Origin of the sequence: Collinsella sp. OM06-18AC (assembly GCF_003438785.1) — a bacterium.
Classification (GTDB): Bacteria; Actinomycetota; Coriobacteriia; order Coriobacteriales; family Coriobacteriaceae; genus Collinsella.
The window spans coordinates 1-54074 of the sequence record NZ_QSTX01000014.1; the positions used below are offsets into that span (position 1 = coordinate 1).

The 54074-nt window shown below is 60.7% G+C and carries 54 protein-coding genes, 1 tRNA gene and 1 pseudogene; 31 read left to right on the plus strand and 25 right to left on the minus strand.

Annotated features, from left to right (window positions below; genetic code table 11):
* Positions 1-120 precede the first annotated feature (120 nt).
* From DXB86_RS08460 to DXB86_RS08550, 19 genes are all read left to right on the plus strand, one after another.
* The gene (locus DXB86_RS08460) at positions 121-2154 is read left to right on the plus strand and encodes an ABC-F family ATP-binding cassette domain-containing protein (RefSeq protein WP_117736818.1); all 2034 of its coding nucleotides are present in this window, start codon (positions 121-123) and stop codon (positions 2152-2154) included.
* Complete coding sequence (locus DXB86_RS08465; RefSeq protein ID WP_117736819.1) at positions 2141-2437, plus strand: hypothetical protein; 297 nt, start codon at positions 2141-2143, stop codon at positions 2435-2437. Before DXB86_RS08460 ends, DXB86_RS08465 begins: the two co-directional genes overlap by 14 nt.
* Before the next feature lie 9 nt (positions 2438-2446).
* Positions 2447-3130: a site-2 protease family protein gene (locus DXB86_RS08470; RefSeq protein WP_117736820.1), complete on the plus strand. Its 684-nt coding sequence runs from the start codon at positions 2447-2449 to the stop codon at positions 3128-3130.
* An 84-nt stretch (positions 3131-3214) separates the two neighbouring features.
* Positions 3215-4027 (plus strand): ScpA family protein, encoded by an 813-nt coding sequence (locus tag DXB86_RS08475; RefSeq protein ID WP_117736821.1) that lies wholly within the window; start codon positions 3215-3217, stop codon positions 4025-4027.
* A gap of 11 nt (positions 4028-4038) precedes the next feature.
* On the plus strand, positions 4039-4767 hold the full coding sequence (gene scpB, locus DXB86_RS08480; protein WP_117736822.1) for an SMC-Scp complex subunit ScpB: 729 nt from the start codon (positions 4039-4041) through the stop codon (positions 4765-4767).
* Positions 4754-5731 carry a pseudouridine synthase gene (locus DXB86_RS08485; protein ID WP_117736823.1) on the plus strand — a complete coding sequence of 326 codons (978 nt, stop codon included), beginning with the start codon at positions 4754-4756 and terminating at the stop codon, positions 5729-5731. Before scpB ends, DXB86_RS08485 begins: the two co-directional genes overlap by 14 nt.
* A gap of 66 nt (positions 5732-5797) precedes the next feature.
* Entirely contained in the window at positions 5798-6484 is a 687-nt protein-coding gene (gene cmk, locus DXB86_RS08490) for a (d)CMP kinase (protein ID WP_006236034.1), read from the plus strand.
* 3 nt (positions 6485-6487) lie between these two features.
* Positions 6488-7216 carry a lysophospholipid acyltransferase family protein gene (locus tag DXB86_RS08495; protein ID WP_117736824.1) on the plus strand — a complete coding sequence of 243 codons (729 nt, stop codon included), beginning with the start codon at positions 6488-6490 and terminating at the stop codon, positions 7214-7216.
* A gap of 2 nt (positions 7217-7218) precedes the next feature.
* On the plus strand, positions 7219-8118 hold the full coding sequence (locus DXB86_RS08500; protein ID WP_199411028.1) for a 4-hydroxy-3-methylbut-2-enyl diphosphate reductase: 900 nt from the start codon (positions 7219-7221) through the stop codon (positions 8116-8118).
* A 2-nt stretch (positions 8119-8120) separates the two neighbouring features.
* Entirely contained in the window at positions 8121-9563 is a 1443-nt protein-coding gene (locus tag DXB86_RS08505) for a DUF512 domain-containing protein (protein ID WP_117736825.1), read from the plus strand.
* 10 nt (positions 9564-9573) lie between these two features.
* Positions 9574-10908 (plus strand): ribosome biogenesis GTPase Der, encoded by a 1335-nt coding sequence (gene der, locus DXB86_RS08510; protein ID WP_117736826.1) that lies wholly within the window; start codon positions 9574-9576, stop codon positions 10906-10908.
* Positions 10901-11584, plus strand: a complete 684-nt coding sequence (gene plsY / locus DXB86_RS08515; protein WP_117736827.1) for a glycerol-3-phosphate 1-O-acyltransferase PlsY — start codon at positions 10901-10903, stop codon at positions 11582-11584. Before der ends, plsY begins: the two co-directional genes overlap by 8 nt.
* A gap of 9 nt (positions 11585-11593) precedes the next feature.
* Positions 11594-12601, plus strand: a complete 1008-nt coding sequence (locus DXB86_RS08520; protein WP_117736828.1) for an NAD(P)H-dependent glycerol-3-phosphate dehydrogenase — start codon at positions 11594-11596, stop codon at positions 12599-12601.
* Between the two features lie 18 nt (positions 12602-12619).
* On the plus strand, positions 12620-13291 hold the full coding sequence (rpe, locus tag DXB86_RS08525; RefSeq protein ID WP_117736829.1) for a ribulose-phosphate 3-epimerase: 672 nt from the start codon (positions 12620-12622) through the stop codon (positions 13289-13291).
* A gap of 6 nt (positions 13292-13297) precedes the next feature.
* Positions 13298-14476: a cysteine desulfurase family protein gene (locus DXB86_RS08530; RefSeq protein WP_117736830.1), complete on the plus strand. Its 1179-nt coding sequence runs from the start codon at positions 13298-13300 to the stop codon at positions 14474-14476.
* Complete coding sequence (locus DXB86_RS08535) at positions 14473-15282, plus strand: Nif3-like dinuclear metal center hexameric protein (protein WP_117736831.1); 810 nt, start codon at positions 14473-14475, stop codon at positions 15280-15282. The genes DXB86_RS08530 and DXB86_RS08535 overlap by 4 nt, the downstream gene beginning before the upstream one ends.
* Positions 15279-15998 carry a zinc ribbon domain-containing protein gene (locus tag DXB86_RS08540; protein WP_117736832.1) on the plus strand — a complete coding sequence of 240 codons (720 nt, stop codon included), beginning with the start codon at positions 15279-15281 and terminating at the stop codon, positions 15996-15998. The genes DXB86_RS08535 and DXB86_RS08540 overlap by 4 nt, the downstream gene beginning before the upstream one ends.
* 2 nt (positions 15999-16000) lie before the next feature.
* Complete coding sequence (gene coaBC, locus DXB86_RS08545) at positions 16001-17215, plus strand: bifunctional phosphopantothenoylcysteine decarboxylase/phosphopantothenate--cysteine ligase CoaBC (RefSeq protein WP_233504185.1); 1215 nt, start codon at positions 16001-16003, stop codon at positions 17213-17215.
* Between the two features lie 80 nt (positions 17216-17295).
* Positions 17296-17372: transfer RNA gene (locus DXB86_RS08550), tRNA-Pro, on the plus strand.
* A gap of 607 nt (positions 17373-17979) precedes the next feature.
* On the opposite strand, the gene DXB86_RS08555 is transcribed toward DXB86_RS08550, so the two are convergent.
* Genes DXB86_RS08555 through DXB86_RS08580 form a run of 6 tightly spaced genes read right to left on the minus strand, consistent with a single transcriptional unit; the run spans position 17980 to position 22597 of the window.
* Positions 17980-19377, minus strand: a complete 1398-nt coding sequence (locus DXB86_RS08555) for a sensor histidine kinase KdpD (protein ID WP_117736833.1) — start codon at positions 19375-19377, stop codon at positions 17980-17982.
* A gap of 26 nt (positions 19378-19403) precedes the next feature.
* On the minus strand, positions 19404-20066 hold the full coding sequence (locus tag DXB86_RS08560) for a response regulator transcription factor (protein ID WP_117736834.1): 663 nt from the start codon (positions 20064-20066) through the stop codon (positions 19404-19406).
* 45 nt (positions 20067-20111) lie between these two features.
* Positions 20112-20294 carry a hypothetical protein gene (locus DXB86_RS08565; protein WP_117736835.1) on the minus strand — a complete coding sequence of 61 codons (183 nt, stop codon included), beginning with the start codon at positions 20292-20294 and terminating at the stop codon, positions 20112-20114.
* Positions 20287-21102, minus strand: a complete 816-nt coding sequence (locus DXB86_RS08570) for a lantibiotic ABC transporter permease (protein WP_117736836.1) — start codon at positions 21100-21102, stop codon at positions 20287-20289. The genes DXB86_RS08565 and DXB86_RS08570 overlap by 8 nt, the downstream gene beginning before the upstream one ends.
* Positions 21102-21872, minus strand: coding sequence for a hypothetical protein (locus DXB86_RS08575; RefSeq protein WP_117736837.1), 771 nt, complete (start codon positions 21870-21872; stop codon positions 21102-21104). Before DXB86_RS08575 ends, DXB86_RS08570 begins: the two co-directional genes overlap by 1 nt.
* The gene (locus tag DXB86_RS08580) at positions 21869-22597 is read right to left on the minus strand and encodes a lantibiotic protection ABC transporter ATP-binding protein (protein ID WP_055250122.1); all 729 of its coding nucleotides are present in this window, start codon (positions 22595-22597) and stop codon (positions 21869-21871) included. The genes DXB86_RS08575 and DXB86_RS08580 overlap by 4 nt, the downstream gene beginning before the upstream one ends.
* Before the next feature lie 396 nt (positions 22598-22993).
* Here DXB86_RS08580 and DXB86_RS08585 point away from each other — a divergent pair, with 396 nt between their 5' ends.
* The 9 genes and pseudogenes from DXB86_RS08585 (at position 22994) to mobQ (ending at position 29888) form a co-directional block, all read left to right on the plus strand.
* The gene (locus DXB86_RS08585) at positions 22994-23698 is read left to right on the plus strand and encodes a CDP-alcohol phosphatidyltransferase family protein (RefSeq protein WP_089573364.1); all 705 of its coding nucleotides are present in this window, start codon (positions 22994-22996) and stop codon (positions 23696-23698) included.
* A 66-nt stretch (positions 23699-23764) separates the two neighbouring features.
* A complete protein-coding gene (locus DXB86_RS08590) occupies positions 23765-24199 on the plus strand; it encodes an FHA domain-containing protein (protein WP_006236002.1) in 435 nt (144 codons plus the stop codon).
* A gap of 3 nt (positions 24200-24202) precedes the next feature.
* Positions 24203-25081 carry a MerR family transcriptional regulator gene (locus DXB86_RS08595; RefSeq protein ID WP_117736838.1) on the plus strand — a complete coding sequence of 293 codons (879 nt, stop codon included), beginning with the start codon at positions 24203-24205 and terminating at the stop codon, positions 25079-25081.
* Between the two features lie 40 nt (positions 25082-25121).
* The gene (locus tag DXB86_RS08600; protein WP_117654782.1) at positions 25122-25652 is read left to right on the plus strand and encodes an adenine phosphoribosyltransferase; all 531 of its coding nucleotides are present in this window, start codon (positions 25122-25124) and stop codon (positions 25650-25652) included.
* 32 nt (positions 25653-25684) lie between these two features.
* Entirely contained in the window at positions 25685-26791 is a 1107-nt protein-coding gene (locus DXB86_RS08605; RefSeq protein ID WP_117736839.1) for an NlpC/P60 family protein, read from the plus strand.
* 164 nt (positions 26792-26955) lie between these two features.
* On the plus strand, positions 26956-27822 hold the full coding sequence (locus DXB86_RS08610; RefSeq protein ID WP_117736840.1) for a DegV family protein: 867 nt from the start codon (positions 26956-26958) through the stop codon (positions 27820-27822).
* Positions 27823-27959: 137 nt separating this feature from the next.
* Positions 27960-28322: pseudogene (locus DXB86_RS08615) on the plus strand (tetracycline resistance ribosomal protection protein); the annotation flags it as partial.
* Between the two features lie 300 nt (positions 28323-28622).
* Positions 28623-28916 carry a DUF3847 domain-containing protein gene (locus tag DXB86_RS10005; RefSeq protein ID WP_021631985.1) on the plus strand — a complete coding sequence of 98 codons (294 nt, stop codon included), beginning with the start codon at positions 28623-28625 and terminating at the stop codon, positions 28914-28916.
* Positions 28917-29888 carry a MobQ family relaxase gene (mobQ, locus tag DXB86_RS08625; RefSeq protein ID WP_117736842.1) on the plus strand — a complete coding sequence of 324 codons (972 nt, stop codon included), beginning with the start codon at positions 28917-28919 and terminating at the stop codon, positions 29886-29888.
* Between the two features lie 158 nt (positions 29889-30046).
* On the opposite strand, the gene DXB86_RS08630 is transcribed toward mobQ, so the two are convergent.
* Positions 30047-30985 (minus strand): NAD(P)/FAD-dependent oxidoreductase, encoded by a 939-nt coding sequence (locus DXB86_RS08630; RefSeq protein ID WP_117736843.1) that lies wholly within the window; start codon positions 30983-30985, stop codon positions 30047-30049.
* Between the two features lie 118 nt (positions 30986-31103).
* Here DXB86_RS08630 and DXB86_RS08635 point away from each other — a divergent pair, with 118 nt between their 5' ends.
* On the plus strand, positions 31104-32405 hold the full coding sequence (locus DXB86_RS08635) for a glycosyltransferase (RefSeq protein WP_117736844.1): 1302 nt from the start codon (positions 31104-31106) through the stop codon (positions 32403-32405).
* A gap of 393 nt (positions 32406-32798) precedes the next feature.
* On the opposite strand, the gene dut is transcribed toward DXB86_RS08635, so the two are convergent.
* From dut to DXB86_RS08650, 3 genes are read right to left on the minus strand one after another with little or no spacing between them, the layout of a single operon-like run.
* Positions 32799-33242, minus strand: a complete 444-nt coding sequence (dut, locus tag DXB86_RS08640) for a dUTP diphosphatase (protein ID WP_117736845.1) — start codon at positions 33240-33242, stop codon at positions 32799-32801.
* A 4-nt stretch (positions 33243-33246) separates the two neighbouring features.
* Positions 33247-33690, minus strand: a complete 444-nt coding sequence (gene nrdR, locus DXB86_RS08645; protein ID WP_022093781.1) for a transcriptional regulator NrdR — start codon at positions 33688-33690, stop codon at positions 33247-33249.
* A gap of 51 nt (positions 33691-33741) precedes the next feature.
* Positions 33742-34191 carry a LysM peptidoglycan-binding domain-containing protein gene (locus tag DXB86_RS08650; RefSeq protein WP_158551612.1) on the minus strand — a complete coding sequence of 150 codons (450 nt, stop codon included), beginning with the start codon at positions 34189-34191 and terminating at the stop codon, positions 33742-33744.
* A 163-nt stretch (positions 34192-34354) separates the two neighbouring features.
* On the opposite strand from DXB86_RS08650, the gene lexA reads away from it, so the two are divergent.
* The gene (gene lexA, locus DXB86_RS08655) at positions 34355-34999 is read left to right on the plus strand and encodes a transcriptional repressor LexA (RefSeq protein WP_147330835.1); all 645 of its coding nucleotides are present in this window, start codon (positions 34355-34357) and stop codon (positions 34997-34999) included.
* Positions 34999-35703 carry a heparan-alpha-glucosaminide N-acetyltransferase gene (locus DXB86_RS08660; RefSeq protein WP_117736846.1) on the plus strand — a complete coding sequence of 235 codons (705 nt, stop codon included), beginning with the start codon at positions 34999-35001 and terminating at the stop codon, positions 35701-35703. The genes lexA and DXB86_RS08660 overlap by 1 nt, the downstream gene beginning before the upstream one ends.
* Here DXB86_RS08660 and hflX read toward each other — a convergent pair.
* The 15 genes from hflX to DXB86_RS08735 form a co-directional block, all read right to left on the minus strand.
* The gene (gene hflX / locus DXB86_RS08665; RefSeq protein ID WP_117736847.1) at positions 35688-36977 is read right to left on the minus strand and encodes a GTPase HflX; all 1290 of its coding nucleotides are present in this window, start codon (positions 36975-36977) and stop codon (positions 35688-35690) included. The genes DXB86_RS08660 and hflX overlap by 16 nt on opposite strands.
* Positions 36977-37915: a tRNA (adenosine(37)-N6)-dimethylallyltransferase MiaA gene (gene miaA / locus DXB86_RS08670; RefSeq protein ID WP_117736848.1), complete on the minus strand. Its 939-nt coding sequence runs from the start codon at positions 37913-37915 to the stop codon at positions 36977-36979. The genes hflX and miaA overlap by 1 nt, the downstream gene beginning before the upstream one ends.
* Complete coding sequence (miaB, locus tag DXB86_RS08675; RefSeq protein WP_117736849.1) at positions 37915-39285, minus strand: tRNA (N6-isopentenyl adenosine(37)-C2)-methylthiotransferase MiaB; 1371 nt, start codon at positions 39283-39285, stop codon at positions 37915-37917. The genes miaA and miaB overlap by 1 nt, the downstream gene beginning before the upstream one ends.
* A 45-nt stretch (positions 39286-39330) precedes the next feature.
* Positions 39331-39648 (minus strand): stage V sporulation protein S, encoded by a 318-nt coding sequence (locus tag DXB86_RS08680; RefSeq protein WP_006235982.1) that lies wholly within the window; start codon positions 39646-39648, stop codon positions 39331-39333.
* A 74-nt stretch (positions 39649-39722) separates the two neighbouring features.
* Complete coding sequence (locus tag DXB86_RS08685) at positions 39723-40808, minus strand: ATP-binding protein (protein ID WP_117583191.1); 1086 nt, start codon at positions 40806-40808, stop codon at positions 39723-39725.
* A gap of 1 nt (position 40809) precedes the next feature.
* Complete coding sequence (rny, locus tag DXB86_RS08690; RefSeq protein WP_089573375.1) at positions 40810-42360, minus strand: ribonuclease Y; 1551 nt, start codon at positions 42358-42360, stop codon at positions 40810-40812.
* 257 nt (positions 42361-42617) lie between these two features.
* Positions 42618-43310: a regulatory protein RecX gene (locus tag DXB86_RS08695; RefSeq protein WP_089573376.1), complete on the minus strand. Its 693-nt coding sequence runs from the start codon at positions 43308-43310 to the stop codon at positions 42618-42620.
* A gap of 11 nt (positions 43311-43321) precedes the next feature.
* Positions 43322-44470 (minus strand): recombinase RecA, encoded by a 1149-nt coding sequence (gene recA / locus DXB86_RS08700; protein WP_022094695.1) that lies wholly within the window; start codon positions 44468-44470, stop codon positions 43322-43324.
* Positions 44471-44727: 257 nt separating this feature from the next.
* Positions 44728-45258, minus strand: coding sequence for a CinA family protein (locus DXB86_RS08705; protein ID WP_117736850.1), 531 nt, complete (start codon positions 45256-45258; stop codon positions 44728-44730).
* A gap of 12 nt (positions 45259-45270) precedes the next feature.
* Positions 45271-45819: a CDP-diacylglycerol--glycerol-3-phosphate 3-phosphatidyltransferase gene (pgsA, locus tag DXB86_RS08710; RefSeq protein ID WP_229071689.1), complete on the minus strand. Its 549-nt coding sequence runs from the start codon at positions 45817-45819 to the stop codon at positions 45271-45273.
* A 99-nt stretch (positions 45820-45918) separates the two neighbouring features.
* Positions 45919-47268 (minus strand): 30S ribosomal protein S12 methylthiotransferase RimO, encoded by a 1350-nt coding sequence (gene rimO, locus DXB86_RS08715; RefSeq protein WP_117736851.1) that lies wholly within the window; start codon positions 47266-47268, stop codon positions 45919-45921.
* 27 nt (positions 47269-47295) lie between these two features.
* On the minus strand, positions 47296-47793 hold the full coding sequence (locus tag DXB86_RS08720; RefSeq protein ID WP_117736852.1) for a YajQ family cyclic di-GMP-binding protein: 498 nt from the start codon (positions 47791-47793) through the stop codon (positions 47296-47298).
* A 26-nt stretch (positions 47794-47819) separates the two neighbouring features.
* On the minus strand, positions 47820-49331 hold the full coding sequence (locus DXB86_RS08725; protein WP_117736853.1) for a RodZ family helix-turn-helix domain-containing protein: 1512 nt from the start codon (positions 49329-49331) through the stop codon (positions 47820-47822).
* Entirely contained in the window at positions 49331-52108 is a 2778-nt protein-coding gene (locus DXB86_RS08730; protein ID WP_233504187.1) for a DNA translocase FtsK, read from the minus strand. The genes DXB86_RS08725 and DXB86_RS08730 overlap by 1 nt, the downstream gene beginning before the upstream one ends.
* 1 nt (position 52109) lies before the next feature.
* Positions 52110-53780 carry a ribonuclease J gene (locus DXB86_RS08735; protein ID WP_006235967.1) on the minus strand — a complete coding sequence of 557 codons (1671 nt, stop codon included), beginning with the start codon at positions 53778-53780 and terminating at the stop codon, positions 52110-52112.
* Positions 53781-54074: the final 294 nt, after the last annotated feature.

Genomic DNA, 54074 nt, shown 5'->3' on the forward strand with positions numbered 1-54074 from the left:
TGACTGGCAGTCAAGAGGTCAGGGGTTCGATCCCCCTCGTCTCCACCCGAGCATTGAATGAGGCTCCAACGCAAGTTGGGGCCTTTTTTCATATAGGCACACAAGGTCAAAGGCGGCACCATGATCCTCCAGGTCGACAAGATCGAAAAAAGCTTCGGCGCACGCGTCCTCTTTAGCGGCGCGTCCTTCCAGATCAACCCCGGCGAGCGCTTCGCGCTCGTGGGCCCCAACGGCGCCGGCAAAACCACCATGCTTAAGATCATCATGGGCATCGACAGCCCCGACGCCGGCCAGGTCCAGTACGCCAAGGACTGCCAGGTGGGCTACCTAGAGCAGGAAACTAATCTGGAGCACAAGGACACCACCATCCTTGCCGAGGTCATGGCCGCCGCCAAGGAAATCCGCCGCATGGGCGAGCGCGCTAACGAGCTGCAGGCCCAGATCACCGAGCTCTCCGAGCAGGGCAAGGACGTCGACGCACTCCTTAACGAGTACGGCCAGGTCCAGGACCGCTTTGAGCATCTGGGCGGTTACGAGCTCGAGAGCAACGCCCGCAAGATCCTGTCCGGCCTGGGCTTTAAGGTCACTGACTTTGAGCGCCCATGCTCCGAGTTCTCGGGCGGCTGGCAGATGCGCATCGCGCTCGCCAAGCTCTTCCTGCGCCATCCCGACCTGCTGCTTCTGGACGAGCCCACTAACCACCTGGACCTCGAAAGCGTCCAGTGGCTGCGCAGCTTTATCGCCAACTACGACGGCGCCGTCCTCATCGTCAGCCACGACCGCGCCTTTATGGACGCCTGCGTCGACCACGTCGCCGCGCTCGAAAACCGTCGCGTGACCACTTACACCGGCAACTACAGCAGCTACCTCAAGCAGCGCGAGGACAACCTGGAGCAGATGCGCGCCAAGCGCGCCGCCCAGGAGCGCGACATCGCCCATATGCAGGTCTTCGTTGACAAGTTCCGCTACAAGCCCACCAAGGCTGCCCAGGCTCAGGAGCGCATCCGCAAGATCGAGCAGATCAAAAAGGAGCTCGTCATCCTGCCCGAGGGCCACAAGCACATCGACTTTAAGTTCCCTGACCCACCGCGCTCCGGCGATATGGTCGTGGGCCTGGAGGGCGTCTCCAAGTCCTACGGCAACAAACACATCTACAGCGATATCGACCTCAAGCTCTACCGCGGCGAGCACGTGGCGCTCGTCGGCCCCAACGGGGCCGGCAAGTCCACGCTCATGAAGATCATCGCCGGACTGGAGCCGCCCACCACCGGCACCCGCGACCTGGGCACCAACGTGGGCGTGGCCTATTACGCCCAGCACGCGCTCGAGGGCATGACCGAGTCCAACACCGTCCTGCAAGAGATCGACACCGTCACGCCCAAGTGGACCGTGCCACAGCAGCGCAGCCTACTGGGCGCCTTCCTGTTTAGCGACAACGATTCCATCGAGAAGCAGGTTCGCGTCCTCTCCGGCGGCGAAAAAGCGCGTCTGGCCCTGGCCAAGATGCTCGTGGCCCCCGAGGCGCTCCTGTGCCTGGACGAGCCCACCAACCACCTAGACATCGACTCGGTGGACATGCTCGAGAACGCCCTGCAAAACTTCCCCGGCACCATCGTGCTGATCAGCCACGACGAACACCTGGTGCGCGCCGTGGCCAACCGCGTGATCGACATCCGCGATGGCAAGGTCACGGTCTATGACGGCGACTACGACTACTACCTCTACAAGCGCGAGGACCTCGCAGCCCGTGCCGCCGCCGAGACGGCAGGGGAGAGTGCGCCGGCCACGGCCAAGTCCACCAAAGCCAGCGCCGCCCAGGCCGACACCCCCGCAGCTGCCCCCAAACCCGCCGAGGGCAAAAAGACCAAGGAGCAAAAGCGCGCCGAGGCCCAAGCCCGCGCAGCGCTCAATAAAAAGCTCAAGGGCGTGCGCAACCAGCTCAAGAAGATCGAGACGGAGCTCGACAAAAAGCGTGCCCGCTATGACGAGCTTATGGAATTGATGGCAAGCGAAGAGCTTTATGCCGATCAAGACAAGTTCAACGCCGCGCTGGGGGAATATAACGGCCTTAAGCAAGAGCTGCCCAAGCTCGAGGACGAATGGCTCGAGCTTTCCACCCAGATCGAAGAGGAGACCGCGCGTGAACTCTCGTAAGGCCGCTGCCGTGGCGATGAGCATCATCGCCATCGCCTGTCGCATCTGCGGCATCTTTATGAGCGTGATGACCGTGCTGCTGTGCTTTAGCGGCCTCACCGCCAAGCTGCAGATCGTGGGCTTTGTCGTTGAGCTTTCGCGCGCGCTGCCGAGCGCCATCGCCGGCTACGGCGTCATCACATCGCCCTTTGGCGGCGTGTTCCGCCTGGATTACGCCATCGTGGCCGTCATCCTGTTTGTGATCGACTACCTGCTCACGCGCGCCTCGCGCCGCGTTCGCTAGGGGAGCGCCATGTCCAGCAGCTACATCATGAACCTGCTCGCCAGCGCCGTCGCCGTCATCGTGGGAATCGTGATCCACGAGAGCGCGCACGCCGCCGCGGCCTGGGCACTCGGCGATAAGACGGCCCGTTCGCGCGGCCGCGTGTCGCTCAACCCGCTTAACCATATCGACCCGTTTGGCACCATCATCCTGCCGCTGCTCATGCTTGCCGCCGGCGGCCCGGTGTTCGCCTTCGCCAAACCCGTGCCCGTGTACCTCAACAACCTCAAGCACCCCAAGCGTGACGAGGTCCTGGTGAGCGCAGCCGGCCCCGCGTCGAACATCGCCCTCGCGTGCCTCGCGGCCGCCCTCATGCACGCAACGTACGGCAACCTCTACACCAGCATGTCCTTTGCCCTGGCGTCACAGATCATGAACTTCGGCGCCACGTTTATCGTGGTCAACCTGTCACTCGCGTTCTTCAACCTCATCCCGATCCCGCCGCTCGATGGCTCGTCGATCATCGTGCCATTCCTCAAAGGCAAGGCGCTCAACAACTACTATCACCTGCAGCAATACGCCATGCCCATCCTCATCATTGTGCTGTACCTGCTGCCTATGTGGACCGGCATCGACGTGATCGGCCGCTATTTCGACGTTACCGTGTATCCGCTTGCTGAGCAGCTGCTCAACTTCGCAATCGCCGGCATCTAAGGTAAACTTACAGGTCGACCGTGCAAAACGGTCGTAATATGCACCCAAACCGCGCCGCGAAGGCGCCGTCAAAGGAGGTCGAAGATGTCGTATCGCGTGTCGACGCAGGTCTACAGCGGACCGTTCGACCTGCTGCTGCAGCTGGTAACCCGCCAAAAAGTAGATATCGGCGCCATCTCCATCAGCGAGGTGGCCGAGCAGTACCTTGCCGAGGCCGAGCGCATCGAAGCGCTGGACCTGGACGTGGCGAGCGATTTTTTGCTGGTCGCAGCAACCCTTTTGGACATCAAGGCCGCCTCTCTGGTGCCGCAGGAGGCCCCGCGCAAAGTCGATGACGACGATGGCGAGTTCGACGAAGACCTCGAGGAGCTCAGTACGCTCGACGGCGACGCCCTTCGCGAGGTCCTGATCCAGCGCCTGATTGCCTACAAGCAGTTTAAGGGCGCAGCAGCGGCTCTCGGTGCCCGCATGCAGGCCGAGAGCCGCATGCATCCGCGCGTGGCCGGCCCCGACCCCGAGTTCTTGGGCCTTATGCCCGACTACCTGGCCGGCATTACTCTGCGCGGCCTGGCCGTCATTTGCGCCGACCTGGACGGCAAGCGCCAGACCTTCCTGTTGGAGGCCGAACACGTGGCGCCGCATCGCATTCCGCTCGACCTGACTGTGGCCTCGGTCGACCGCTTTACCATGGCGCACCAAACCTGCACCTTCCGCGAGCTGCTGGATGGCAACGCCACCACCGAGCAGCTCGTCGTCACCTTCCTGGCCATGCTCGAGCTCGCCAAGCGAGGCTCGCTCACGCTGAGCCAGGACGAGATCTTTGGAACCATCCGCATCAACCGCGTCGAGGGCGCCGAGGCCTACGTACCCGGCGAGGGCCCCGAGCTCACCGAATAGGAGCGGCAACCATGTCAACCCTTTCCACGCTGGAGACAAACAGTCTCAAAGGCGCCTTGGAGGCGCTCCTGCTGGTGTCGAGCGATCCCGTAAGCGCACCCGCGCTGGCAGGTGCGCTGGATATCGCCCCCGGCGAGTGCGCATCGCTGCTCGCCGAGCTCAAAGTTGAGTACGAGGAGGCCAACCGCGGCTTTCAGCTGCGCGAGGTCGCCGGCGGTTGGCGCCTGTTTACGCATCCCGCCTATCACGACGTGGTCGAGGCCTACGTGCTGAGCTGGGACACGCAAAAACTGTCGCAGGCGGCACTCGAGACCTTGGCCGTCATCGCATACCACCAGCCCGTGACGCGCGAGGTGGTCAAGGGCATCCGCGGCGTCAACTCCGACGGCGTCATCGCATCGCTTGTGGACAAGGGCCTGGTGCGCGAGCTCGGTCGCGACCCCGAGCGCGGACAAGCCATTATCTACGGCACGACAAATGCCTTCTTGGAAAAGTTCGGTCTGCGCTCCACCCGCGACCTGCCCGATCTGGAGCAGTTTGCCCCCGACGAGCAGTCGCGTCAATTTATCCGTGAGCGCCTGAGCGGCCGCAGCATTCAGTCCACGCTCGAGGAACAGGCCGAGGATCTGGACGAAGAGCGCGAGCTGATCGATATCGATGTTGAAGATATTGAGGCAGTCGAGGACTCGGAGACCCTGGTCGTCGACGAGACCTCGGAGGATTTACATGACGAGGACTAACGAAGTAGGGGAGACGCGCGTCGGCGCTGCGGTGCCCAACGCGGATACGCACGAGTCCGACGCCCAGCCCGTCTACCCGCACACCATGCGCCTGCAGCGCTTTTTGGCGCGCGCGGGCGTGGCGAGCCGCCGCGGTTCGGAGGACCTGATGACCGCCGGCCGTGTGACCGTCAACGGCCAGGTCGCGACCGAGCTGGGCACCAAGGTCGATGTCGACCGCGACCATATCGAGGTCGACGGCATGCCCATCAAGCTCAACCAGGGCGCCGTGTACTTGATGCTCTACAAGCCGACCGGCTACCTCACCACCATGAGCGACCCGCAGAAGCGTGCTTGCGTGGCCGACCTGGTCCCCCGCGACCGCTTTCCGGGGCTCTTCCCGGTGGGCCGCCTGGACCGCGACACCACGGGCCTTTTGCTCTTTACTACCGACGGCGACCTGTCGCAGGATCTGCTGCACCCCAGCAAGCACGTCTACAAGACCTACCAGGCACTCGTGGACGGGCAGCTGACCGACCGCGATCTAGACCCGCTCCGCCGTGGCATCGAGCTCGACGACGGCCTGTGCCAGCCGGCAATCTGCCGCGTCATCACCGCACGCGAGGCCGAGGCCGTAGCTCCCCAAGGCATCAAGCCCGGCACCACCGCCGTGGAGGTCATTATCCGCGAGGGCCGCAAAAATCAGGTCAAGCGCATGCTAAGCAAGATCCACCACCCGGTGATTCGTCTGCACCGCTGCAACTTTGCCGGCCTGGAGCTCAAGGACGTGGCCAAGGGCTCGTGGCGCGAGCTCACCGACCGCGAGGTGCAGATCCTCAAGGCCGGCGGCATCCCGCCCAAGCAGGCGAGCGCCAAACGCAACGGCGACAAGCCCCAAGATACGCCCGCCAGCCGCACGCGTCACCACGGCAGCCACGGCTCCGCACCCAAGCGCAACACCTACCGCGAGCGCTACACGGGCTAGGCAACCCGCCGTGCCCCAGCGCCCACGAACCATACCAGCACGTCAACCATCGAAAGGAAGCATTGCATGATCGTCGCCATCGACGGCCCCGCCGGTTCCGGCAAGTCCACCATCGCCAAGGAGATCGCCCGCCAGCTGGGCTTTAACAAGCTCGACACGGGCGCCATGTATCGCGCCGTCACCTTCGCCGCGCTCGACCGCGGCATCGATCTGGACGACGAGGCCGCCATCGATGCCCTCGCCGAGCAGATCGAAATCCGCTTTACCAACGGCACTGGCGAAGACACACGCCTGACCATTGATGGCCAGGATGCCTCGGCTGCCATTCGCACCCCGCAGGTCGACGCCAACGTGTCCAAGGTCTCGGCCTACCCGGGCGTGCGCGCCGCCATGCTCATCCATCAGCGCCGCGCCGCCGAGGATCGCGATATCGTGGCCGAGGGTCGCGACATCGGCACCGTCGTGTTCCCCAACGCACAGGTCAAGGTCTTTCTGACCGCCGACCCGCGCGAGCGTGCCCGCCGCCGCGTGCTGCAGCGTCACCAAAATGATGCCCAGCCGCTCACCTCCGAGCAACTCGAGGCCGAGGTCGACGAGACTCTCGACGCCCTCAAGCAGCGCGATAAGCTCGACAGCAGCCGCGAGGTCGCACCACTCGTTCCCGCCGAGGACGCCGTGCACGTCGACTCCACCGCCCACACCATCGATGAGGTCGTCCGCATTATCGAAGACCTCATCAACCAAAGGAGGTAGCCCATGCGCCTGTTTAAGCAGACGCCCGAGGATTACTACAACGCCCCCTATGTCGAGTTCCCGGCGCTCATCCGCGGCATCGTCGCCGTGGTCATGGGCATCCTGTGGGCCTTCTCCAAGCTCATGTGGCGTTGGAAGGTCGAGGACGCTGACCTGCTGTTTGCGCGCCAGGAAGGCCGCGGCAGCGTGGTCATCTGCAACCACACCTCGATGGCCGAGGTGCTGGCCGTGGAGACGGCGCTGTACTTTGGCGGCCGCCGCGTGCGTCCCATCTTTAAATCCGAATTCGCCAAGAGCAAGATCGTACGCTGGGCCTTTAGCCGCGTGGGCGGCATTCCTGTCGAGCGTGGCACCGCCGACATGAAGTGCCTGCGCGCCGCCCAGCATGCGCTGCAGCGCGGCGAGGACGTCCTGATCTTCCCCGAGGGCACGCGCATCCGCTCGCGCGAGATCAAGCCCGAGGTCCACGGCGGTTTTGCGCTCATCGCTCAGATGGGCAAGGCGCCCGTCAACCCGCTCGCCATCTGCGGCTGGTCTGATATCACGCCCGCGGGCAAAAAGCTCATGCGTCCCAAGAAGTGCTGGATTCGTGCCGGCAAAGCCGTCTCGCTTTCCGATGCACCGGCCGGGCTTAAGCGTACGGAGCGCCTGGCCTGGTTTGAGTCCGAGGCCATGAACCGCGTCTACGCCATGCGCGACGAGCTGTGCGCCGAGCATCCGGGCAGGTTCTAGCCATGAGCGAGAACGTGACAAACACCGCCGCGACTGCGTCCGACCAAGCCATCGCGCCTACCATCGAGATCGCCGCCCACGCCGGCACCTGCTACGGCGTGCAGCGCGCGCTCGACATGGCGCTTGCCGCCGCGCCCCAGGCAGGGGAGAGCACTCAGGTCCACACTCTGGGTCCGCTCATCCATAACCCCATCGTGGTACGCGAGCTCACCGAGGCGGGCGTCGGTCTGGCCGACACCTTGGACGACGCCGCAACCGGCACCGTGATCATCCGCGCCCACGGCGTGGTACCGCAGGTCATCGATGCTGCCCGCAAGCGCGGCCTCAACGTGGTCGATGCCACCTGCCCCTACGTGAAGAAGGTCCATGTGGCCGCCGAGCGCCTGGTACGCGAGGGCTACCGCGTGGTAGTCGTAGGCGAGCCGGGCCATCCCGAGGTTGAGGGCATCTTGGGCCACGCCGGCAATGATGCACAGGTCGTGAGCTGTGCCGCCGACGCCACCGCCTTGTCGCTCAAGGGCAAGGTAGGCCTCGTCGTGCAAACCACCCAGACTGCGCAGAACCTCGCCGAGGTCGTGGCTGCTATCACCCCGCGCGTGCAGGAGCTGCGCGTGATCAACACCATCTGCGCCGCCACGAGTGAGCGTCAACAGGCAGCAGCCACACTTGCCAACCGCTGCGACTGCATGGTCATCGTGGGCGGCAAGAACTCGGGCAACACCCGCCGCCTGGCGCAGATTTGCGCAGACGCCTGCGAGCGCACGCATCACATCGAGGAAGCTTCCGAGCTCCAGGCCGCGTGGTTTGCCGACGCTCACCACATCGGCATCACCGCCGGAGCCTCCACCCCGCAAGAACACATCGAACGCGCCGTCACGCGCATCAAGGAGCTTTGCCGCTAACCATGGACCAGACCGTACCCGCATACGCCGCCGAGGTGGCCGATTACGGGCGCAGCCGCGACCCCGAGCCGGGTGAGGGCGCGCTCGTCAAGAACGTGCGTCCCGAATCGCCCGCGTGGGATGTGGGTATCGAGCCGGGCATGCGCGTGCTCACGGTCAACGGTGAGCAGCTTACCGACATGATTGTGTGGCTCTGGGAGGCCGACGATGATACCGTCGAGCTCGAGGTTTTCGACCCGCGCGACGGCACCGTCACCCCCGTCGAGCTCGACCGCTTTCCCGGCGAGGATTGGGGTTTGGAGTTCGATGGCCCCATCTTCGACGGCATGCGTACCTGCGTCAACGCCTGCGTGTTCTGCTTTATGACCATGCTCCCCAAGGGCGGCCGCTCCACGCTCTATATTCGCGACGACGACTATCGCCTAAGCTTTTTGCAAGGCAACTTTGTCACGCTTACGAACCTCACCGACGAGGACGTGCAAAACGTCATCCAGCGCAACATGAGTCCCATGAACGTGTCGGTCCACGCTGTGAGCCCCGACGTCCGCCGTCGTATGATGGGCCGTAACGCTCAGCGAGGCATGGACGTACTCGAGACCATCATGGCCGCCGGCATCGAGATTCACGCGCAGATTGTGCTGTGCCCCGGCATGAACGACGGCGAGGAGCTGGAAAAGACCCTGCGCTTTTGCGAGGAGCACGAGCAAATCACAAGCCTGGGCATCGTGCCGCTCGGCTTTACCAAGCATCAGAACCGTTTTAGCTGGTCCTACAGCGACAAGCCCGAGCTGGCGCGCGAGACCATTGCCATGATCCGTCCCTACCAGGACCGTGCCTTCGAGCGCTTTGGCCGCCACACCTTCCAGATGAGCGACGAGTTCTATCTGGACGCCGGCATCGATCCTCCCGAGGCGGACTTTTACGACGGTTACCCGCAGTACTACGACGGCATCGGCATGATCCGCTCGTATCTAGACGAGACCGACGACGTGCTTGCCGCCGATACCGAGCGTCTGGCCCGCGTCCGCGAGGCCATCGCCGCCCGCAGCCAGCACCTGCTGTGCCTCTCGGGCGCCAGCGCACGCGACACGGTGGCCCGCTTTGTGGAGTCGTCCCAGGGACTCGCCGGCACTGTCACGGCCATCAAGAACCGCTACTTTGGCGGCAACGTGGACGTGACCGGCCTCATCGTCGCGTGTGACATCTTGGAGCAGCTGCCCCAAGATCTGTCGGGGGTTATGCTCTTTGTGCCTAAGCTCATGTTCAACGCTGACGGCATGACGCTTGACGAGTATCATCGTGACGATTTACTCGCAAGCCTTACCAGTCGCGGCGCCGAGGTTCATGTGGTGTCGACCATGCCGCATGAGCTACTCGATACCCTGGAGCACATCCTTGGCATTGTGCCTGCCGACTCTACTAATTCCGCTGACCCTACCCATTAAAGGAGAGCAGATGAAACCTATCGTCGCCGTCGTCGGACGCCCCAACGTGGGCAAGTCCACGCTCGTTAACCGCCTGGCCCAGACCTCGGACGCCATCGTCCACGAGTCTCGCGGCGTCACGCGCGATCGCTCATATCACACGGCCGATTGGAACGGCCGCGAGTTCACCATCGTCGACACGGGCGGTATCGAGCCGCTCAAGAGCGACGACGTCTTTGCCACGTCCATCCGCGACCAGGCGCTCGCCGCCGCCGAGGAAGCCGCCGTCATCCTGTTTGTGGTCGATGGCCGCACCGGCGTCACCGAGGAGGACGAGTCGGTCGCTCGCATGCTCAAGCGCTGCGACAAGCCGGTCTTTCTGCTGGTGAACAAGCTCGACAACCCCGATCGCGAAAACGACAGCATCTGGGAGTTCTATTCGCTCGGCGTCGGTGAGCCCACGCCCCTCTCGGCCCTGCATGGCCACGGCACGGGCGACCTGCTCGACGATATCGTGGCCCTGCTTCCGGAGGAAGAGGACGAGGTCGCCGATGAGTTCCCCGACGCCCTGAACGTCGCCATCATCGGCCGCCCCAATGCCGGCAAGTCGTCGCTGTTCAACCGCATCCTGGGCGCCGATCGCTCTATCGTGTCCAACATTGCCGGCACCACGCGCGACGCCATCGACACCGTCGTGGAGCGCAACGGCAAGCACTACCGCATGGTTGACACCGCGGGCATCCGCAAGAAGAGCACCGTGTACGAGAATATCGAGTACTACTCGATGGTCCGCGGCCTGCGCGCCATCGACCGCGCCGACGTGGCGCTGCTCGTCGTCGACGCCTCCGTGGGCGTTACCGAACAGGACCAGAAGGTCATGGGTCTTGCCATCGAGCGCGGCTGTGCCATCGTTGTGCTGCTCAACAAGTGGGACCTGCTCGACGACGACCGCAAGCGCGAGGCCTGCATGGAGACCATCGACCGCCGTCTGGGCGTCATGGCTCCCTGGGCCCAGTACCTGCGCATCTCTGCCCTCACTGGCCGCAGCGTCGAGAAGATCTGGGCGATGGTCGACGCAGCCGAGAAGACGCGTTCGCAAAAGATCAGCACCTCGCGCCTCAACACGTTCCTCACCGACCTACGTGAGTTCGGCCACACCGTGGTGGACGGCAAGCGCCGCCTGCGCATGCACTACGTGACTCAGACGGGCGTCAATCCGCCGACGTTCACGTTCTTCGTCAACCACAGCGATCTGGTCAACGACACCTACCAGCGCTACGTGGAGAACCGCATGCGCTCGACCTTCGATTTTGCCGGCACGCCCATTCGACTCTTCTTTAGGAAGAAGGAACAAAAGGATGCATAATCCGATTCTGCTGACCGCCATCTGCGCCGTGGTCTCGTTCTTTATCGGAGCGATTCCGTTTGGCCTGATCCTGGGCCGCGTGTTCAACCACACCGACATTCGCAAGGCGGGTTCCGGCAACATCGGCACAACCAATGCGCTGCGCGTGGCCGGCCCTAAGGTGGCCGCGCTCACGTTGTTGCTCGACTGCCTTAAGGGCGCCATCTGCGTCCTTATCGCGCGTCCGCTCATTGCCGACTTGGGCTATGGCTTCCCCGTAAGCATCATGGCGCCTGGAGCCCCCGGCGACTGGATGCTCGGCGTCATCTGCCTGGCAGCTGTATGGGGCCATATCTTCTCGCCCTACCTCAACTTCCATGGCGGCAAGGGTATCGCCGTTGGTCTGGGCGTGATCCTTGCCTGGTACTGGCCCATTGGCCTGTCGCTGCTGGGCATGTTTATCGTAGCCGTCGCCATCACCAAGTACGTGTCGGTGGGCTCACTTGCCGCCGCCATCGGTCTTCCCATCGCTGCCTGCGCGGTCTTTCCGTACAGCAGCTTGGGCCTCAAGTTTTGCATGGCGATGATTGGCATCACCGTGGTGTGGGCCCATCGCGCGAACATCAAAAAGCTCATGACGGGTAAGGAGTCCAAGCTCTCGTTTACCAAGCGCGTCACCGAGCCCGACGATAAGTAGGAGAGAGTCATGAATGTTGCGCTGATTGGCTCCGGCTCCTGGGGAACTGCCGTCGCCGGCCTTGCCGCCGCGAGAGCCGAGCGCTTGACCATGTGGGCCCATAGCGAGCAGACGGCCGCCGGCATTAACGGCGAGCACCGTAACCCCCGGTATCTTGTGGGATATGAGCTGCCCCGCAATGTCGTCGCCACGACAGACCTGGCGCAGGCGCTCAAGGGCGCCGAAGCCGTCATCTTTGCCGTGCCCTCCACACACCTGCGAAGCGTATGTCATCAGACAGCGCCCTTCATCGTTGCCGACACCCCGGTGCTCTGCCTCACCAAGGGCATTGAGCCCGAGTCCGGCCTGCTCATGAGCGAGGTCATTGCCAGCGAGATCGGCAACGAGCGGCGTGTGGCAGCCCTCTCGGGCCCCAACCATGCCGAGGAGATTTGCCGCGGCGGGCTTTCTGCTGCCGTCATCGCCAGCGAAGATACGCAGGTAGGGGAGACCTTTAAGGACCTGCTGCTGTCCACGGCCTTCCGCATCTACCTGTCGCAGGATATGACCGGCGTCGAGGTTTGCGGCGCCATGAAAAACGTCATCGCCATCGTGTGCGGCATCTCCGCCGGCACCGGCGCGGGCGACAACACGCTCGCTCTTATCATGACGCGCGGCCTGGCCGAGATTAGCCGACTGGTGCACGCCCGTGGCGGGCAGGCCATAACGTGCATGGGACTCGCCGGCATGGGCGACCTCATCGCCACCTGCACCTCGGAGCATTCGCGCAACCGCACCTTTGGCTACGAGTTTGCCCATGGTGTGTCGCTCGACGAGTACCAGGCTCGCACGCATATGGTGGTCGAGGGCGCCGTCGCGGCCCGCAGCGTCAGCGAGCTTGCCCGTTCACTGGGCGTAGACATTCCGCTCACCTTTGCCGTAGAGCAAACGCTCTACAACGGTGTTACTTTGGATAGGGCGCTCGAGATCCTCACCGACCGCGTCCCTTCTCATGAGTTCTACGGACTCACCGACTAGTGCAGAAAGGCTTCTACCATGGGTTCCATTAAAATCGCTCCGTCTGTCCTTTCGGCCGATATGGCCAACCTCAAGGGCGAGCTCGACAAGATCGCCGGCGCCGACTACGTGCACTTTGACGTCATGGACGGTCACTTTACCGGCAACCTCACCTTTGGCGTCGATATCCTCAAGGCCGTCAAGCGCTCCACCGATGTACCAGTCGACGCGCACCTCATGGTGTCGAACCCCGATGAGACGGTCGATTGGTATGCCGATGCCGGTGCCGATATAATCACCGTGCACTACGAGGCCTCCACGCACCTGCACCGCACGCTCACCCATCTGCAGCAGCGCGGCGTCAAGGCCGGCGTGGTGCTCAACCCCGCCACCCCCGTGTGCGTACTCGAGAGCATCATCGACGTCGTCGATATGGTGCTGCTGATGAGCGTGAACCCCGGCTTTGGCGGCCAGAGCTTTATCCCCGGTACCATTGCCAAACTGCACGAGCTCAAGGCCATGTGCGAGCGCCACGGCGTTTCGCCCCTGGTCGAGGTCGATGGCGGTATTTCTTCCAGGAACATCGCCGAGGTCGTCAAGGCCGGCGCCAACGTGCTCGTAGCCGGCTCCGCCGTTTTTAAGTCCGAAGATCCCGCCGCTGAGGTTGCGCTGCTGCAGAAGCTGGGCAACAAGGCTGCACAGGAGGCATAAATCCTTATGACCGCAGGTCAAAACCGCATACCCGTGAATCTTGACTATGCCGCCTCGACGCCCATGCGCGCCGAGGCGCTCCTTGCGCAGCGCGAGTACGACGACAGCGAGCTTGCGGGCGTCAACCCCAACTCGCTGCACTCGCTTGGCCGCAAGGCCGCCGCACGCCTGGAAGTTGCCCGTCGCGAGATCGCCCGTAGCTTTGGCGCACGCGTTCGCCCGTCCGAGATCGTCCTGACCAACGGCGGCACCGAGGCAAACCAGCTGGCGCTCCTCGGACTTGCCGAGGGTGCTCGTCAGCGCGATCGCAAGCGCGACCGCGTGATCGTGTCGGCGATTGAGCACGATTCGATCCTTGACAACCTGCCGCTGCTGCGCGCCGCCGGCTTTACCGTCGATCTGGTGCAGCCCTGCCGCGCGGGCTACATCGAGACCGCCGCGCTGAGCGACTTGCTCGGCGACGACGTGGCGCTCGTGAGCATCATGGTTGCCAACAACGAGACCGGCGTGGTGCAGCCCATCCGCGAGCTGGCCGCCGCTGCACATGCTGCCGGCGCCCTGTTCCACACCGATGCCATCCAGGGCTACTTGCATATTCCGCTCGATGTCACTGAGCTGGGCGTCGATGCCATGACCGTTGCCGCGCATAAGATCGGCGGCCCTGTGGCATCCGGCGCGCTCTACCTTAAGAACCGCACGCCGCTGCGCCCCCGAATCTTTGGCGGCGGACAGGAAGCCGGACGACGTGCCGGCACGCAGGACCTGCGCACGCAGCTCGCCTTTGCCGCTGCCGCCCGCACGCTGACGCCCCATGTGGCCGAGGAGCGCGAGAAGCTGCAAGCCCTTTCCGACAAGCTCTACGCCACGCTTACGGCCCATCCGCGCATTCACGCCACCATGGGCGACTACGCACATGCCGACCGTCTGCCCGGCATGGTATCGATCTACATTGACGGCATGGACTCCGAGGAGCTCATCATCAAGCTCGACGCCGCCAGCTTTGAGGTGTCTGCAGGTTCGGCATGCTCGAGTGGCAGCATGGACCCGAGCCATGTTTTAAGCGCAATGGGCATCGGTCGCGAGCAGGCATTGGGCGCACTACGCATTTCCTTTGACGACCGCGTGAATCCGGACGATCTGGACGAGTTTGCCCAGACGCTGCTCTCGATCGTAGGCGCCGCATGATCGTCGCCGAGCTTGAGCGCGCGCTGCTGGCACGCTATCCCAAGACGGACACCGAGCCCTGGGACCACGTAGGACTCTCCGTTGGCGATCCGGCCGCGGAGATCACCGGCGTTGCCTGCGCACTCGATGCGACTGAGGCTAATGTTCGCCGCGCCCAAGAAGCAAGCGCCAACGTGCTGCTGACGCATCATCCCATATACATCAAGGCACCCGAGGCCTTTTGTCCGGCGGATGCCACACGACCCCAGTGCAGTGCGGCCCTCTACGAGGCTGCCCGCTGCGGGGTGAGCATTATCTCGCTCCACACCAACCTGGACCGCTCGCACGAAGCCCGTGTCTGCCTGAGCAAGCTGCTGGGTGCCGCACCCGTGAGCTCACTGGAGCACGTGGACGACCCCGAGGCCACCGGCCTGGGCGCACTTGCAACGCTCAACGACCCGTGCACGCTGCGCGATCTTGCCACCCGTGCTGCCACGGCCTTTGGCAGCGACCCGCGTGTGTGGGGCAAAGCTGATCGCCCGTGCCGCACCGTCGCCATTTTGGGCGGCTCCCTGGGCGACTTCGGAGAGCTCGCCATCGCCGCGGGCGCAGATGTTGTCGTGACGGGCGAGGCGGGCTACCACGTGGCGCAAGACCTTGCCTTGCGCGGGCTGCCGGTGATCTTGCTCGGCCACGACCGCTCCGAGGAGCCGTTCGTTGATATATTGATGAACTCTGCAGTTGACGCCGGGGCCGACCCCCGTCATGCGATTAAAATAATGAACCCTTGCCAATGGTGGACTGTGACAAAAGGAGAGAACTTATGAGCGCCGGCGCTACGCTACTCAAGCTGCAACAGATCGATTTGGAGCTCGCCCGCAACAAGAGCGAACTTGCCAATATGCCGGAGCTCAAGGAGCTCGCTTCCAAGCGCAAGACCTACGTTAAGCTCAAGGCCGAAATGACCAGGCTCTACGCCCAACGCAAGGACCTGGATATTGAGCTCGACGATCTCAACACCACCGAGATCCAGACCAATAACGCCATCGAGGCCGCCAAGAAGCGCCATGTCGACGGCTCTGACTATCGCGAGGTTCAGGACCTGGAGAACGAGCTCGCCACCCTGGCCAAGCGTCTGGACAAGATTGAGCACACCCGCAAGGACGTCGTTGTCGCCCACAAAGAGGCGCTCGACCGCGAGACCCGCGCGCAGGCAATCATCGCCAAGTTCGAAGAGGGCGTGAAGGCCGATACCAAGGCCGCCCGCGCCAAGGCTGCCGACCTGCAGGCTCAGATCGAAGCCGCCACTAAGGAGCGCACCGCGCTGGCCGCCACGCTGCCGGCCGACGTGCTCACCGACTACGAGCGTCTGCTCAAGCAGTTCCGCGGCCTGGCCGTCGAGACCATCAAGGGCAACATCCCCACGGTCTGCCACACCGCGCTGCAGGCATCGTCCATGAGCGACCTCAACCACGACGGCAGCGAGATTACGCACTGCCCGTACTGCCACCGCCTCCTGGTACTCCCGAGCAAGGAAGCCTAGCGATGACGGCGGCATCCAACAATTCAATGCAACTTGAGGGAAAAACGATCCTGCTGGGCATTACCGGCGGGATCGCCGCCTATAAGTCGTGCAATATCGTGCGCCAGCTCCAAAAGCGCGGCGCGCGCGTCAAGGTCGTTATGAGCGAGCATGCCACCGAGTTTGTCGGCCCGCTCACCTTCCGTGCGCTCACCAACGAGCCCGTCGCCGTAGGCCTGTTCGACGACCCCTCCGACCCCATCCACCACATTTCGCTGGCGCAAGAGCCCGATCTGGTGGTCGTGGCGCCCGCGACGGCCAATATCATCGCCAAGATGGCCAACGGCATCGCCGACGACCTCATCTCCACCACGCTACTTGCGACGCCGCGACCCATCGTGATCGCACCCGCTATGAACAACGGCATGTGGAAGGCGCCGGCGACACAGGCCAACATGTCCACGCTGCGCGAGCGCGGTGTCCATGTGGTGGGACCCGGCAGCGGCTACCTTGCCTGCGGCGACGTGGACACGGGACGCATGAGCGAGCCCGAGGACATCGTCGAGGCTGTCTGCGAGGTGCTCAACCCCGCGCCTCAGGACCTGGCAGATAAGCGCATCGTGATTACCGCCGGCCCCACGCACGAGCCGATCGATCCCGTGCGCTTTATTGGCAACCGTTCTTCGGGCAAGATGGGTATCGCCCTGGCGGGGGAGGCCGCACGTCGCGGTGCCGCCGTCACGCTCGTGCTGGGACCGACATCGCTCGACGTTCCCCACGGCGTGGAGTGCGTGCGCGTGCAGACCGCCGCTGAAATGCTGAAGGCAGCGCTCAGCGCCTTTCAGACGGCCGATGTGGCCATTTGTGCGGCCGCTGTCGCCGACTACACCCCCGTATCCCCTGCGGACCATAAGCTCAAAAAGGCCAACGAGCGCTTGGATCGCATCAAACTGGTCGAGACGGTCGATATTTTGGCTGAGCTTTCGCGCCAGAAGGGGGAGCGGTGCGTGATCGGCTTTGCGGCCGAGACCGATAACGTCCTGGAGTACGCACAGCGAAAGCTCGACCGCAAGGGTTGCGATGCCATTATCGCCAACGATGTCTCACGCGCCGATTCGGGCTTTGGAACCGATACCAACAAGGCCTGGATTGTGAGCACAACGGGTACGCAAGAACTTCCCGTTCTAACAAAACCCCAGCTCGCAGATACAATTTTGGACTTGCTTCAAAATTTGTAAAAAAGTTCTTGCACAAGTCTAAAGTTTCGGGTTAATATACTCCCTGTTGCGAGCGAGAGCAGAGCAACAAACAATAGCTTCGGGACGTGGCGCAGCTTGGTAGCGCACTTGACTGGGGGTCAAGGGGTCGCTGGTTCGAATCCAGTCGTCCCGACCAGAAGTTTGCAGGTCAGGCACCTTGTGCCTGACCTTTTTTGTTTTAAGCAATTGCTTAATTTTGTTTAAGCAACAGGGTGCCAAAAATCTACCTACGCGATAATCGCCTTTTGCGGCTACCTGCGCGTTTTGCACGCACTTGAGCCGATTTATTAACGCGATATGAATCTACATACGCGTAGCTGGTATACAACCGAGAACGGGCCGCATTTATCGCGGCGATTTACATAGATATAGCAACTGAAACGAACAAGCGTGTCGCTGTATTTATTCCAGTAGTTAACTTGATCGGTGGACAAGTGGGCTGTTGCAACGAAACGCCAAGCAGGATGGGCTCTATACGAGGGCGCCGCAAAGGTAATGACAGGGGAGTGCGGCAGGCGCTCTGAAAGCCGCTGTATGACCCCATGTCTCCTTAACTTGATAATTTGTGTTTCAAGCCACGAATCGGTCGAGCAATTACTAAAAGAAAGGCCCATGCAGAATTGCACGGGCCTTACATCAGATCAAATTTGAGCTAGAAGCACCAAACGGGGCAGACGCAACACCATCTCGTCGCGGCCTCGGCGAGCGACATATCGCAGTCGGGGTATACATCGAGGAAGTCGTCAGATCCCGCACAGGGGGACCGCGATGGTGGCCACCGCGCCGCCCGAGGGGCCGTTGGCGAGCGAGACGGAGCCCCCGTGGGCGCTCGCGGCCTCGGAGGCGACGTGGAGGCCGAGCCCGTAGTGGCGGCCCCCGTCACGCGAGGAGCGGGAGGAGTCGTCTGTGAAGAGGCGCTCGCAGCCGCGTTCGAGGGCGGCGGGAGAAAAGCCCGGTCCGTCGTCGGCGACCTCGATGACGAGGCGCCCTCCCGCGACGTCGCAGGAGACAGCCACGCGCGAGCGTGCGTGCTCGGCGGCGTTGGCCACGAGGTTCGCGGCGGCTCGCGCCAGGGCGGTTCGGTCGAGCGGGGCCTCGGGCGCGCCCGCGACAGCGGGGCCCGTGGCCGCGTCGAGCGTCACGCCTCGTGCCCGGGCGATCTGAGCGGCCTCGGCGAGAACCTGCTCGCAGAGCTCGGCCGGCCGCATGGGGGCCCTCTCCGCCCCGCCGGACCCGCGCGAGGCCTCGATGAGCAGGCGCACGTAGCCGTCGAGCCTTTCGACACCGCCGGCTATGTCGCGCGCGGCGGCCGAGAGGTCGCTGTCATTCTCGTCTTCCAGCTCCTCCGCCACGAAGTCGGCGTTGGCGCGCAGCACGGTGAGCGGCGTCTTGAGATCGTGGGCAAGCGACGCCATCTGCTCGCGCTGCCCCCGCTCCGCGGCCCAGCGGGCCTCGAGCGACTCGGCGAGGGAGGCCCGCATGGCGTCCATCGCGGCGAGGACGTCGTTCACCTCGCGCACGTTAGTACTGCCGACCGCGAAGTCGAGCTCCCCCGCGCCGACGCGCCCCGCCGCCTCCGCAAGCGGCGCCATCTTGCGCGAGATCACGCGGCTCGCGCGGCGCGCCACGAGCGCAAGCGCGAGCGCGCTTCCCGCCGTGGCGCCGACGAGCATGAGGTTCTGCGGGTTGGGAAGCAGGCCGGCGAGGTCGCGCGAGACCCACTGCGGCAGGTACTCGCTGACGAGTGCGCAGGCACCGCCGCCCTTGAGCGGGAACGCGGCGTAGGTGAGGCCCGAACCCCCGCCCTCGATCTCCACTGTGCCCGGATCCGCGGCGAGTGCCGTACGGGCCATTTCCGTCGCGTCCTCGAGCCGCGTGCCCTCGAGGTCTGTCATCAGAACGTATCCGTCCTTGTTCAGGATGAGGTAGCGGTAGGCCGTCGGCACGTCCTGCTGCCCGCAGACGCCGTCGCGTGCCAGGCCCTCCGCGACCTCGCGCGCATTGGCCGGCCCCCAGCTTGCCTCGTAGACGACGCCCGCGTTGATCGCCACGGAGAGCACCATGAACGAGGCGAGCCACGCCGTGGCGACCGCCGCGAACGCGTAGGCGAAGTAGCGCGCGATGACGAAGGAGAGCGGCATGCCGCCGCGACCTCGCGCCCCGATCCTCAGAGCTGCCACTTGTACCCCATCCCCCAGACGGTCGCGATCGGATCGGCGCCGGCCTCGGAGAGTTTCCTCCGGGCGCGGCTGACCTGCATGGATATGGCCGCGTCGTCGGCGACGCTCTCCCAGCCGAGCACCGCCTCGCGTATCTGCGCGCGGCTCATGACCTGCCCGGGGTGGCGGGCGAGGTACTCGCAGATGGCGTACTCGGTGGGCGTGAGCGGCACGGCCTCGCCGCTCACGGCGAGGCCGCGCGCCCCGAGGTCGATCCGCACCTCCCCGAAGGAGAGGGCGTGCGAGCGCGGCCGGCGCTCACGGCGTAGATGGGCCGCGACCTTGGCGCGCAGCTCCGCGGCCCCGAAGGGCTTGCGGACGTAGTCGTCGGCGCCCAGGCCGTAGCCGGCCACGGCGTCCTCCTCGGCCACGCGCGCGGTCAGGAAGACGATGGGCCCGTCGAAGTCTGGGCGGATCTGCCGCACGAGCTCGAAGCCGTCGAGCCCCGGCATCATGACGTCGCAGAGCACGAGGTCGAAGCGCGAGAGGTCCATCCCCGGGACCGCCGTCGGGTCCGCTGTCCTGACGACCTCATGGCCGTCGCGGCCGAGGACGCGCGCGAGCGCGTCGAGGATCGCCCGTTCATCATCCACTGCCAGTATCCTCGCCATGTTAGACCTCCTGAAACTCTCGTCGGAATTGTACTAGCGCCGCGCTCAGCGGTCCAGAGCCCTGCGCGCAGCCGCGGGCGCCAACATGACGATCTCAGGGTTGGGCAGCACGCAGTCGGCGATCGAGCGCAGCGCCGAACCCCAGCCGGCGTCGAGCAGGGCATTCCCGCCCAGGACAAACGCTGCGGAGAGGGGGACGAGCACGGCGGCGAGCGGCCTCCTACGCATCTGCCCTCCCGTCCTCGAAGCGGCAGAACCAGGCGAGAAGGACGGTGTCGGCTGCCAGGGTGAGCACGATGCCAGCGAGCGCAGTCGTGAGGAGAGGGCCCGCCGCGCGTGCGGCGTCGATGATGGCCTCCACCCCGAGCGACCCCAGGCGCGCGGGCCAGGCGAGCGGCACCCAGCTCAGGGGCGTCGCCAGGGCACCGGTGAGCTCGCCGGTCATGAGGCCGTGCGCAAGTCCGCCCACCGAGAAGAACGCGAGGAGCACCCCCGCAGCGCCGGCGCCGATGGCGGCGTTGCGGCCGAGGCGCAGGGCCACGCCGAGCCCCAGCGCGTAGAGGGGCAGGCTGCCCAGCACGATGCCCGCCCATGCGGCCGCAAGCGGAGCGGGCCCGAGCGGCAGGCGCCCGGCGACGGCGAGCACGGCCCCGAACACGCCGAGCGCCACGGCCAGCGCGGCGGCGCCGAACGCCGCAAGGGCGAACAGCTTCGCCGCGACGGCGCGCCAGCGCGAGGGGACCGCCGTGAGGTTGGCGAGGCGCCCGGCAGCGCGCTCCTCGTCCACGGCGAGCCCGCAGACGATGGCGGACATGAGCGGCATGAGGGCGCCGAGGAACTGGACGTAGGCGTCCGCGCCCAGCGCCGGGTCCCATCGGGCTACGGAGAAGTACTCGCCGCAGGCAAGACCGGCTGCCAGGCCGCAGACGAGGTGCACCGCCGAGAGCGGGGAGCGCGCCAGGCGCAGGGCCTCGGAGAGCAGGGCCCGCGAGAGAGTCATGTGCGGCGTCGGGTCGGAGAGTCGTGTCATGGCCATCACCTCTCCTCGGAGCGCGCGAACCAGGCCGCGCCCGCCGCCGTGAGCGCGGCGAACGCGAGCGCGCAGACCGCAAGGCCCGCCAGCATGAGTATGCCATCCGCCGCGAGCGCCCCGCCGAGCGCCATGTCCGCCGCGAGTGGCTCGCCGCTCGGCAGCACGGGGATGAAGCTCGTGGGGATGACCATGCTCGCCGACGGCGGAAAGAGCTGCGGCAGCGGCACCAACGACCAGGCGACCCCACCCACGAGTTGCGCGGCGAGCGGGCAGAAGATGCCCGCGAGCATGCCGAGCCGCGCCGTGAGGAAGAGCCCTGCGGGGATCATCCACGCCGCGGTCACCGTGTTGGCGAGCGCGCAGAGGAGCATCGTGAGCGTGCCCGCGGCCGTGAGGCCCTGCGAGGAGAACGCCGATCCCGCGAGGTAGATGCCGAAGACCACGAGGTTCGAGAGCGTGCAGAGCGCGAGGCACCAGAGCGCCTTGGCCCACCAGGCGCGCCCGAGCGGGAAGCCCAGGCCCAAAAGCCCCCGCATCCGCGTGCGAGCGTCCGCCCGCGCGACGCACGCCACCACGAGCGATAGAGACACGGGCAGGAAGAGCGCGTACCAGTAGTTCCACGCGCTGAAGATCTGCACGCCCCGGTAGGGCATCGCGCCGAGCAGCGGCATCGGCAGCGCCATGAGCACGGCCAGGCGAACCGGTGCCGCGTGGCGCGACTTCAGGGCCTCGGCGCGCAGGCCCGCGAGCAGGCCGCCTTTCTCGCCCGTCATGCCGCCACCTCCCCGCGCGCTCGTCGCCCTTCCCGGCAGAAGCTCATGAAGAGTTCCTCGAGGTCCTGCCCGGGACGAAGCGCATCCTCGTAGGCGAGGCGCCCCCCGCAGATGATGCCGATGGTGTCCGCCATCTGCTGCACCTCTGAGAGGATGTGGCTCGAGACGATCACCGTCGTACCCGCCGCCGCGAAGCCGCGGATCTGGTCGCGCAGCTCCTCGATGCCGATGGGGTCGAGGCCGTTGGTGGGCTCGTCGAGCACGAGCAGGCGTGGCCGGGCGATCAGCGCCAGTGCGAGCCCCAGGCGCTGCCGCATGCCCATCGAGAAGCGCCCGGCGCGCTTCTTCCCGGTGTCCGCGAGGTCCACGGCGGCGAGCACCTCATCTATGCGGCTCTCGGGAAGGCCCAGCAGCGTGGTGCGCACGCGCAGGTTCTCGCGCGCGGTGAGGTTGGGGTAGAGCGGCGCCTCCTCGATGAGGCTGCCGATTGCGTAGAGGTCCTCGCGGCGCCAGGCGTGCCCGGCAAAGAGGATCTCCCCGGCCGTCGGCCGCAGCATCCCGCAGATCATCTTGAGCGTTGTCGACTTGCCGGCGCCGTTGGGACCGAGCAGCCCGTACACCTCGCCCTCGCGGATATGAAGGCTCACGTCGGCCACGGCGTCCTGCGCCTGGTCGCCGCGGCCGAAGCGCTTGGTGAGCCCACGCGTCTCGAGCATGTAACCCATGGGTTTATCCTTTCTCTTCCGGGAGCGCGGGCCGAGTCACCGTGCCCGCGCGCCTTACCTTTCGGGTTCACCATCCATGGTGGGGCGCGTTTCTAACGAAGCCATAACGGCCGTTGGGTTCTTTTGGCGCCAACCCTTCTCGACCCGCACATCATGATTAATTTGCTTAAGGCAACAACTTTCCCGATCGATGTAATCACCGAATCAAAACGTGTACATCACCCTCCAAAACCGACATTTTTCGGCATGTTTGGAGGCTGATGTACACGAATGTGAAATCCACCGCCGCCCAAAAGCGCCTTCCTCATGTCTGGACTCTCTATGCTTACGCTGGATAGACATCGCCGGAACGGGTATAGTAGCGAAAGTTTTGTCGTTAACCAGCGGGGGAGTCCTGTGGGCATCAAAAAGAAGATCAAAAAGGAGCTTATCGGCACTTCCGATTACCCGTCGAATAAGATCTTTACGATCTCCAATTTCATCACCTTTACGCGCCTGATCCTCACTCTGGTATTTCTGTACCTGTTTGTGACGGATAACAACCGCGTCATCGCCATCGTTATCTACGCCGTTGCCGCCTCTACCGACTGGATGGACGGTCAGATCGCCCGCATGACCAAGACGGTCTCGTGGCTCGGCAAGGTCATGGACCCCATCTGCGACCGTGCGCTGCTGTTCACCGGCGTACTTGGGCTGGTGGTCCGCGGAGAGCTGCCCATCTGGGTCTGCGTGCTCATTATTGGCCGCGACATCTATCTGGGCATCGGCACGCTTATCGTTCGTCATTATCACCGTCGCCCCATCGATGTCGTCTTTCCCGGAAAGATTGCCACTGCACTGCTCATGACCGGCTTCTCGCTCATGCTGCTCGGGTTCCCCGTTATTGACGGCCTGCATCTTTTACCTTCAACCCTTACGGCCTTCCCGGGCCTCAACGGAAGCTCGGTGCCCCTCGGCATCTTCTTTGTGTACGGCGGCGTGATCTTCTCCATGCTCACGGCTGTCATCTATTCCATTAAGGGCGGAGTGGCCATTAAACAGGCTCTCGCGCATCCCGAGGACGAGGACATCGACTTTCTGAACCCCGAAATCGAAGACTGATTCGTTGGGGTATGATTACGTACGGTTCTTTATTTGCGGCACGTCCGCGATAAGTTAGGGGTTGTCATGGACAACATGGTTAACAATATGCCTCAGAATGATAAGACTGCTGACGCTACCTGCGTATTCCGCGTGCCTTCAAGCGACGTCACCGTTCCCGACCTCATGGCCAACGTGCGCATCACCGCCCCCGTTCTGTCCATCGTCAAGGGTCCGCAGACTGGTGCCGCCTTTGAGCTCGAGGACGACGTGACCACCATCGGCCGCGATCCTGCGAACGGCATCTTCCTCAATGACATGACCGTATCGCGCAGCCACGCGCGCATTATCCGCGAGGGCCTCGGCGCTCGCATCGAGGACTTGGGCTCGCTCAATGGCACCTGGGTCGACGGTGCCATCGTCAATGCAGCCCCGCTGCACGACGGTTCTTCCGTCCAGATCGGTACGTTTACGCTCATCTACCACGAGAGCACGCCGGAGCGCATCGAAACCGGTGAGTAGGGCATGGCCGAACGCAACTATCTGAGTATCGGCCAAGTCGTCAACCTACTTCGAGGCGCATACCCCGATCTTTCGAACTCAAAAATTAGATTTCTAGAAGATGAGGGGCTCATCACCCCTCATCGTACGCCCAAGGGATACCGTCAATACTCTAAGGAGGACGTTGATCGCCTGGAGGTCATCCTGCATTTGCAGAAGACCCGCTACATGCCGCTCAACGTGATTAAGCAGCGCTTGGAAAACGCCACGGACCTGTCAACGCTCGCTTACGAGGTGGGCTTGCTGTCCGATGTTCCGCTCAAGACGGAGCCCAAGGAGACTAAGCAAAAGCTGCATCCCATTGAGACCATTCCCGATATGCTGGGCGTCGAGATTTCGTTTATCCGCTCGCTCGCCGAGAACGACCTCATTCGCATCATCAAGAGTCCGCAGAATCGTGAGCTCGTCGATGGTCGCGATTTTCCAATCATCCGCTACTGCTCCGAGCTGTCACGCTTCCATATCGAGCCCCGCAACCTGCGTCAGTACGTGTCTTCCGCCAACCGCGAGTCTTCGATGTTTGAGCAGGTGCTCGTGAGCATGCTCGGAATGGATACCTCCGATGACGAGCGCGACGCCAAGCTCGAACGTGCGTTTAAGAAGCTTCACGACCTGACCGAAGGTGTGCACACTGCGCTGCTCAAGAACCGCGTTTTTGAGTCTCTCAATGCCGTGGTCGAGGACGCCGACATCGATGCACTCGATGAGGAAATCACTCGCTCCGAGTCCACCAAAGCCAAAAACGAAGAGATAGCCACGCCGGCTTCGCACGAGGATTCTCTCGTAAAGCCGCTCAAGGTCGTCGCCCCTTCGCACTCCGGCACCGCCACGGCGGGCAAATAACCGCTGCCGCTTATCCGGCAACCCATTGAAAGGTCATGCAATGTACGACTTCGAATCTCAAATCGTCGACATCCCCGACTATCCCGAGCCCGGAGTCATCTTTAAAGACATCACGCCGCTCTTTGGCAATCCCGAGGCGCTCAAAGCCATGACCGATTCCCTCGCCGAGCACTTTGCCGGCATGGGAATCACCAAGGTCGTGGGTCCCGAGGCTCGCGGCTTTATGGTTGGCGTACCGGTGGCTGTAGCCCTTGGCGCCGGCTTTGTTCCCGCACGTAAACCGGGCAAGCTGCCGCGCGAGACCGTAAGCCAGAGCTACGAGCTCGAGTACGGCACCGATTCAATTGAGATCCATGCCGACGCTATCAGCTCTAAAGATACCGTGTTGATTCTGGATGACTTGGTCGCGACGGGCGGAACCGTCGAGGCAACAGGTAAACTGGTGCGAGATATGGGCGCAAAGCTTGTGGGCTACGGTTGTATCCTTGAGCTTGCGTTTCTCAACCCGCGCAAGAAGCTCACGCCTTCTAACGAGGACGTTGAGCTCTTTAGCCTGGTAACGGTGGACTAGCCGCTACCCTTAGATACCGGAAAGGAAGCTCCATGCGCACAGCAAACACGCACAGAAACATGGCACGCTGCGCTGCTACGGCAACCCTCGCTTGTGTTTTGGGCCTGGGCCTCGTGGCTCCGGCCTACGCCGATACCGCATCCGACCTTGCCGCTGCCCGTACCAAGCTCGAGCAGATCGGCACGCAAACCCAGCAAATTCACGATGAACTCTCCGCACAGACGCAGGAGCTTGATCAGACTGCAGGCGAGATCACGCAAAAGCAGCAGGAGATCGTCGAAGGCCAGGCCAAGCTCTCGACCTATGTCGCCGGCGAGTACAAAACCGGCGGTCTGAGCCTGCTTCAGGTTTTGACGGGCGTCGATGACCTGAGCGATATGCTCAACCGTCTCTTCTACTACGGCAAGGTGTCCGACAAGCAGGCCCAAACCATTCAGGAGGTCAAGGACCTTAAGCAGCAGCTCACCGATAAGCAGGCCGAGCAGGAGAAAAACGTCGCCGCGACGCAAAAGAAGGTCGACGAGCTCAATGCCCAGCAGGCTGAGGCCCAGAGCGTCGTGGACTCCCTGGATTCACAGCTGCAGGCCGAGCTTGCTGCCGAGGCCGAGGCCAACGCCGCGCTGCAGGCTGGTATAAACGCCAGCACCGCCGAAAAGGCCACGGTGAGTAACGACACCGCCGGTACGACCGAGAACACCAACAAGGGTGGCGGTACGACCAACGACGGCGGAAACACGCCCGCGCCCGCTCCGCAGCCCCCGACGCCCGCTCCGGCTCCGGCTCCGACGCCTTCCGCACCGAGCCAGTCCGTTGACGGCGGTTCCGTTGTTTCGCGTGCCTATAGCAAACTCGGATACGCTTACTCTTGGGGTGGCATTGGGCCGAACAGCTTTGACTGCTCCGGTTTTGTAAGCTATTGCCTCACGGGACGCTACTGCCGTCTGGGCACCACGGTCGACTTCATGGGTTGGACCCGTGTGTCCGATCCGCAACCCGGCGATGTTGTGGTTAACTCCTACCATACCGGCATCTATATCGGTAATGGTCAGATGATCCATGCTTCTGACTACAAAACGGGCGTCATCATCAGCTCCGTTGCCGCCGGCATGAACAACAACTATATCTTCGTTCGCTACTAAGTATTCAGATAAAGCAAACGGATATGGACCTCGTGACTTTGAGTCATGGGGTCCATTCTTTTGCCTTTAGTGCAGGCCGCTATCTAGTTTTGAATACTAGATAGCGGCCCAATCGGTCAGCAATAAGGCTATAATTGTATGGGAACAATTAGAAAGGACCCTCTATGAGCTGGGCACTTATCTCCGATTCAAGCTGTAACCTCCGCGATTGGCAACCGACCGCGCCCCATACCACCTTTGCATTTGCGCCCCTCAAAATTCGAGTGGGGGAGCGTGAATTCGTCGATGACCTTTCGCTCGATGTACATGAGCTCAACTGCGCTGTTCAGGCGGAGACGAACGCTTCTTCGAGCGCTTGTCCCAGCGTAGGGGAGTGGGCCGAACTCTTCAAATTGGCAGACAAGACCATCTGCATGCCGATCTCTGAGGGCGTGTCGGGCAGCTACAACGCGGCAGCCACGGCTCGCGATATGGTTCTTGCCGAGGAGCCCGACCGACAGATTCATCTAGTCAATTCACGCGCAGCTGGCGGCAAAATGGACCTCATTTTCTTGCTGTTCGACCGCTATCTTGCAAGCAATCCGAATGTCTCATTCGAAGACGCTTGCGCATACTTTGATAGCCTTGAGCAGAACAGCAAAATCCTCTTCAGCTTGTGCAATTACGAAAACCTCGCCAAAGCCGGACGTATCCCTAAGGCAGCCGGCGTCATTGCCAACAAGCTTAATATTCGCATTTTGGGCACGGCGAGTGAGGCCGGTAAAATCGAACTCGTCGGGCACACGCGTGGCGAAAAGAAGATGCTAAACAAGATCATCGACACCATGGAGGCCGAAGGCTTTACTGGTGGCGAGGTCGTTATCGACCATGTCGAGAATGAGGCGGGCGCCCAGACACTCGCCAGCCGCATTGCGGAACACTGGCCCGGGTCAAAGACCATCATCATGCCCTGTAACGGGCTAGATTCATACTATGCCGAGATGCACGGCCTCATTATCGGCTACGGCATGGGCGTGGCTTCGGGCCGATAATGTACAACTTGACAAACGCACGGGCGGGATAAGGGGGCAATGGCCCCTTATCCCGCCCGTCTTATACCTCGGTTAGCTATGAAACCCATTGAACTTGAGGTAGCTCATCAGATATGCCTTCGAAACGAAGGACGATGCAGGTGTTGAAAAAGGCGGGGACGCAGCTATTGGAACCATATCTTTCTTTTACACTCTATGCGCCGCAGGAATATCTCTCCAGAGCTTATCATGACGCACCAAAATATTGCGCGAGTATTGAAACGACCCAGGTTAAAAACAGCGAGGTGATTTTTACTGGCGAAATCCCTGCCCGCTGTGTGCAAGAGTACCGCAATGACCTCACCTGTTATACAAACGGGAGAAGCGTTTGTTTAACAGAATTGAAGGGGTATCAAATCGCCAGCGGCGAACCAGTTTTTCAGCCACGCCGCCCAAACACCCGGATTGATAAGGTGCGCCATATGTTCAACAAAATTCTCCCATCAATGATGGACTTATAAAATCCCTTTGGAACAAAGGGCGCACTTCTATACATGGTCTGCGACCATGTATCGTGCGCTCTGCGAGGCTACGGCCCGGACTTCCGAAAGTCCGGGCCGTTTGCGTCGCTCCGCTCCGTACAAGGGGCTGCGCCCCTTGTACCGCTTTGCGGCTATCCCTGCGCCCTCGCTGGAAAGGTACATCCGCTCTGCGTCTGCACCTTTCCAGCGAGGCTAAAACCGAATACCGTTACCCTTGACCGTTTACCCGACACAGCAGGTAGACGGTCTTTTGTTTTGCCAAGAAGGAGGTCAAACACGATGGACAAGTCACGCGAAGAATTAGAGAAAGAGTATGCTGAGGCCACCGCTAAGTTGGAGCAGTACCAGCACAGAGGCCAGCGGTATGAGAACCGCATCCGCTACTACACCCAAGGCGAAAGGAAGAAGCGAAACCACCGACTTATCACCCGTGGCGGAGCGGTGGAGAGTATCGCCCCGGAGGTGCGCGGCATGAGCGAAAGGGCCTTTTTTCTTTTGATGGAAAAGGTCTTTTCCCTGCCGGAAGTTGCCGCCCTGGTGAGCCAAGCCACTGACCAGCAGGAAAGCGGATAATTGGCCCTGTTCCATCTCCACGTTACCCAGGTCAAACGGAGCGCGGGACAGTCTGTTGTCACGTCCGCCGCCTACCGAGCCGGGGAGAAATTGTATAGCGAATACTATGGCGAGGTCAGCGACTACACCCACAAGGGCGGCGTGGTCTGCACAGACATTCTCCTGCCGCCCCAGGCCCCCAACCAGTACCAAGACCGCGCCACCCTCTGGAACGCCGTGGAGAAGGCCGAGCGCGGCAAGAAAGCCCAGCTTGCATATAGCTTTGACATTGCCTTGCAGAACGAGTTTTCATTGGAGGAAAACATCGCTCTTGCAAGGCAATTTGTTTCGGAGCAGCTTGTGGGCCGGGGCATGATTGCCGACTTTGCCATCCACCAGCCGGACAAGGAGGACGGCGGTATTCCTAACCCACACTTTCATGTTCTCTGCCCCATCCGGCCCATTGAGCCAGACGGCAAATGGGGGTGCAAGCAGCGCCGCCGCTACCGTCTGGACGAGGACGGGAACCGCATTATGGGAGAGGACGGCAAGCCCCTCTTTGACGCTGTTCCCACTACCGACTGGGGAAGCCCGGAAACACTGGAACATTGGCGGGAGGCGTGGGCCGCTATGGTGAACGCCAAGTTTGAGGAAAAGGGGCTGACCTGCCGCATCGACCACCGCTCCTATGAGCGTCAGGGCCTTGACCTGCTGCCCACCGTCCATGAGGGCGTGGCCGTCCGCCAGATGGAGGCCAAGGGCATCCCCACCGACAAGGGCGATCTGAACCGCTGGATAAAAAAGGCCAACAACATTCTGCGGGATATTCGGAAGAAAATCGCCGGCCTGACGGATTGGATTAAGGCCATAAAAGAAGAATTGAGCAAGCCCCAGGCCCCGACCCTTGCCGCCAAGCGCCGAGGAAACCAAGGCGGCATAAGTAGTACGCAGAATTTACTACTGCTTTTACTACTTTTGAGAGCGAAAACATGAGGGGTAATAAAAAGATTTGTGAGGTTCTTCCGATATGAAAAGTGCCGGAAAAGCCCGGAATAACGGGCTATACCGGCATATAAGAACATCTAAAGAGATAATTAGAAATCTATTAAATGATTAAATATAACAACCTTACATAAGATATATTATCGTACTTATCCACGGAGAAACGCGTATGCGCTCGTTGCCGCTATGGCTCCGTCCGAAACAGCGGTCACAACCTGGCGTAAACGTTTGGAACGGATATCGCCAGCGGCAAATAGACCTGGCGTGCGGGTCGCCATGGATTCATCAGTCAGAATGCCGCCATCAGGCGCCAGATCGACTAGATGCTCAACAAGCTCGGTATGGGGCTGCGTTCCGGTAAAAACAAAGATGCCAAACGAGCCGGGCTCAAATGACTCGGTATGAGTCTCGCCGGATGCATTGTCCTTAAAGGTAATCGTCGTTGGCATGGCTTCGCCCGATAGCTCCACAATACTAGTTTGGTACCTAACTGTAATATTGTCCTTTGCGAGTACTTTCTGAACAACACCATCGGGCGCACGGAACTGGTCGCGGCGCAGCACGATGGTCACACTGTTGGCAATGTCGGACAGGAACAGAGCCTCTTCGCATGCCGAATTGCCACCACCGATTACAAAAACCTGCTTGCCGCGGAAAAACATGCCGTCACATGTTGCGCAATATGAAACGCCACGACCGCGATACGTATCCTCGCCTGCGAAACCTGCCGGACGCGGCGTGGCACCCATGCAAGCGATAACGCTCGGGGCCAGCGTATCGCCCATATCGTGATGCACCGTAAACAACGCTGCATCGGCATCGTAATCGACACCCGTAACCATGCTCCATGCAACCTGTGCTCCCAGGCCCTCTGCATGCTGCTGAAAACGCTCGCCGAGTTCGGCGCCACTCAGGAGCGAGATACCCGGATAGTTCTCGACCTCATTGGTTGTGGCGATCTGCCCTCCCGACATGCCCTGCTCAATCACGGTCGTCGTCAGGTTAGCACGCGCAGCATAAATGGCGGCAGCATAGCCCGCGGGGCCGCCACCGATAATCGCAACATCGATCGGCTTATCGGTAGTCATGAAGCGTCCTTTCGTCGAAACGTTGTCGTTCTTTGCGCTCATACCCAAATTTACGTGAACGTGACACTCATGCACTACAATGATAAATCCGTATTACAAAGCTGAAGGGGAGTTATCGATGGACCAGGCGCAGACGAGTGACGACGCTCCCCTGCTCACGCACAGCACTCCCCAATCGGAGCAAACCACGCTCCTGGCTCAGCAAAAACCTCTCGTGACCATCGTGCACGCCTCCGTTGGCTCGGGCCACAAGGCCGCCGCAAATGCGATTGCGCAGGCATTCGACCTCATCCGCGGCACCAATGGCATCCCCGAGGATATTGAGATTGAAGTGCTCGATATCCTTGATTTTGGACGTATTAAATTCGACGGCAATAAGACCGCGGCTTCTTTTACGGGAGCCACGCGCCCCATTTACGACCTGACCTGGCGATATACGCTTACGGGACATCTTCTCTGGGGTGGCGGAACGGCATGGTCGCGAATTATGTTCCCCGCCTTCAACGAATATATTCGTAGCCGCAGGCCCATAGCCGTGGTTGCAACGCACATCACAGCAGCCAATGTTGCCGTGGGCGCCCGCGTAATTACGGGTATCGATTATCCGGTCATCTGCGTACCGACCGACTACGAAGTCGAGGGATGGTGGCCCCACAAGGACACCGATTTATTCTGTGTTGCCAACGAATTTATGGCCGAAACGCTGCGTCCGCGCAAGGTGCTCGAAACAAAGATTCGCATTACCGGCATTCCTATTCGCGCCGGATTCGACACGGATTATGATCGCGAAGAAGAGCTAGCTAAGTTCAACCTCCCCACCGACAAGACCGTCGTGCTGGTAATGGCCGGTGCCAGCTTGCCTCAACCGTACGTTCGCTTTCGCGCAGAGATGGACCGCACCCTCCCCTTCCTACGCAGCTTCGAAGACATGCACTTTGTCTTTTTGCCGGGCAGGGATAAGGAATACGCCGCCCGCCTCAAGACACTCTTCGATGCCATGAAGCTCGAAAATGTCACGGTGCTGGACTATGTCGACGACATGGCGGCCCTCATGCACGGCTGCGACCTGGCAATTCTCAAATCGGGCGGACTCACCGTCACCGAATGCCTGTGCGCACACCTGCCGATGATCCTGCTGGGCAAGTCCTATGGCCAGGAAAAGGCCAACACCACCATGCTCACCGGCATGGGCGCCAGCATGCATGTCACCACCGCACGAGAGCTCATCGTGACGTTGCGTCATCTCCACGATCATCCTGAGTCGCTCAAGGCACTGCTCATCAACGGCGAAGTACTACGCCGCCCCCACGCAGCCGAAGACATAGCCATCGCAACCATGGAGCTCGTAGGCAAACCCCAAAAGCGCAAACGAGCCTTCTGCCGCTTCTACTGGGGCGAAAAACCTGCGCATATCAGGTAGCGTCTTAATGTCCGCTTACCTGCGGGAGGCCCCTATATATCATCCCGTGCTCAAACATTCTCGCTTCGCTGCGAAACTGCGCGCGGGACGATATATAGGGGCCTCCCGCAGGTAAGCTGCGTTAACGTACCAGCGGCTATACCAGATTCCCCACCAGTAGAATCTGCAAAGGGGAACCAGAAAATATAAATACAGTAAGTCGATGCGACAAAGGAGGCGTCCCTTCATCGCATCGACTTACTAGAAAAGTAAATATTATCTCAAGCGAGTAGCCGCCCGCCCGGGGCTTACCTATATCGTTCCACGCGCAGTTTCGCAGCGAGCGAAGCGACGCGAGAATGTTTGAGCATGGAATGATATGTGTGAGAGGCGGGCGGGCGGGATACGAGCGCCCTAGGCGACGCCGCTGGAGCCGAAGCCTCCTTTGCCTCGGTCGGTTTTGTCTAGTTCTTCTACTTCTACGAGGTTGACCGTGGGAACTTCTTGGATGACGAGCTGGGCGATGCGGTCGCCTTTGTTGATTCGGATGTCGTTGGTGGGATCCAGGTTAATGAGGATGACCATGAGTTCTCCTCGGTAGTGGGCGTCGATGAGGCCCGGCGTGTTGACTATAGACAGGCCCTGCTTGATAGCCAAGCCGCTGCGGGGCTGGACGAAGCCGGCGTAGCCATCGGGCAGAGCGATGGCCAGCCCAGTAGAGACCAGACGGCGTTCGAAGGGCTTCAGGACGCAGTCCTCGTTGGAGCGCAAATCCAAGCCGGCATCAGTGGGATGGGCGTATTTGGGAAGCTCAACGGTGGGATCGAGACGCTTTATGTTGACGGTAATGTTGGACATGGAATCACCTTAGCTTGTCGAGCTCTTGCAGAAACTCATCGACGTCTTTGAAATCGCGGTAGACCGAGGCAAAGCGAATGTAGGCCACCTTGTCGATCTTGGCCAAACGCTTGAGCACCATGTCACCCAACTCATGGGACGTGACGGCCGTCAGTGTGCGAGAGCGCAACTCGACCTCGATGTCGTCGATAATCTCATTGAGCTTCTTAGTGTCAATATCGCGTTTGATGGTGGCGCGCATCAAGCCGACAAGAAGCTTATTGCGATCGAACCGCTGCTTGGTTCCATCTGACTTAATGACCTCGATAGGGTCCTCGCATCGCTCAAACGTTGTAAAGCGGTAGTTACACGAGCAACATTCGCGACGGCGCTTAATGGTGTTATTTGACTCCTGCATACGGGAATCAACGACGCGGGTATGTGCCTTGCCGCATTTGGGACAGCGCATGGTACCTCCTCTTAAACGATAATAAGGGTACCATGCGCAGCGCGATAATGATTACGAACGATCAGGAACCTTAAGATGCGCACCGGCGGCGAGCGAACCATGCTCCAGATGATTGACGCTACGGATCATGTCGGAAGTCTCTTGCGTGGAAAGGCCTTCGATTGGATATTCTTCGGCAAGCGACCAAAGAGAATCGCCAGGCTGAACGCGAATGGTCTCGTAGGTAATGTTGGAAACGGACTCGGCATACGCGGCGTGACGAGCGCTAAAGACCGACATAGCGAGGACAAAGAAGAGCGTAAGCGCAACGGCGACGGCGACAATCGTCGGAACCTTCGGGGCAACGCGGGCCGGCGCGACTACAGCCTGCTGATTGCGCGCAGGCTTTACGGTCAAAGGCTGAAAGCCGGAGCGGCCACCCTGAACAACCGTAAAAGTGGGTTCTGCAGGCGTCTCGAGCTTAAGGGCGAGGTTTCCCTGGACCATATTCGTTACGTTCATCATGTTCTCCTCTCGCGTGTTTTGCTGAGAACAGTTTTATCAAGCCGCGCGGACAAAAATGTCTAGCGCGAGAACGAATGTTCGGTTATTATTATCTTCGAACAGTTGTTCCTGTCAAGCAAAATTCGAACATTTGTTTGACATGGGTAGAGAGGATGCCCTGATGGCTCGCAAAATTACCAAGCGTCAGCAGCAAATTTACGACTTCATCAAGGAATATCAGCAGGAGAAGGGTTATCCGCCCAGCGTGCGCGAGATGGCTTCTGCCGTGGGCCTTTCCTCCCCCAGCACCGTGCACGCCCATCTCTCTGCCCTGGAGGCGCGCGGGCTACTCAAGCGCGATGCCACCAAACCGCGCGCCCTGGAACTCTTTAACGAGGATGGTTCCTCTGTCTCAATTTCTAAATCTGACGAGCCCACCGCACCTCGCGGAACGGTCTCGCTACCGCTCGTTGGTCGCGTCGCGGCTGGGATTCCCATTCTGGCCGAGCAGAATATCGAAGACACGTTTACTATCCCGACCGAAATCGCCACTGATCAGGGTTCCTTTATCCTTGAGGTGCATGGGAGCTCAATGATCAATGTCGGCATCTTCAATGGCGATTACATCATCGTCCGTGAACAAAAGAGTGCCATGAACGGCGAAATTGTCGTGGCCATGATTGATGGTTCGGCGACCGTCAAGACGTTCTACAAGGAGCAGGGGCGTGTGCGCTTGCAGCCCGAGAACGACACCATGGAACCTATCTATGCACCGAATCCCGTTATCCTGGGCAAAGTCGTCGGCTTGATGCGCCGGTTCTCGTAATGCAAAAACGCATAACCATCTTTGATACCGTCCGCGGGTTTACGATGATTTCTATGGCAGGTTTTCACGCTTGCTATGATCTCGCCTACCTGTATGGCTGGGATATGCCCTGGTTTACCCAGACTGTCTTTCAAGACGTCTGGCGCGCCAGCATCAGCTGGGTATTTTTGTTTATCGCGGGTTGGATGTGCACGCTCTCACGCAACAATGCCAAACGAGCGGCTAAGTACGCTGCCGCAGCTTTGGTCGTCTGGATCGCAACAACTCTCGTATCGGTCGACGATTCAGTGAACTTTGGCATCATTTATTGCATGGCGATGTGCACCGCGGTGGTTGCGTTCACCCGTCCGTTACTCCAAAAATTACCGGGCTCATGGGGCATCGCAGCGTGCCTTGTTCTTTTTGCCCTAACCTGGGGCATTCCAAAGGCGGTCTACCCACTCCCCTACCTGGCATGGCTTGGATTCCCAGGCCCGGGTTTTGTTTCGGGAGATTACTATCCGCTCATACCGTTTGTCTTTATGTACCTTACCGGCTTTTTTGCTGCCCAGGCAGCACAAGCATCAAGTCTCGAAGCGCCAGCATGGGCATACGCCAATCCTATCCCGGCGCTCGCAGTCCTGGGTCGGCATGCCTTACCGTTCTACCTGCTCCATCAGCCAGTCATTCTAGGCGTGCTAGAAATCGTTTATTCCGTACGATAGCGCTCGAGCCGCGGTGCAATACGAGCCGGCAACTTCGCCACAATGCGAACGCCGTCCTCGAGATATTCCTCATGCAGAAGGGTTCCCTGCTCATGCACCAGCGTGATGAGAGCGCCCTCGCGATACGGGATATCAGCGGAGAGCAACACATCGGTGGCAGCTGCCTCGCGAGCAATCCGGTCGACGAGATCGTCGAGCCCCTCGCCCGTTTGGGCCGAGAACAGAACGGCCTCCGGATAGCGACGACGGAAACTCAATCGATCAACGCTATCGAGAAGATCGATTTTATTGAATACGGTCAGCGTTAAACGCTCTCCGGCGCCGATCTCATCAAGCACGCGGTCGACAGCATCCAGCTGCCGCTCATAGTCCTCGTCAGACGCATCTACGACTTTGAGAATTAGATCGGCACCCAAAACCTCGGACAGCGTCGATTTAAAGGCATCGACCAAACCATGGGGCAGCTTTTGAATAAAGCCGACGGTATCGGTAATCGTCATGCCGCGACCGCCGGGCAGACGATACGAACGCGTCGTCGGGTCGAGCGTAGCAAACAGCTTGTCCTGCGAAAGTACCGTAGAGCCGGTCAGACGATTGAGTAACGTCGATTTACCGGCATTGGTATAACCGGCTAACGCGACGCGAAACGCCGGGGACTCAATGCGACTCTTGGATTGAACATCGCGACGCTGTTCAACCTGCTTGAGCTCACGACGAAGCGCAGCGATCTTATTACGAATGAGGCGACGGTCGACCTCGAGCTGACTTTCGCCCTGACCAAAACGTGAGCCGATGCCGCCGCGCGTCTGCTCCTTGGCGAGATGGCTCCACATGCCACGCAGGCGAGGCAACAAATATTGAAGTTGTGCCAGCTGTACCTGCAGGCGTCCCTCACGCGTCTGAGCATGCAGGCCAAAGATATCCAGGATCAGTGCTGTACGATCGATAATCTTTACCGGCTCGCCCACGGCTTTCTCCAAATAGGATTGCTGCGAGGGGGTCAGGTCGTCGTCAAAAATAACGACATCGGCATCCATGCGATGCACCAGGCCGCACAGCTCTTCAACCTTACCGGAACCGATAAACGATTTAGGATACGGCTTTACCAAACGCTGCGACAAGCGTGCCACGCACCGGGCACCAGCTGTGTGGGCAAGACGCTCCAGCTCATCAAGCGAGCGATCGAGCGGCCATGCATTGTCGCGCCACTCAACACCAACTAAAATGGCACGCTCGGGCTCGGGTGCCGTGGGAACAAGGGGGAAACGGGCCATTAGGCAGCCTCAATACGATGCAGGATATCCTCAACGACCTCATCGATCGTACATTCATCCATATCAAACCACACGATACGGTCATCGCGCTTAAACCACGAAAGCTGACGCTTGGCATAACGACGCGAACGCATCTTAATGAGTTCGCGAGCCTCATCCATGCTCATCACGCCATTGAAAGCATCAATGATCTCTTTATAGCCAATTGCCTGCATCGACGTCAGGGCATCTCCCAGCCCCTGGCCCATAAGACCGCGGACCTCATCGACAAGACCCTGCTCAAACATCAGATCGACGCGCTGGTTAATGCGCTCGTAGAGCACCTCGCGATTACGCGTCAGACCAAACCATAGGGCATGATAATGCTCGTGCGGAACACTAAACTGCGACTTTTGCTGCGCATAGGAGACGCCATCATCATGCATCTCGAGCGCACGAATCACACGACGAACATTATGGGGGTGGATGACCGCAGCGGAATCGGGGTCACGCTCGGCAAGCAGCGCATGCAGCGCTTCCTCGCCAATGCGCTCGGCAAGTTCCTGATATCCTGCGCGGCGATCGTCCTCAAGCTCTCCCGAAGGAAAGTCCATCTCATCGAGGGCGGCCTTGAGATACAGCCCCGTACCTCCGCAAAAAACCGGCAGGCAACCCGAACCAAGGAGACGTTCAACATGCGCGCGAGCGTCAGCCTGATAAAGCGCAGCAGAATATGCCACACCCGGCTCTACAATGTCGACGAGACGCAGCGGCGCCGTGCACTCATCGGGCGCCATCTTTGCGGTACCGATGTCCATGCCACGATAGATTTGCATCGCATCGCACGACAGCACTTCGGACGAAAGACGAACTGCCAAACGGTCGGCAACATCACTCTTACCAACCGCCGTCGGACCGACAATCGCAACGGCGGAAAGACCTGCCCCGGGAGAAACCATTAGCGCGGCTCGCCCACAACGGAGCCGGACAAATACCAGGTCTTGGCAACGTCAACGTCAACATCAACGATCTTACCAACAAGCTGATCGATGCTGTAACCCTCGGGGATAGGCGCATGCACGGTCTGATTCTTGGGACTCTTGCCCAGCAGGACCGCGTCGTTCTTTTTACTCGTTCCCTCAATGAGCGCCGGAACCACAGTATGAAGCTCACCCTGGTTATACTCGTGTGCCGTGGTCTCGATAACCTTAACCAGACGGTTGAAACGCTCGAGAATAACCTCATGCGGCGTAGGATCGTCAATCTCGGCGGCCGGGGTACCGGCGCGCTTGGAATAGATGAAGGTATAGGCCTGAGCATAGCGGACCGTCTCGGCAAGTGAGAGCGTCTGCTCAAAGTCTTCTTCAGTCTCACCCGGGAAGCCAACGATAATGTCGGTCGAGAGCGCGATATCGGGCATGCGGTTGCGAATGCGATCGACAAGGCCCAGATAGTACTCGCGTGTATAACGGCGATTCATCTCTTTGAGAATCCGCGTCGAACCTGACTGGACGGCCAAGTGCAGCTGCGGCATAACGGCAGGCGTCTCGGCCATGGCGTCGATGGTCTCGGGCAACAGGTCCTTGGGATGCGAAGACGTAAAGAAGATGCGCTCCACGCCCGTATCGCCCACGGCACGCAGCAGATCGGCAAAACGCGGCTTGCCAAACAGATCGCGACCATATGAGTTAACGTTTTGGCCCAGCAGCGTAATCTCACGCACGCCCTGGCGCACCAAACCGGTCACCTCGTCGACAATCTCCTCGAAGGGGCGGCTCTTTTCGCGACCGCGCACGTACGGCACGATGCAATAGGTGCAGAAATTATTGCAGCCCGTCATGATGGGCACCCAGGCGTGATACTGAGTCTCGCGATGCCACGGCATGCTCATGGCATCCGTATCCTCATGCTCATTGGTGCGGATATGACGCTTACCATCAAGAAACGCCTCGGCAATGAGCTCGGCCACATGTGCAATGGAATGCGTGCCAAAGATGACATTGACGTTATCGACGTTGGTGAGCAGGCCCTCGCCATCGCGCTGCGCGATGCAACCGCCAACGGCAACCACGCGCTTGCCCGAAGGCGAAGGCGGCAGGCTTTTGCAGGAATTGCACTGACCGTACAGGCGAGTATCGGCGGCCTCGCGCACGCAGCACGTCATGAAGACAACGATATCGGCATGCGCGGGATCGAGCGCCATGAGGCAGCCATACGAATCAAGCAGACCGCTCACACGCTCGGAGTCGTGCTGATTCATCTGGCAGCCAAATGTGCGGATAAAGTAGGTTTTACCGGCAAGAATATCGCGTACGGAACGCTGGTCCATGTGCATAAGTCCTAACGATGGGGAGCGAAACAAGGCAAGCAGAAGCTATGCCACAGGCTTAACATCATCCATGACGACGTTATCCATAGCAGCTCGATTGATCTGGTGAACGTAGATAGAAAGGCGGATGGCCGTGCGCGACTCCCCGTTAATGAGGATGTCGGAGAACACGGGCGCGCAGGAAATATCAAAACCGGTTGGAATCAAAAAACCGCGCGCGATAGCAACGGCCTTAATAGCCTGGTTGACGGCACCGGCGCCGACACACTGGATGTTGACGGGTACACCATCCTTGACCATGCCGGCGATGGCGCCGGCAACGGACGCGGGCGATGATTTGCTTGATACCTTCAGGCAATCCATGAAGAAACTCCTGCATTTAAAAGTACGTTTTAACTGCAATAACTGTATCGTACCGAGTGGACTCGGTAAAGGCACTATTCCTCTTTGGCAAGATCAAAGGTCACGGTGATTCGATCACGCGAAACACGGATCTTTGGGTCGCCGCAAAGGTTGAGATAGTACCGGGTGGCAAGGTCATTAAAGTCGCGTTCCACAGCGCGCGAAAACTGTGCCATGTCATCCTTGGCAATACGTAGCCCGCGACGATCCTTCGCGAGATCGACAGGAGCCGGCGCATGCGAGGACGAATCACGCTCGCGCAGCAGACGCGCGGTCACACCGCGAACGGGCTTAATCTGCCCTGCCAAAATGCGATGGGCCGTGCGCTCGGACATCTCAAGACCCAAACCCGAACAAATACGGATAAAGTCCTCGGCATCAGAAGCAAGGCCTAAACGATCGACAACCGGAAGCTCGCTCTCGTCATCAATGAACAGGAGACGAGACGTATCGAGCCGACTTGACGCTTGAGCATAAAGGGTCGCGGCAATCTCAGACGGAGAACCGAGATAGACATCGCAACCACGCAACTCCTCGAGCGCAAACTCACAAGCAGCGCGAATAATATTATGTGGACCGCGAGCGCAGACATAACGTCCGTCCTCATCCTTGACGGCCTGGGGCCAGCTGGACTGATCGGCACGCTCACTGAGGCGGTCGGCCGCAACGCTCACCTTGAAGGCTGAACCAAGATCGACGCCGGACGTGACCACACGGGCCTCGTCGGTGTTCTGCTTAATCGAAAACAATGCCATGCCACGACCGTGAACGCCCCAACGGTCCATCTTCATGCTCTCGAGCTTGGAGGTAACGCGGGCATCAAAGATTCGCTCTTGCATATCCTGCGGAACGCCAGAACCGTTATCCAGAAAGACAAGCGTGCGGACGCCATCTTCCTTGGTCGTGGCGAGATAGACCTTGTCGGCGCCGGCATCGCGAGCATTACGGAGCATTTCGATGACGATGTCCTCGACATGCTGAATGTCGTGCTTAGCCTGGCGCCGCTCGGCCTCCGAAACGCGGAGGCGGACATACCCCTCGCCAAGGTTCTCCTCGACGCGAAGGTTGCCCTCCCCCGACATCGACGCGATAAATGAGATGAGCTCGTTCGCGTCGCTCATGTTATTTAGCGATATCGACAGCGCGGCTCTCGCGAATCACGACGACGCGCACCTGACCGGGATACTCCATCTCTTCCTCGATCTGATGGGCGATATCGTGAGCCAGGACCGTGGACTGGGCATCGGAGATCTTGTCCGGCTGGACCATGACGTGGACCTCGCGACCGGCCTGCATGGCATAGGTACGTTCGACGCCGTCATGGGAGTTGGCGATCTCCTCGAGCTTCTCAAGACGCTTGATGTAGTTCTCGGCAGACTCGCGACGGGCACCGGGGCGAGAGGCAGAGACAGCATCGGCGGCCTGCACCAGGACATCGAGCACCGTGTTGGGGTCGACATCGGCATGGTGAGCCTCAATAGCGTGGACGATAACGGGCTTCTCGCCATAACGGCGGGCAAGCTCGGCGCCGATGACGGCATGCGGGCCCTCGACGTCGTGGTCGATTGCCTTGCCCAGGTCATGAAGCAGGCCGGCGCGCTTGGCGGTCACAACGTCCAGGCCAAGCTCGGAAGCCATCACGCCGCACAGATCAGAGACCTCGAGGGAATGCTGAAGCACGTTCTGACCAAACGAGGTACGGTAGCGCAGGGCACCAAGGGTCTTGACGATCTCGGGGTGCAGATCGTGGATGCCGGTATCGAAGGCAGCCTGCTCGCCAGCCTCGCGCACGCGCTGCTGAACCAGGTCGGCGGCCTTGTGATACATCTCCTCGATACGGGCAGGGTGAATGCGGCCGTCGGCGATGAGGTTCTCGAGGGCGACACGGGCGGTCTCACGACGGACCGGGTCGAAGCTCGAAAGAACGACGGTCTCGGGCGTGTCGTCGATCACGAGGTTGACGCCGGAAACCTGCTCGAAGGTCCGGATGTTGCGACCCTCGCGACCGATGATACGGCCCTTGAGGTCATCAGAGGGAATGTGCACGGAGGTAACGGTAACCTCGGCAGTGTGGTCGGCAGCGCAGCGCTGAATCGCCAGAGACAGAATCTCCTGGGCGGTCTTGTGGCACTCGGCGCGAACCTGCTGCTCGGACTCGCGAATGATCGTGGCGGCCTCGTGGGTGACCTCGCCGCGAACCTTATCGAGGAGCTCCTTGTGGGCGTCCTCGCGGGTAAGGTCGGCGATACGCTCGAGCTCGGAGGTCTGCTTTGCACAGAGCTCCTCGAGCTCACGGGAGCGCTTCTCGACCTGACCGGCCTGGCTGGACAGCTGATGCTCGCGCTTGTCGAGAGCGTCGTTGCGGCGATCAAGGGATTCCTCGCGCTGCATCACGCGGTTCTCGAGCGTACGAATCTCGTTCTTACGCTGCTTGTCCTCGGCCTCGGCGGCCTGCTTGTTCTTGATGATCTCCTCTTTAGCCTCGAGCAGAGCCTCTTTTTTGAGGGTCTCGGCCTGACGCTTAGCATCACCGATCAGGGACTCAGCCTGTGCGTGTGCCGACTGGATTTTTTCGTCGGCCTCGTGAAGACTACCCTGCTTGGCGGTGCGCATGTAGGCAATGGCGGCGATGGCACCCAAAACGATGCCAACGAGCGCTGCGATGATAGGCATGCTCACTCCTTTTTATGGATTCGTTACACAACAAAGCGAACCGTCCTTACGAACGGCTCGCGACATTTGAGTAATATGGGCGCAGCTTATGCGGGTCGGATACAGATAAACATATAAACAAACTCATCACAGATGAGCACATATCACAAAGCAAATGACGCTGTTTATCGTACGTTGAACCACAACAACTGTCAAATAAATGCCCCCAACACGGCGGCTAAAACACGGTGAGCGGCAGGGCCACAAAACGCATACGCCTAAACCGCACATTCCTCGCGTTCGGCATCGAGACGTGCCTTAACGGCATCGGCGGCGATATGATACGAGAAGCCCTTGCCCATCAAAAACCGAACCAGTTTTTCGAATCCGCGCGTCTCTGGAACACGCCGCTTGGCGAGCAGGGCTGACGCACGCGCCAAATCGTCTTCGACGGCAAAATAATCCTCGGGATAACCGGGAATGTCATCGAGCACGACATGACGGCGCTTGAGCTCGGTCTCGATTTTGCGCTGTCCCCAACCGCGCCGCTTGCGCTCCTCGATAAAGTACGAGCAAAAGCGGTTCTCGTCTAAAAAGCGATACTCGGTGGCGCGCTCGACGGCGAAATCGATTGCGGTCTGGTGAAAGCCGTAGCGAGCCAGCTTGTCACGGACCTCGCCCGTCGCATGGTCGCGGCGCGATAACATCTCGGTCACCATGGTAAGTGCACATTTACGCTCGACGAGCTGCACCGCCTCACGAAAGTTGTCCCAATCACAGGGAAGATCGGGGCGGTTTTTGACATACAGGCGCGCGACCCGCACGGGAATCCAAATGGACCGCTCAAAACCGCCCTCAAGCTCACAATCGATATGTGCGCAAGGCTTTTTGGACGCATACCCGCTCGAGAACGAGGAGGCCGCCTTCTTATCGGGAAAGACGACCGTGGCCTCGGTCACCGTATACGACATGAGCGCAACCGCTACTCGTCGTCATCATCGAGCATGGCGGAACCATCGATGGCGTAAAGCTCGTCAAACTCCTCAGGCGCAGGCTGATCGGTCAGCTCGACCTCGGATGGAGCATCGTCGTCAAACTCAAGCCCGCAGGCAAGGCGGACCTTATGCTCAATCTCGTCGGCGCAATCAGGGTGTTCGCGCAGGAACGCCTTGGCGGCCTCGCGACCGTTGCCGAGCTTGTCCTCGCCATAGGCAAACCAGGAGCCCATCTTCTTGCAGATGCCGCACTCGACAGCCATGTCCAGAATCGAGCCCTCCTTAGAGATGCCCGTACCGTACATGATGTCGAACTCAGCAGAACGGAACGGAGCTGCCACCTTGTTCTTAACGACCTTGGCGCGCACGCGGTTACCGATAACCTCATCCTTAAGCTTAATGCTGTCGATGCGGCGAATGTCGATACGCACCGAAGAGAAGAACTTAAGGGCGCGGCCGCCCGTCGTGGTCTCGGGGTTGCCGAACATGACGCCGATCTTCTCTCGCAGCTGGTTAATGAAGATGCATGTCGTGTTGGACTTGGACAGCGAGCCGGCGAGCTTGCGGAGCGCCTGACTCATCAGGCGAGCTTGCAAACCGACCGTGGTATCGCCGATCTCTCCCTCGATCTCGGCACGCGGGGTCAGCGCGGCGACGGAGTCGACGACGATGGCATCGATGGCGCCGGAACGCACGAGCATGTCAACAATCTCGAGCGCCTGCTCACCCGTATCAGGCTGGGAAATCAGTACCTCGTCGATATCCACGCCAATGCGCGCGGCATACGTGGGATCGAGCGCGTGCTCGGCATCGATAAATGCCACCACGCCACCCATTGCCTGGGCCTCGGCCAGGATCTCAAGCGAAAGCGTCGTCTTACCGGAGGACTCAGGACCGTAAATCTCGACGATGCGGCCGCGCGGCACACCGCCGATACCCAGAGCGGCATCGAGTGCCAGAGCGCCCGTAGGGATGGCCTCGACCTCGAGCTCGGGGCCACCGTCGCCGTACCTCATGATGGAACCCTGGCCGAATTTCTTCTCGATCTCGGCCTTGGTGGTGGCGATCATCTCATCGCGCTCTTTACCCGTCGTGCGAGCATGAACGGTACGTACGGGACCTGAATTCTTGGCCATGAAAAGCCCTCCTCTTAACAACCTGCATCGATAATAAACGAACGGCTGTTCGTGGTCAACCGTTCAGATAAATCATATGCAGGCAGTCTTTCCAAAACCCAACCAAACGCCGACCTAACACTGACCAAATGCTTGACCACAAAGGGGCAAATAAGAACAAGAAAGGCAAAAATACACCTATGACCAGCGCAAACGCTAAATTCGTCAGGGGTCCCTATCTCCACAATTAAGGGGCCCGAAGGCCCCTTAAAACACGTCTATTCCATAGAGTTAAGCACAAGGGCAATGCGTCCCAATGCCTCCGCGACCGCATGGGCACGAACACACGAACGGTCGCCCTCATAGTGGCAGCGCACAGAGTCCACGACCGGCACTTCCCCATCAGCCGCGCGATACGCCCAGCCAATATAGAAAGTGCCAGCCGGATCGTCCTCAGTGCCGCCGCCGGGGCCGGCATAACCCGTTGCGCTCACTGCAATATCGCTCTGGTACAGCTCCAGCGAACGCGCCGCCATCTCGCGCGCGGTCTGATGCGACACCGCGGTATAGCGGTCGAGCGTCTCCTGATCAACACCCAAAACGCGATGCTTGATCTCATCGCAGTAGGTCACCGCACCGCCACGCAGCACCGCCGAGGCGCCCGGGATATCGGCAATCGTCGAGGCGATCATACCTGCCGTCAGCGACTCAGCCGTCGAAACCGTCACGCCCCGAGCGCTCGCGCGCTCGACAATATGACGCGCCAGCTCCTCGTTATGTGCGGAAATCTGCTCAAAAGAGTCCGTCATACCCACCAGAACCTAGACCGAAAAGACGATCTTGCGGCAGTTCCAGAAGTACTGGGCGCCCGAGATAACGGTCAGGACAACGGCAACGGCGTACAGGAAGCGCGACACCGAGTAGATGCCGAGCGTCAGCGCCAGCGGGCCAAGGTGCAAGCCGGCCATCGCAAAGACGCACAGGTAACCGCAGATGGAGACCATCGTGGTCGCCGTCTTGTACTTGCCAAGCTTATCGGCGGCAACGACCACGCCGGCGGCACTCGCAACCATGCGCAGGGCGCTTACCAGCAGCTCGCGGAACAAGATGATGAACACGGACCAAACCGACACGGCACCAAAGTCCAAGAATAGCAGCAGGGCCGAGAATACGAGCAGCTTGTCGGCGATGGGGTCCAAGAATTTACCGAAGTCGGTAATCTCGTTGCGCGAGCGCGCCAGATAACCGTCGACCTTATCGGTGCACGACAGGATGACGTACAGAATGAAGGCAGCGGCGGCGAGCGGGCCGTCGAAGGTGCTCCAATCTGTACCGGCAACACTCGTGTGAGAAAGCGCCGACACAATCATGAACACCGGGATAAAGACGATGCGAACGCACGTCACGATGTTGGCGGGCGTCCAAACACTCGTCAGTTCCTTATTGCTCTCGTTTGCCACGACGCTCTCCTACTCCACAACATGGCCGATAAGCTCATAGCAGAAGCTATCGGTAAACTCGACCGTCAGAATATCGCCCACAGATGCCTCGCTGGCATCCAGATGCACCGCGCCATCGGAATCAGGCGCCTGGAACCAGGCATGTCCGATCAGCTCGGCGCCGTCCTCGGTCTCTTCGATACCGTCGACAATCACCTGGGCGCGCTCGCCCACATGTGCGGCAGTTGCAGCAAAACCGAGCGACTCGGCCAGGTCCATGGCCTCCTGGGCGCGCTCGAGCTTGACCTCTTCGTCGACCTGGCCCTCCATCTTGGCGGCCAGGCTGCCCTCCTCCTGCGAGTAGGCAAAGACGCTCGTGTAGTCGAAGCCGACGGTGTCCATAAAGTCGATAAGGTCGCGGAACTCGTCGTCGGTCTCGGTCGGGAAGCCGACCATGGCCGTGGAACGGATCACGATGCCGGGGATGCGCTCACGCAGATCGCGGAACAGGTCCTCGAGCTCCTGGCGCGAACCAGAACGGCGCATAGCCTTGAGGATGCGCGCGTCGCAGTGCTGCACGGGGATATCGATATAGGGCAGCACCTCGGGGGTATCGCGAATCGTCTCGATAAGCTCGTCGGACATGCCCTCAGGCTGCAGGTAGAGAACACGGACCCAGACGTTCTGCGGACGCACGGCCTCGGCTACGGCGCGCAGCAGCTGCGCCAGATTGCGCGGCGAGCCCTCGGCGACGTCACCATCCGCAAAGTCGGTGCCCCAGATGCCCGTGTCCTGGCCGATCAGCACGATCTCTCGCACGCCACCGGCAACCAAGTCGCGCACCTCGGAAATAATGCTCTCGGCATTGCGCGAGTGATAACGACCGCGGATATACGGGATCATGCAGAAGCTACAGAAGCGGTTGCAGCCATCGGAGATCTTGACGTAGGCGACAGCGCCCTCGACGGTGCGCTTGACCTGCGGAATATAGGCGGCAATCTCGCGCTCGACGCCCAGCACGCCATCGATGACCGCCACGATGCCATCCTCCTCGTCGGCCTTCACAAAGGCAGCGACCTCGGGCAGCTCATCGGGCAGATCGTCGCCATAGCGCGACGGCACACAGCCGCACATGACGATGGGGCAAGAACGAACGCCGTCCTGAACCTCGTTGGCGAGCTCGAGCGTGGTCTCGATGCTCTCGGACGTTGCGGAGGCGAGGAACGAGCATGTATTGACGATGGCGATATCGGCATCCTGTGGGTCGAATGCCTCCTCGTAGCCCGCGGCGGTCAAAAGAGAACGCATGCGGTCGGTGTCAACCTCGTTCTTAGCGCACCCTAGGGTGATGTAGAGCACGGAGCCCAACGGTGTATCCATGTTGAAGAGCAGTCCTTTCGAATGATATTAGCGGTAGTTGGTGAACTGCAGCGGCTGGCCGTAGTCCTGGTCGCGCAGGAACTGGATCACGGTCTGCAACGCGTCCTTCGAAGCAGAGGAAACACGCAGCTTGTCGGCCTCGATAGTCACCTTGACCTTGAGCTTTTGGTCCTTGATGTCCTTGTTGATCTTCTTGGCGGTCGCCTGGTCGATACCCTCGACGATATGGCCGAGCACGCGCACGGTGCCGCCCGATGCCGCCTGCGGGGCATCCCACGAGACAGCCTTGAGGTCGATGCCGCGCTTGATGAGCTTGGAGCTCAGCACCTCGATAATCTGCTTGGAGACAAAGTCGGCCGGGGCGTTGATCGTAAAGAGCTTGTCGCCCTTCGAAAGCTCGATCGTGGCGCCGGAATCCTTCAGGTCATAGCGCTGGGAAATCTCGCGCGTGGTTTGCTGGAAGGCGTTGTCGACCTCTTGCATGTTGACCTCGGACACGACGTCGAAGCTGGAATCTTTAGCCATGATGTTTCCTTTCGCGTACGAGCGGCTTAGTAGCTATCGTACGAATAGTCGGTAGAATCGGTGGGCGTCTGGCCGTCAGTTGCGGTATCGGCGCCATCCGTGGACTGGGCATCGGTGCCGTCGGTGGTGTCGGTACCATCGGTGGTGTCGGTACCATCAGAACTTTCACCATTCTCGGAACCAGTCGTCTCCTTCTTGGGAACGGTGATCGTCACACGCGCCACGCCCGAGGTCTTGGTATCGTAACGGACCTTTTCGCCGTTCTTGGTAACGGTGACATCGGAAGGCTTGGACGTGGTGATCTCGATCGAGGACTCAGGCGTGTACTCCTGCTCAAAGGGGCCAGTCGCCTGGGCGCCATAGACCGACTTGCCATCGACCTTGACCTCAATCCAGGCGGTCTTTCCCTTGGCAACGGAGACCTTGACCTTCGTTACCTCGTTTTCTTCCTTTTTAGCCGTCGTCTTGGTGGCGTCCGAATCGGTCGACTCATCCGTCGCCTCATCGGTGTCCTCATCCTCGTCGACCGTTTCGGTCTTCTTAGAAGACTTCTTGGGCGTCGTCTTGGTAGCAGCGGGCGTCTCGGGCGTGGTCTCGGGCGTCGAAGATGCGCAGCCGCGCAGAAGTACCACGATGAGCACGATCAGCAGCAACGCCACGGCACCGATGCCGGCGTAGACGATACGCGGATCGAGACCGTTGTTTTGAGGAGTACGGGAACCGCCGCGTCCACGACTGGAACTGCTGCGGCCGCCTCCCTGAGGCATACGACCACGATTGCTGTCGGAACGGCCGCGATAGCCACCCTGGCCCTGAAGGCTGCGCTGACCCGAGCGGGGCGCAAGTTCACCGCGGCCTTGATAGCCACGCTGGCCCGCACGCGGAGCCGAAGAGCGCTGGCCATACGGCTGTGATTGAGAGCGAAGACGCGGCGTCACCTGCGTGGCATCGGCGTCCGCATAGCCGCCGAGAGCACGACCGGCAGAGACACCACGGTAGCCACGATCGGAATAGCCGCCATCTCCGTAGCCGACACGGGGATCGCGCACCACACCGCGGGCAGCGGGAAGCGCACGATCGTCGGGCATAGGCGTGCTGCGGAAACGATCGCGCTGAGAACGGATTTCCTCACTGGACCCCGTCTCGGTAATATAGCCAGCCTGCTGCGGACGCTGACCATAACGCGTTGAGCGACCACCCTGAACCATCAGGAAGCGCCCGTTATCGACAGAGGAACGCGAATTGACGTAGCCGGCGGCGTCCTGAAAACGACCCCCCTGCTGCGACGTCTCGCGTTCGTATGCCATCAGGTCGTCAAAGTAGGCATTGACGACCTCGCGCGGATTGAGGCCCAAAAAACGAGCATAGCTCGAAATCATGCCCTGCGCATAGCCGCGCGGCGGCATCGAAGCAAAGTTACCGGTCTCGAAAAACTCGATGATCTGCGGCCTGATTTTGATGGTGTTGGCGACCTGCTGAATGGAAAGGCCCATTCGGCGACGCTGCTCGAGCAGCATGTCACCAAAGCGTGCAGCCATCAGAATCCTCCAAACTCACGATCTTCACGTGCCATCTCGGCGTCGACAGATTCCAGCGCGGCAAGCCCCTCCTCGTCCAACAGGACCTCGCGCGGCTTGGAACCGTCGGGCGGGCCGACGACACCCTTTTCTTCCAGCATGTCCATAATACGCCCGGCACGCGCATAGCCAACCTTCAGACGACGTTGCAGGCCAGATGTGGAGCCAAGCTGCGATTCCACCACAATATGGGCGGCTTCCCAAATGAGTGGATCATCGTCTTGCGGCTCGGCTACTCCGGTGCGGACAATGCCTCCGCCACCCGCCATGGACATGGAAGCGGGCGCCACGGCAGACAGGATCTCCTCGTGGTAGTCTGGCTCACTCTGCGACTTGACGAACTCGACAATCTCGTTGATTTCGTCGTCCGAGACAAAGCAGCCCTGGATACGGCGGGGCTTGCCCCAGTCGACCTTGGAGAACAGCATGTCGCCCAAACCGGTGAGCTTCTCGGCACCCATCTGGTCGATGATGACGCGCGAGTCGATGCCCGTGGCGACGTTAAAGGCGATGCGGTTGGTTATGTTGGCCTTGATAAGGCCCGTCACCACGTTGGAGCTGGGGCGCTGCGTGGCAACGATAAGGTGAATACCGGCGGCACGGCCCAGCTGTGCAATACGCACGATCGAGGCCTCGACATCCTTACCGGCGACCATCATCAGGTCAGAGAGCTCGTCAATGATAATGACCAGGTAGGGCATCTTTTGCGGCGGGTTGTCGTAATGCTCAAACTCGCCAGCAGCCTGCTTTTCGTTGTAGGTCGAGATCTTACGCACGTTGAGACGCTCGAAGACCTTCAGGCGACGCTCCATCTCGGACACAGCCCACTGCAGAGCGCTCGCGGCCTGCTTGGGCTCGGTCACCACGGGCACATAGAGATGCGGAAGACCGTTATAGCCCGCAAGCTCAACGCGCTTGGGGTCGACCATAATCAGGCGAACGTCCTCGGGAAGGGCGCGCATGAGCAAGGTCGTGATGATGGAGTTGATCATCACCGACTTACCAGAACCGGTCGTACCGGCAATCAACAGGTGAGGCATCTTGGCGAGGTCGGCAACAACCGGCGTGCCCTCGGCGTCGCGGCCGATGGCGAGCTCGAGCGGACCGCCCTTCACATAGGGCAGCACGTCGCCCAGATTGACGTTCTGGCGCTTGCGGTTGGGAATCTCGATGCCCACGAGCGAGGTGCCGGGGATCGGGGCAAAGATACGCACCGACTGGGCAGCGAGCGAAAGCGCGATATCGTCCTCGAGGCTCGAGATTTTGCTCACACGCTCGCCCTCACCGGGCTGCAGCTTAAAGGTCGTCACCGTGGGGCCGGCGATCCAGCCGACCACGCGGGCACTGCGGCCAAACTCAAGCAAGGTGGATTGCAGTGACTCAGCGGTCTGCTCCAGCTCCTTGTCCGAAGACGCAGCGGAAGCCGACTGCGGGTTGGCATGCAGGATTTCGAGCGGCGGAAGCTTGAGGCCGTCCTCCTCTTCGCCCTCGTTATCTGCGGCGCCGTCGTCCACTCCCCCATCACGAGCCGCAGCCGATTCGATAGCACTCGTGGCAGGCGCATCGGCAACCTTGGGATGCTTCAGGAAGTCGGGAATCTGAGGTGCGGCCGAAACAGGGTTCACGGCAAACGGCGGCTCGGACTCGTCAACCTTGTCCGGATCGTCCTCCATCGAAAGCTGTCCAGTGACCTGCCCGCGCTTGGCGTGGCGACGCGGCAGCAAGGTTGTCTTGGCGGTCTCGAGCGGAGCCTCGTCGTCCTCGTCGTCACCCTCGGTGAGCTCAATCTCGCTATCGGACCAAGACGGGTCGGGCTCACTCGTATTGAGCTTAGGCGCAGCCTTGCCCTTCTTGACATGGCGACGCGGCAGCAGCGTGGTCTTGGCCCGCTCGGCTTCAACCGACTCGGATACGTCGACAAACGGGTCATCGTCCTCGTCGTCATCCAAAACCGGGTCGACATCGCCACCCATGACCGTGGTCACCGCTGCGTCAGTCCCCTTCTGGCGCAGAATGCTCAGGTGCGGACGAGCGACGCCGGGAACAGACAGGGCCTCTTCATCGCCCCACGGGCTGGCGTTGACATCGGCACGACGGCGTTCGGCAAAATCTGCCGCACGGTCACGGGCGGAGCGCAAAACGCCACCCACCGAAAAGCCGATAATGACCAAACCAACGACGACAAGCCCCAGCAAGACAACCATGGCGATAGGTTTACCCAGGGCGTTTTGCAAGGCACTTGCGATAAAGGCGCCAATGTAGCCGCCCGACACGGAAAGGTTCTGCGGCGTAAACATAAGGTCGCACGAATCGCTCGTGCCCGGCACCATCAGCGAAAGAATGGAGACGACGGCGATAAAGACCACGGCGCCGCCCGCGACAGAGCGCACGTTGAGCGGCGAGTCCTCACCCAAAAAGAGCGTGGCGGCAAACAGCAAGATGACGATCGGCAGCACGTAGGCGCCCAGGCCAAAGCCCAGGTGGTAGAAACCGGCAACCGCAGCCGTCACGGGCGCTGTTGCCGGAGAGATCACGGCAATGAAGGACGCGATCGCCAAAACGGCGATGACCACACCGGCGATATCGCGATTGGCCGAAGGCTCGACCAAGGGCTCAAACTCATCGAACTCGGACTCGTGGCCCTTATTGGCACGCAGATGGGAACCGGCACCCTTAGCAGATGCCGGTTGGTTATTGGCCTTATTGCCTTTGGCGTTTTGTGCAGATCCGCGCGCCAAACTAAACCTCCATGACGACCGGGATGATCATCGGACGGGTGCGCGTACGGCTCCAGATAAAGTTAGAGAGCGAATCGCGCACGGCCTTGCGAATGGCATCGGAACCACTGCTGGTAAAGCTAAACTTACCCTTCTCGATCGTCTTCATAATGGACGCGGAGGCATCCTCGGAGAACTGGTCGTCGATGGCAAACGAGACGCCGCGGCCCGAGAACTCGATGGCCTCGATCTTCTTGTGTTTGAGGGAGACGATGGCAACGGCCGTGACCATACCGTCGTTGGCGAGCTTCTGGCGATCGCGCAGGACGATGGGGTCGGTATCGCCGATACGCAGGCCGTCGACGTAAACGACACCGGACTCGACGGGCGTACCGCGCTTGACGATACCACCGCGCATCTCGAGCGTGTCGCCGTTATCGAGGATAAAGATATGATCGTCCTTGATGCCCATCTTGCGCGCCAGCTGGGCATGGGCGCGCAGATGCACGGCCTCACCGTGAACCGGCATAAAATACGTGGGCTTGGCCATGGCCATCAGGAGCTTGAGCTCCTCCTGGCTACCGTGACCCGAGACGTGGACGAGAGCGCGGTTCTTATCCCACACGTCGCAGCCGAGCTTGGCCAGGCTGTTGACGACCTGCTGGACGGCTTTCTCATTGCCGGGAACGGGAGTTGCCGAGAGGATAACGGTATCGCCCTCGTGGATGGAGAGCGTCTTGTGCTCGCCATTGGCCATGCGGGACAGGGCCGACAGCGGCTCGCCCTGCGAACCAGTGCACATGACGACGATCTTGTCGTCAGGCAGGTTATCGATATCGAAGGCATCGATGATATCGGCATCATCGATGTTGAGATAACCGAGCTCGCGCGCCACGCGGGTGTTCGTGAGCATGGAGCGACCGGTCACAACGACCTTACGGCCGCACTTGCGGGCGGCATCGCAGATCTGCTGCAAACGATGGATGTGGCTCGAGAACGATGCGACGAACACGCGACCCGGGGCGTTCTTGATGGCGTGCAGCAGGTTGGGACCAACCTCGGCCTCGGACTTGGTAAAGCCGGGAACCGTGGCATTAGTGGAGTCGGAAAGCAGCAGGTCGATGCCCTGCTTGGCAAAGCGGCTGATAGCGGCATAGTCGGGCGTAACGCCATCGATGGGCGTCTGGTCGAGCTTAAAGTCGCCGGTGTGCATAACGGTGCCCTGATTGGTGCGGATGAACACGCCCAGAGCGCCGGGGATGGAGTGCGTCATCGAGAAGAAGTCGAGCGAGATGCCGCCGAGGTTGACATGGCTGCCGCCCTTGACCTCGCGGAACTTGGGTGCGCGGATGCGGAACTCAGAAAGCTTGCCCTCGATAAAGCCAAGCGTCAGCTTGCTCGAGAAGATGGGCACCTTATTGTTGAGGTCCTGCAGCAGATACGGAAGCGAACCGGTGTGGTCCTCGTGGCCGTGAGTGACGACGATACCGCGGAGCTTCTCCTCGTTCTCCAGAACATAGGTGTAGTCGGGAAGCACCAGGTCGATACCAGGCTGGGAGTCATCCGGGAACATAAGGCCGGCGTCGACGAGCACCATGTCGTCGCCGCACTCGAAGACCGTCATGTTCTTGCCGATGCCGTCAAGGCCGCCAAGCGGAATGATCTTCAAGGGAGATGATTTTTTAGCTGCCATAGGTGAGTGTTGTTTCCTTTCTTCGAAACGTGTCTGGAACAACCGACGGGGCGCTTCTGGCAAACCGACCGCCGGGAACGTACAAATATGCATCGCAGAGTCGATGCGATAACCACAGTATGATACCCATTTGCACAACAACAGACCACCCATGCATCAAAGCCCCATCTGAACTGGTCTATCCCGCCGGTCTGGGGCCATCGGGGGCCGGGGCGGGTTAAGTTTGCTGCTCTACAGTCCTGCGCAAGACGGAGGCCACATTAAGTGCTTTCCTTTGCGTGCGGAACTCGCGAC

What these genes read in the sequence shown, in the direction of transcription:
- DXB86_RS08575 (WP_117736837.1), bottom strand. Translation starts at nt 21,872, where the DNA reads ATGACGGGCGAGAAAGGCGGCCTGCTCGCGGGCCTGCGCGCCGAGGCC.
- DXB86_RS08685 (WP_117583191.1), bottom strand. Translation starts at nt 40,808, where the DNA reads ATGAGCGACGCGAACGAGCTCATCTCATTTATCGCGTCGATGTCGGGG.
- coaBC (WP_233504185.1), top strand. Translation starts at nt 16,001, where the DNA reads ATGACGGCGGCATCCAACAATTCAATGCAACTTGAGGGAAAAACGATC.
- DXB86_RS08570 (WP_117736836.1), bottom strand. Translation starts at nt 21,102, where the DNA reads ATGGCCATGACACGACTCTCCGACCCGACGCCGCACATGACTCTCTCG.
- DXB86_RS08505 (WP_117736825.1), top strand. Translation starts at nt 8,121, where the DNA reads ATGGACCAGACCGTACCCGCATACGCCGCCGAGGTGGCCGATTACGGG.
- dut (WP_117736845.1), bottom strand. Translation starts at nt 33,242, where the DNA reads ATGTCCAACATTACCGTCAACATAAAGCGTCTCGATCCCACCGTTGAG.
- DXB86_RS08610 (WP_117736840.1), top strand. Translation starts at nt 26,956, where the DNA reads ATGAGCTGGGCACTTATCTCCGATTCAAGCTGTAACCTCCGCGATTGG.
- DXB86_RS08735 (WP_006235967.1), bottom strand. Translation starts at nt 53,780, where the DNA reads ATGGCAGCTAAAAAATCATCTCCCTTGAAGATCATTCCGCTTGGCGGC.
- nrdR (WP_022093781.1), bottom strand. Translation starts at nt 33,690, where the DNA reads ATGCGCTGTCCCAAATGCGGCAAGGCACATACCCGCGTCGTTGATTCC.
- DXB86_RS08475 (WP_117736821.1), top strand. Translation starts at nt 3,215, where the DNA reads ATGTCGTATCGCGTGTCGACGCAGGTCTACAGCGGACCGTTCGACCTG.
- rimO (WP_117736851.1), bottom strand. Translation starts at nt 47,268, where the DNA reads ATGGATACACCGTTGGGCTCCGTGCTCTACATCACCCTAGGGTGCGCT.
- DXB86_RS08595 (WP_117736838.1), top strand. Translation starts at nt 24,203, where the DNA reads ATGGCCGAACGCAACTATCTGAGTATCGGCCAAGTCGTCAACCTACTT.
- recA (WP_022094695.1), bottom strand. Translation starts at nt 44,470, where the DNA reads ATGGCCAAGAATTCAGGTCCCGTACGTACCGTTCATGCTCGCACGACG.
- pgsA (WP_229071689.1), bottom strand. Translation starts at nt 45,819, where the DNA reads ATGATTGTGTCGGCGCTTTCTCACACGAGTGTTGCCGGTACAGATTGG.
- DXB86_RS08535 (WP_117736831.1), top strand. Translation starts at nt 14,473, where the DNA reads ATGATCGTCGCCGAGCTTGAGCGCGCGCTGCTGGCACGCTATCCCAAG.
- rny (WP_089573375.1), bottom strand. Translation starts at nt 42,360, where the DNA reads ATGCCTATCATCGCAGCGCTCGTTGGCATCGTTTTGGGTGCCATCGCC.
- cmk (WP_006236034.1), top strand. Translation starts at nt 5,798, where the DNA reads ATGATCGTCGCCATCGACGGCCCCGCCGGTTCCGGCAAGTCCACCATC.
- DXB86_RS08565 (WP_117736835.1), bottom strand. Translation starts at nt 20,294, where the DNA reads ATGCGTAGGAGGCCGCTCGCCGCCGTGCTCGTCCCCCTCTCCGCAGCG.
- DXB86_RS08635 (WP_117736844.1), top strand. Translation starts at nt 31,104, where the DNA reads ATGGACCAGGCGCAGACGAGTGACGACGCTCCCCTGCTCACGCACAGC.
- DXB86_RS08720 (WP_117736852.1), bottom strand. Translation starts at nt 47,793, where the DNA reads ATGGCTAAAGATTCCAGCTTCGACGTCGTGTCCGAGGTCAACATGCAA.
- DXB86_RS08540 (WP_117736832.1), top strand. Translation starts at nt 15,279, where the DNA reads ATGAGCGCCGGCGCTACGCTACTCAAGCTGCAACAGATCGATTTGGAG.
- DXB86_RS08485 (WP_117736823.1), top strand. Translation starts at nt 4,754, where the DNA reads ATGACGAGGACTAACGAAGTAGGGGAGACGCGCGTCGGCGCTGCGGTG.
- lexA (WP_147330835.1), top strand. Translation starts at nt 34,355, where the DNA reads ATGGCTCGCAAAATTACCAAGCGTCAGCAGCAAATTTACGACTTCATC.
- DXB86_RS08725 (WP_117736853.1), bottom strand. Translation starts at nt 49,331, where the DNA reads ATGGCTGCACGCTTTGGTGACATGCTGCTCGAGCAGCGTCGCCGAATG.
- miaA (WP_117736848.1), bottom strand. Translation starts at nt 37,915, where the DNA reads ATGGTTTCTCCCGGGGCAGGTCTTTCCGCCGTTGCGATTGTCGGTCCG.
- DXB86_RS08590 (WP_006236002.1), top strand. Translation starts at nt 23,765, where the DNA reads ATGGACAACATGGTTAACAATATGCCTCAGAATGATAAGACTGCTGAC.
- DXB86_RS08470 (WP_117736820.1), top strand. Translation starts at nt 2,447, where the DNA reads ATGTCCAGCAGCTACATCATGAACCTGCTCGCCAGCGCCGTCGCCGTC.
- plsY (WP_117736827.1), top strand. Translation starts at nt 10,901, where the DNA reads ATGCATAATCCGATTCTGCTGACCGCCATCTGCGCCGTGGTCTCGTTC.
- DXB86_RS08630 (WP_117736843.1), bottom strand. Translation starts at nt 30,985, where the DNA reads ATGACTACCGATAAGCCGATCGATGTTGCGATTATCGGTGGCGGCCCC.
- DXB86_RS08555 (WP_117736833.1), bottom strand. Translation starts at nt 19,377, where the DNA reads ATGCCGCTCTCCTTCGTCATCGCGCGCTACTTCGCCTACGCGTTCGCG.
- rpe (WP_117736829.1), top strand. Translation starts at nt 12,620, where the DNA reads ATGGGTTCCATTAAAATCGCTCCGTCTGTCCTTTCGGCCGATATGGCC.
- der (WP_117736826.1), top strand. Translation starts at nt 9,574, where the DNA reads ATGAAACCTATCGTCGCCGTCGTCGGACGCCCCAACGTGGGCAAGTCC.
- DXB86_RS08705 (WP_117736850.1), bottom strand. Translation starts at nt 45,258, where the DNA reads ATGACGGACTCTTTTGAGCAGATTTCCGCACATAACGAGGAGCTGGCG.
- DXB86_RS08560 (WP_117736834.1), bottom strand. Translation starts at nt 20,066, where the DNA reads ATGGCGAGGATACTGGCAGTGGATGATGAACGGGCGATCCTCGACGCG.
- DXB86_RS08650 (WP_158551612.1), bottom strand. Translation starts at nt 34,191, where the DNA reads ATGAACGTAACGAATATGGTCCAGGGAAACCTCGCCCTTAAGCTCGAG.
- miaB (WP_117736849.1), bottom strand. Translation starts at nt 39,285, where the DNA reads ATGGACCAGCGTTCCGTACGCGATATTCTTGCCGGTAAAACCTACTTT.
- scpB (WP_117736822.1), top strand. Translation starts at nt 4,039, where the DNA reads ATGTCAACCCTTTCCACGCTGGAGACAAACAGTCTCAAAGGCGCCTTG.
- DXB86_RS08600 (WP_117654782.1), top strand. Translation starts at nt 25,122, where the DNA reads ATGTACGACTTCGAATCTCAAATCGTCGACATCCCCGACTATCCCGAG.
- DXB86_RS08495 (WP_117736824.1), top strand. Translation starts at nt 6,488, where the DNA reads ATGCGCCTGTTTAAGCAGACGCCCGAGGATTACTACAACGCCCCCTAT.
- DXB86_RS08580 (WP_055250122.1), bottom strand. Translation starts at nt 22,597, where the DNA reads ATGGGTTACATGCTCGAGACGCGTGGGCTCACCAAGCGCTTCGGCCGC.
- DXB86_RS08680 (WP_006235982.1), bottom strand. Translation starts at nt 39,648, where the DNA reads ATGGATTGCCTGAAGGTATCAAGCAAATCATCGCCCGCGTCCGTTGCC.
- DXB86_RS08520 (WP_117736828.1), top strand. Translation starts at nt 11,594, where the DNA reads ATGAATGTTGCGCTGATTGGCTCCGGCTCCTGGGGAACTGCCGTCGCC.
- DXB86_RS08460 (WP_117736818.1), top strand. Translation starts at nt 121, where the DNA reads ATGATCCTCCAGGTCGACAAGATCGAAAAAAGCTTCGGCGCACGCGTC.
- DXB86_RS08530 (WP_117736830.1), top strand. Translation starts at nt 13,298, where the DNA reads ATGACCGCAGGTCAAAACCGCATACCCGTGAATCTTGACTATGCCGCC.
- DXB86_RS08660 (WP_117736846.1), top strand. Translation starts at nt 34,999, where the DNA reads ATGCAAAAACGCATAACCATCTTTGATACCGTCCGCGGGTTTACGATG.
- DXB86_RS08605 (WP_117736839.1), top strand. Translation starts at nt 25,685, where the DNA reads ATGCGCACAGCAAACACGCACAGAAACATGGCACGCTGCGCTGCTACG.
- DXB86_RS10005 (WP_021631985.1), top strand. Translation starts at nt 28,623, where the DNA reads ATGGACAAGTCACGCGAAGAATTAGAGAAAGAGTATGCTGAGGCCACC.
- DXB86_RS08695 (WP_089573376.1), bottom strand. Translation starts at nt 43,310, where the DNA reads ATGTCGTATACGGTGACCGAGGCCACGGTCGTCTTTCCCGATAAGAAG.
- hflX (WP_117736847.1), bottom strand. Translation starts at nt 36,977, where the DNA reads ATGGCCCGTTTCCCCCTTGTTCCCACGGCACCCGAGCCCGAGCGTGCC.
- DXB86_RS08500 (WP_199411028.1), top strand. Translation starts at nt 7,219, where the DNA reads ATGAGCGAGAACGTGACAAACACCGCCGCGACTGCGTCCGACCAAGCC.